At 37.6% G+C, this 55,063-nt stretch carries 54 protein-coding genes; 22 read left to right on the forward strand and 32 right to left on the reverse strand.

The features are described 5' to 3' along the window. Positions 1 to 172 precede the first annotated feature (172 nt). Complete coding sequence (locus A994_RS12320; RefSeq protein ID WP_004031995.1) at positions 173 to 790, reverse strand: DedA family protein; 618 nt, start codon at positions 788 to 790, stop codon at positions 173 to 175. Between the two features lie 165 nt (positions 791 to 955). Between A994_RS12320 and A994_RS12325 the strand changes: the two genes are divergently transcribed. Then, the gene (locus tag A994_RS12325; RefSeq protein WP_004031996.1) at positions 956 to 1,831 is read left to right on the forward strand and encodes a DUF368 domain-containing protein; all 876 of its coding nucleotides are present in this window, start codon (positions 956 to 958) and stop codon (positions 1,829 to 1,831) included. 168 nt (positions 1,832 to 1,999) lie between these two features. Here the strand turns inward: A994_RS12325 and A994_RS12330 are convergent, their stop codons facing one another. Next, the gene (locus A994_RS12330) at positions 2,000 to 2,932 is read right to left on the reverse strand and encodes a hypothetical protein (protein ID WP_004031997.1); all 933 of its coding nucleotides are present in this window, start codon (positions 2,930 to 2,932) and stop codon (positions 2,000 to 2,002) included. A 169-nt stretch (positions 2,933 to 3,101) separates the two neighbouring features. Between A994_RS12330 and A994_RS12335 the strand changes: the two genes are divergently transcribed. Beyond that, complete coding sequence (locus tag A994_RS12335) at positions 3,102 to 3,809, forward strand: adenine nucleotide alpha hydrolase family protein (RefSeq protein ID WP_004031998.1); 708 nt, start codon at positions 3,102 to 3,104, stop codon at positions 3,807 to 3,809. A 148-nt stretch (positions 3,810 to 3,957) separates the two neighbouring features. Here the strand turns inward: A994_RS12335 and A994_RS12340 are convergent, their stop codons facing one another. The 12 genes from A994_RS12340 to rnz all read right to left on the reverse strand — a co-directional run bounded on the left by A994_RS12340 (position 3,958) and on the right by rnz (position 15,636). Next, the gene (locus tag A994_RS12340) at positions 3,958 to 4,608 is read right to left on the reverse strand and encodes a pectinesterase (protein ID WP_004031999.1); all 651 of its coding nucleotides are present in this window, start codon (positions 4,606 to 4,608) and stop codon (positions 3,958 to 3,960) included. Between the two features lie 323 nt (positions 4,609 to 4,931). Then, positions 4,932 to 6,449: a replication factor C large subunit gene (locus A994_RS12345; RefSeq protein ID WP_004032000.1), complete on the reverse strand. Its 1,518-nt coding sequence runs from the start codon at positions 6,447 to 6,449 to the stop codon at positions 4,932 to 4,934. Position 6,450: 1 nt separating this feature from the next. Next, the gene (locus A994_RS12350) at positions 6,451 to 7,416 is read right to left on the reverse strand and encodes a replication factor C small subunit (protein WP_004032001.1); all 966 of its coding nucleotides are present in this window, start codon (positions 7,414 to 7,416) and stop codon (positions 6,451 to 6,453) included. A gap of 272 nt (positions 7,417 to 7,688) precedes the next feature. Further along, complete coding sequence (locus tag A994_RS12355) at positions 7,689 to 9,101, reverse strand: roadblock/LC7 domain-containing protein (protein WP_004032004.1); 1,413 nt, start codon at positions 9,099 to 9,101, stop codon at positions 7,689 to 7,691. Positions 9,102 to 9,447: 346 nt separating this feature from the next. Continuing rightward, positions 9,448 to 10,896: a Ni/Fe hydrogenase subunit alpha gene (locus A994_RS12360; protein WP_004032005.1), complete on the reverse strand. Its 1,449-nt coding sequence runs from the start codon at positions 10,894 to 10,896 to the stop codon at positions 9,448 to 9,450. Positions 10,897 to 10,919: 23 nt separating this feature from the next. Next, entirely contained in the window at positions 10,920 to 11,831 is a 912-nt protein-coding gene (locus A994_RS12365; protein WP_004032006.1) for an NADH-quinone oxidoreductase subunit B family protein, read from the reverse strand. Further along, on the reverse strand, positions 11,831 to 12,379 hold the full coding sequence (locus A994_RS12370; RefSeq protein WP_004032007.1) for a hypothetical protein: 549 nt from the start codon (positions 12,377 to 12,379) through the stop codon (positions 11,831 to 11,833). The genes A994_RS12365 and A994_RS12370 overlap by 1 nt, the downstream gene beginning before the upstream one ends. A gap of 9 nt (positions 12,380 to 12,388) precedes the next feature. Next, positions 12,389 to 12,640, reverse strand: a complete 252-nt coding sequence (locus A994_RS12375; protein WP_004032008.1) for a 4Fe-4S dicluster domain-containing protein — start codon at positions 12,638 to 12,640, stop codon at positions 12,389 to 12,391. Positions 12,641 to 13,092: 452 nt separating this feature from the next. Continuing rightward, complete coding sequence (locus tag A994_RS12380; RefSeq protein WP_237739754.1) at positions 13,093 to 13,722, reverse strand: class E sortase; 630 nt, start codon at positions 13,720 to 13,722, stop codon at positions 13,093 to 13,095. A 106-nt stretch (positions 13,723 to 13,828) separates the two neighbouring features. After that, positions 13,829 to 14,572 carry a mechanosensitive ion channel family protein gene (locus A994_RS12385; RefSeq protein WP_004032010.1) on the reverse strand — a complete coding sequence of 248 codons (744 nt, stop codon included), beginning with the start codon at positions 14,570 to 14,572 and terminating at the stop codon, positions 13,829 to 13,831. Next, positions 14,562 to 14,738 (reverse strand): hypothetical protein, encoded by a 177-nt coding sequence (locus tag A994_RS13320; RefSeq protein ID WP_157787284.1) that lies wholly within the window; start codon positions 14,736 to 14,738, stop codon positions 14,562 to 14,564. Before A994_RS13320 ends, A994_RS12385 begins: the two co-directional genes overlap by 11 nt. Then, on the reverse strand, positions 14,728 to 15,636 hold the full coding sequence (rnz, locus tag A994_RS12390) for a ribonuclease Z (RefSeq protein WP_004032011.1): 909 nt from the start codon (positions 15,634 to 15,636) through the stop codon (positions 14,728 to 14,730). The genes A994_RS13320 and rnz overlap by 11 nt, the downstream gene beginning before the upstream one ends. Positions 15,637 to 16,085: 449 nt before the next feature. Here rnz and nadC point away from each other — a divergent pair, with 449 nt between their 5' ends. Both nadC and A994_RS12400 read left to right on the forward strand, forming a co-directional pair. Beyond that, positions 16,086 to 16,925 (forward strand): carboxylating nicotinate-nucleotide diphosphorylase, encoded by an 840-nt coding sequence (nadC, locus tag A994_RS12395; protein WP_004032012.1) that lies wholly within the window; start codon positions 16,086 to 16,088, stop codon positions 16,923 to 16,925. Between the two features lie 213 nt (positions 16,926 to 17,138). Next, positions 17,139 to 17,636 carry a hypothetical protein gene (locus A994_RS12400; protein ID WP_004032013.1) on the forward strand — a complete coding sequence of 166 codons (498 nt, stop codon included), beginning with the start codon at positions 17,139 to 17,141 and terminating at the stop codon, positions 17,634 to 17,636. 308 nt (positions 17,637 to 17,944) lie between these two features. Here the strand turns inward: A994_RS12400 and A994_RS12405 are convergent, their stop codons facing one another. From A994_RS12405 to A994_RS12415, 3 genes are all read right to left on the reverse strand, one after another. Continuing rightward, the gene (locus tag A994_RS12405; protein ID WP_004032014.1) at positions 17,945 to 18,532 is read right to left on the reverse strand and encodes a ZPR1 zinc finger domain-containing protein; all 588 of its coding nucleotides are present in this window, start codon (positions 18,530 to 18,532) and stop codon (positions 17,945 to 17,947) included. Between the two features lie 601 nt (positions 18,533 to 19,133). Next, the gene (locus A994_RS12410) at positions 19,134 to 20,099 is read right to left on the reverse strand and encodes a 3H domain-containing protein (protein WP_004032015.1); all 966 of its coding nucleotides are present in this window, start codon (positions 20,097 to 20,099) and stop codon (positions 19,134 to 19,136) included. 150 nt (positions 20,100 to 20,249) lie between these two features. Then, positions 20,250 to 20,597, reverse strand: coding sequence for a roadblock/LC7 domain-containing protein (locus A994_RS12415; protein WP_004032016.1), 348 nt, complete (start codon positions 20,595 to 20,597; stop codon positions 20,250 to 20,252). Between the two features lie 121 nt (positions 20,598 to 20,718). On the opposite strand from A994_RS12415, the gene A994_RS12420 reads away from it, so the two are divergent. From A994_RS12420 to minD (A994_RS12440), 5 genes are all read left to right on the forward strand, one after another. Next, positions 20,719 to 21,795 carry a DUF1611 domain-containing protein gene (locus A994_RS12420; RefSeq protein ID WP_004032017.1) on the forward strand — a complete coding sequence of 359 codons (1,077 nt, stop codon included), beginning with the start codon at positions 20,719 to 20,721 and terminating at the stop codon, positions 21,793 to 21,795. After that, positions 21,792 to 22,145, forward strand: coding sequence for a cell division protein SepF (gene sepF, locus A994_RS12425; RefSeq protein WP_004032018.1), 354 nt, complete (start codon positions 21,792 to 21,794; stop codon positions 22,143 to 22,145). The genes A994_RS12420 and sepF overlap by 4 nt, the downstream gene beginning before the upstream one ends. Positions 22,146 to 22,284: 139 nt before the next feature. Further along, entirely contained in the window at positions 22,285 to 23,589 is a 1,305-nt protein-coding gene (locus tag A994_RS12430) for a DUF2226 domain-containing protein (RefSeq protein WP_004032019.1), read from the forward strand. A gap of 143 nt (positions 23,590 to 23,732) precedes the next feature. After that, positions 23,733 to 24,512, forward strand: a complete 780-nt coding sequence (minD, locus tag A994_RS12435) for a cell division ATPase MinD (RefSeq protein WP_004032020.1) — start codon at positions 23,733 to 23,735, stop codon at positions 24,510 to 24,512. A gap of 30 nt (positions 24,513 to 24,542) precedes the next feature. Further along, on the forward strand, positions 24,543 to 25,337 hold the full coding sequence (gene minD / locus A994_RS12440) for a cell division ATPase MinD (protein WP_004032021.1): 795 nt from the start codon (positions 24,543 to 24,545) through the stop codon (positions 25,335 to 25,337). Positions 25,338 to 25,518: 181 nt separating this feature from the next. On the opposite strand, the gene A994_RS12445 is transcribed toward minD (A994_RS12440), so the two are convergent. The 6 genes from A994_RS12445 to A994_RS12470 form a co-directional block, all read right to left on the reverse strand. Continuing rightward, positions 25,519 to 26,286, reverse strand: coding sequence for a TatD family hydrolase (locus tag A994_RS12445; RefSeq protein WP_004032022.1), 768 nt, complete (start codon positions 26,284 to 26,286; stop codon positions 25,519 to 25,521). 271 nt (positions 26,287 to 26,557) lie between these two features. Beyond that, positions 26,558 to 28,279 carry a glycine--tRNA ligase gene (gene glyS / locus A994_RS12450; RefSeq protein WP_004032023.1) on the reverse strand — a complete coding sequence of 574 codons (1,722 nt, stop codon included), beginning with the start codon at positions 28,277 to 28,279 and terminating at the stop codon, positions 26,558 to 26,560. Positions 28,280 to 28,351: 72 nt separating this feature from the next. Further along, positions 28,352 to 28,960, reverse strand: coding sequence for a dCTP deaminase (gene dcd / locus A994_RS12455; protein ID WP_004032024.1), 609 nt, complete (start codon positions 28,958 to 28,960; stop codon positions 28,352 to 28,354). A 244-nt stretch (positions 28,961 to 29,204) separates the two neighbouring features. Next, positions 29,205 to 29,900: an RNA methyltransferase gene (locus A994_RS12460; RefSeq protein ID WP_004032025.1), complete on the reverse strand. Its 696-nt coding sequence runs from the start codon at positions 29,898 to 29,900 to the stop codon at positions 29,205 to 29,207. 177 nt (positions 29,901 to 30,077) lie between these two features. Further along, a complete protein-coding gene (tfrB, locus tag A994_RS12465) occupies positions 30,078 to 31,610 on the reverse strand; it encodes a fumarate reductase (CoM/CoB) subunit TfrB (RefSeq protein ID WP_004032026.1) in 1,533 nt (510 codons plus the stop codon). Positions 31,611 to 31,999: 389 nt separating this feature from the next. Continuing rightward, positions 32,000 to 32,554, reverse strand: a complete 555-nt coding sequence (locus A994_RS12470) for a M48 metallopeptidase family protein (RefSeq protein WP_004032027.1) — start codon at positions 32,552 to 32,554, stop codon at positions 32,000 to 32,002. 355 nt (positions 32,555 to 32,909) lie between these two features. On the opposite strand from A994_RS12470, the gene iorA reads away from it, so the two are divergent. The 3 genes from iorA to A994_RS12485 all read left to right on the forward strand — a co-directional run bounded on the left by iorA (position 32,910) and on the right by A994_RS12485 (position 36,043). After that, positions 32,910 to 34,790 (forward strand): indolepyruvate ferredoxin oxidoreductase subunit alpha, encoded by a 1,881-nt coding sequence (gene iorA, locus A994_RS12475; RefSeq protein WP_004032028.1) that lies wholly within the window; start codon positions 32,910 to 32,912, stop codon positions 34,788 to 34,790. A gap of 2 nt (positions 34,791 to 34,792) precedes the next feature. Beyond that, complete coding sequence (locus tag A994_RS12480) at positions 34,793 to 35,401, forward strand: indolepyruvate oxidoreductase subunit beta (protein ID WP_004032029.1); 609 nt, start codon at positions 34,793 to 34,795, stop codon at positions 35,399 to 35,401. Positions 35,402 to 35,539: 138 nt separating this feature from the next. After that, complete coding sequence (locus tag A994_RS12485; protein ID WP_237739755.1) at positions 35,540 to 36,043, forward strand: DUF7000 family protein; 504 nt, start codon at positions 35,540 to 35,542, stop codon at positions 36,041 to 36,043. A 148-nt stretch (positions 36,044 to 36,191) separates the two neighbouring features. Here A994_RS12485 and A994_RS12490 read toward each other — a convergent pair whose 3' ends face one another. The 3 genes from A994_RS12490 to A994_RS12500 all read right to left on the reverse strand — a co-directional run bounded on the left by A994_RS12490 (position 36,192) and on the right by A994_RS12500 (position 39,042). Then, positions 36,192 to 36,623, reverse strand: a complete 432-nt coding sequence (locus tag A994_RS12490) for an ACT domain-containing protein (RefSeq protein WP_004032031.1) — start codon at positions 36,621 to 36,623, stop codon at positions 36,192 to 36,194. A 117-nt stretch (positions 36,624 to 36,740) separates the two neighbouring features. Then, on the reverse strand, positions 36,741 to 38,045 hold the full coding sequence (locus tag A994_RS12495; RefSeq protein ID WP_004032032.1) for a phenylacetate--CoA ligase family protein: 1,305 nt from the start codon (positions 38,043 to 38,045) through the stop codon (positions 36,741 to 36,743). Positions 38,046 to 38,196: 151 nt separating this feature from the next. Next, the gene (locus tag A994_RS12500; protein ID WP_004032033.1) at positions 38,197 to 39,042 is read right to left on the reverse strand and encodes a PsbP-related protein; all 846 of its coding nucleotides are present in this window, start codon (positions 39,040 to 39,042) and stop codon (positions 38,197 to 38,199) included. Between the two features lie 282 nt (positions 39,043 to 39,324). Here A994_RS12500 and A994_RS12505 point away from each other — a divergent pair, with 282 nt between their 5' ends. The 3 genes from A994_RS12505 (at position 39,325) to A994_RS12515 (ending at position 42,441) form a co-directional block, all read left to right on the forward strand. Continuing rightward, positions 39,325 to 40,938, forward strand: a complete 1,614-nt coding sequence (locus A994_RS12505; protein ID WP_192812720.1) for a sodium:solute symporter family protein — start codon at positions 39,325 to 39,327, stop codon at positions 40,936 to 40,938. A 123-nt stretch (positions 40,939 to 41,061) separates the two neighbouring features. After that, entirely contained in the window at positions 41,062 to 41,895 is an 834-nt protein-coding gene (locus A994_RS12510) for an MBL fold metallo-hydrolase (protein ID WP_004032035.1), read from the forward strand. 120 nt (positions 41,896 to 42,015) lie between these two features. Next, complete coding sequence (locus A994_RS12515) at positions 42,016 to 42,441, forward strand: DUF3795 domain-containing protein (RefSeq protein ID WP_004032036.1); 426 nt, start codon at positions 42,016 to 42,018, stop codon at positions 42,439 to 42,441. Between the two features lie 321 nt (positions 42,442 to 42,762). Here the strand turns inward: A994_RS12515 and A994_RS12520 are convergent, their stop codons facing one another. Together A994_RS12520 and A994_RS12525 are read right to left on the reverse strand one after the other, a co-directional pair. Continuing rightward, positions 42,763 to 43,206, reverse strand: a complete 444-nt coding sequence (locus A994_RS12520) for a hypothetical protein (protein WP_004032037.1) — start codon at positions 43,204 to 43,206, stop codon at positions 42,763 to 42,765. Between the two features lie 396 nt (positions 43,207 to 43,602). Continuing rightward, positions 43,603 to 43,983, reverse strand: a complete 381-nt coding sequence (locus tag A994_RS12525) for a DUF5518 domain-containing protein (RefSeq protein WP_004032038.1) — start codon at positions 43,981 to 43,983, stop codon at positions 43,603 to 43,605. A gap of 433 nt (positions 43,984 to 44,416) precedes the next feature. Between A994_RS12525 and A994_RS12530 the strand changes: the two genes are divergently transcribed. Further along, on the forward strand, positions 44,417 to 45,061 hold the full coding sequence (locus tag A994_RS12530) for an HXXEE domain-containing protein (protein ID WP_004032039.1): 645 nt from the start codon (positions 44,417 to 44,419) through the stop codon (positions 45,059 to 45,061). 328 nt (positions 45,062 to 45,389) lie between these two features. Here the strand turns inward: A994_RS12530 and A994_RS12535 are convergent, their stop codons facing one another. Next, positions 45,390 to 45,629 (reverse strand): MTH865 family protein, encoded by a 240-nt coding sequence (locus A994_RS12535; protein ID WP_004032040.1) that lies wholly within the window; start codon positions 45,627 to 45,629, stop codon positions 45,390 to 45,392. 179 nt (positions 45,630 to 45,808) lie between these two features. Between A994_RS12535 and A994_RS12540 the strand changes: the two genes are divergently transcribed. Then, the gene (locus A994_RS12540; RefSeq protein ID WP_004032041.1) at positions 45,809 to 46,543 is read left to right on the forward strand and encodes a winged helix-turn-helix domain-containing protein; all 735 of its coding nucleotides are present in this window, start codon (positions 45,809 to 45,811) and stop codon (positions 46,541 to 46,543) included. An 86-nt stretch (positions 46,544 to 46,629) separates the two neighbouring features. Here the strand turns inward: A994_RS12540 and A994_RS12545 are convergent, their stop codons facing one another. Further along, positions 46,630 to 48,318, reverse strand: a complete 1,689-nt coding sequence (locus tag A994_RS12545) for a SulP family inorganic anion transporter (protein ID WP_004032042.1) — start codon at positions 48,316 to 48,318, stop codon at positions 46,630 to 46,632. Between the two features lie 207 nt (positions 48,319 to 48,525). Between A994_RS12545 and A994_RS12550 the strand changes: the two genes are divergently transcribed. After that, a complete protein-coding gene (locus A994_RS12550) occupies positions 48,526 to 48,918 on the forward strand; it encodes a hypothetical protein (RefSeq protein ID WP_004032043.1) in 393 nt (130 codons plus the stop codon). A gap of 219 nt (positions 48,919 to 49,137) precedes the next feature. Here the strand turns inward: A994_RS12550 and A994_RS12555 are convergent, their stop codons facing one another. Together A994_RS12555 and A994_RS12990 are read right to left on the reverse strand one after the other, a co-directional pair. Next, positions 49,138 to 49,533, reverse strand: coding sequence for a nuclear transport factor 2 family protein (locus A994_RS12555; protein WP_237739757.1), 396 nt, complete (start codon positions 49,531 to 49,533; stop codon positions 49,138 to 49,140). Positions 49,534 to 49,673: 140 nt separating this feature from the next. Beyond that, positions 49,674 to 51,512, reverse strand: coding sequence for a PAS domain-containing sensor histidine kinase (locus A994_RS12990; protein ID WP_004032045.1), 1,839 nt, complete (start codon positions 51,510 to 51,512; stop codon positions 49,674 to 49,676). 290 nt (positions 51,513 to 51,802) lie between these two features. Here A994_RS12990 and A994_RS12565 point away from each other — a divergent pair, with 290 nt between their 5' ends. The 4 genes from A994_RS12565 to A994_RS12580 form a co-directional block, all read left to right on the forward strand. Next, on the forward strand, positions 51,803 to 52,093 hold the full coding sequence (locus A994_RS12565; protein WP_004032046.1) for a winged helix-turn-helix domain-containing protein: 291 nt from the start codon (positions 51,803 to 51,805) through the stop codon (positions 52,091 to 52,093). Between the two features lie 38 nt (positions 52,094 to 52,131). Further along, entirely contained in the window at positions 52,132 to 52,422 is a 291-nt protein-coding gene (locus tag A994_RS12570) for a hypothetical protein (protein ID WP_004032047.1), read from the forward strand. A 529-nt stretch (positions 52,423 to 52,951) separates the two neighbouring features. Continuing rightward, on the forward strand, positions 52,952 to 53,695 hold the full coding sequence (locus A994_RS12575) for a BPL-N domain-containing protein (RefSeq protein ID WP_004032048.1): 744 nt from the start codon (positions 52,952 to 52,954) through the stop codon (positions 53,693 to 53,695). Between the two features lie 223 nt (positions 53,696 to 53,918). Beyond that, on the forward strand, positions 53,919 to 55,063 hold a 1,145-nt coding region (locus A994_RS12580), incomplete at its 3' end, for a glycosyltransferase family 39 protein (RefSeq protein WP_192812721.1).

The following is a 55,063-nucleotide window of genomic DNA, read 5'->3' on the forward strand; positions in this document are numbered from 1 at the left end:
ATCTATAATTAATGTTAACTGTAATTATTTCAGGTATTTTAGTTCAGGTAATGATTGAAAAAGAATTATTTAAAAATAATGAATAAAATTAAAAATGTTATTTCAGGTAAAAAGTAATTTAAGTTATTATCTCCTCATTTTTCACCTGCATCACTTAATTGGGGTGTTTAATTTAATCAACGTGTTCTTTTCCACGGTAATGGTAGATGATGTAGGCGATGAATACCACTACTCCAATTCCAACTAAAATATCAAGGTAACGGAAATAACTTTCTATAGTAGTCCAATTTGGACCCATGAGCACGCCTATGTAAGTTAGAACAAAACACCAGGGTAGGGATCCGATAACTGTGTATAAAATGAACTTTTTCAGGTTCATATGGGTAATTCCAGCTGGTAGGGATATGAACGTCCTTAAACCTGGAAGCATTCTACTTATGAGCACTGCTTCGTGCCCATATTTTTCAAACCATTCATCTGCCAGATTCAGTTTATTAGGGGTGATGAGGATGTATTTACCGTACTTTTCCAGAAGCGGCCTTCCACCCCACCATCCAACATAATAAGCGATTAAAGACCCTACTAAATTTCCAAGGGTTCCTACAAGGACCACACCCCAGAATGCCATTTTTCCTTCATAAACTACGTATCCTGCAAAGGTCATTATGATTTCGCTGGGTAAAGGTATGCAGGCACTTTCTATGGTCATACCCAGGAGGATACCCCAGTAACCTAAGGATTCAATTAAATGAATTACTGTTTCACTAAAAAATTCTACCAAGCTGATCATGGAAAATAAACCTCTGTTTTTATAACATTTAATTAATTAAATATCAATAATGGGATGAAATTAATTGAAACAATGTATGGGTTAACTTGAGGAAATAATTAATCTGCAAGATTAACAATTAACCATTCCCTGATTTAAATATTTTGTATTGTAGGAGAATTTTTTATGCGAAAAATCGAGATATACCGGGATACCCTTTTAATATTCTTGCGAGGTTTGTTAATGGGCACCGCCGATGTGATCCCTGGAGTTTCTGGGGGGACCATGGCTCTGATTACTGGTATTTACCAGAGACTGGTGCATGCTATCAGCCAGATAAATGCCAACTTCCTTTTAGCAGCATTCAAAGGTGATTTTACAAAATCCAAGGAAGAACTCTTAAAATGGGATTTCAATTTATTTATACCTTTACTGGCTGGAATTGGGCTGGCGGTTTTAACCATGTCCAAGGTCATGACAGTTATGCTCACAGTGTACACTGCCCCTACCTTTGCATTCTTCTTTGGTCTCATATTAGCATCGGCTGGGTTTGTTTACAAACATGTTGATGAACTTAATTTTAAGAACATTGCCTTTTTAGTAATTGGATTGGTTTTTGCCATAATATTTGTGGGATTAAACCCAATTCAGGCTAATCATACTCTACCAATTATTTTTCTGTCAGGGATGGTGGCTATATGTGCAATGATCCTTCCAGGTATCTCTGGAGCGTTCCTCCTGCTTCTTTTAAACCAATATGAATACATGCTGGCCGCCCTGAATCAACTCAAATTTTTGGATATAATCACATTTTGTTTGGGAGCCTTGATAGGTATTTTATCCTTTTCACGCCTCCTGAATTACCTTTTAGAACATCACAAATCAGTGACCATGGCATTCCTAGTAGGTTTGATGATAGGAACTTTAAGGTTACCCTATGATAGAATTGTAACCTCTATGGATTCTGTTATCCCGGTGATAATTGCAGCCGTGATTGGATTTGTTCTGGTAATAGTACTGGAAAAACAGTTCGAAAAATACCATCTGCACTGGGAGGCTTAATCCTCCTTCCAGAATTTTTTTTTGGATTGATCTTTATCTCAATTCATCTTTATTTTAATTTTTAAATTTATGAAGATTTAAATCGAGGATTTTTGATTATTTAATTAATTCGTATTTGAAGAAACTAACTGTATTTAAAAATAGTAAATGGATAAATATTCAGTGATTTTACTCGAACTTCTTAAAACCAGTGGGATTGAAACCCTGATTAATAAGTAGCTGTTGATCTTCACTCTGGAGGGGTTTTTCATCTACCGGAGGTATGGGATTTCCATTTTTAGCCAGAATGATTCCATTTTTTTTGTTGGCTGCTAAAAATTTACCAGCATTCCCATTAACAATGATAATTCCTTTAATCATGTCAATGGCGGTAAAATCATCAGTATCACCATTAATGATAATGGTACCCCCATTCAAGAGTGCACCAGTGTTTTTTCCAGCATTTCCATTTATTCGGGTGGTGCCTTTGCGCATGAGTATACCGGTGGATAGATCAACATTTCCCTGTTTAATTATATCCACATCACTATCTAAACGGGCCCCCACAGTGTCCTTCACTGTACCATCATCAATTATGAATCTTTTTCCAGCAAACTGGCAGCCCACCAGTTTATCCCCCTCCAATCCATGGGTCACAATATCAGTAATGCTTCTAAACTGCCGGTAACTTTTTTGGCCGGACTTAACCTCAACCATATTCCCCATTGGTTCTTTTATGTCACCTTTAACATAGATGCTACCACGGGTCATGCTAATACCCATACGGGTGTCAACATCCCCTTCCACATAAATATCTCCTACATGAATATCTTTACCACTTCCTCCGAAGTACTGCAGGTCCACACCCATGCTGCTGGCTAGACGATGCCCCGTATCACCATTAATTCGCACGTTCCCATTATTTTTAAGGTGCTCCACCACTTCACCAAAGGTTAAATCATTTCCAGGGATTTTCCAAGTGGGATCCAGTTTTTCTCCCTTGTGCTGCCAGTGAAAGTTAAATGTAAAATCAGCCAGACAGTCCACCGGTTCAGTTACTTCTATTTCCAGAAATTCCCTTTCCCCTTCTTTATCTGATTTACGACCGAAAATTTTGAACATAACAAGCCCCTCTAAAAGTGTTTCCACATCGTTTTAGTATAAGTTTATCTGATCTCCTTAATAAAAAACTCATTAACTTGATCTTACCCAAACTTAATCCTATCCAATTAACTTAATGTTACTGCATATACCTTAATTCCAGTTTAGATGATTAAAGGTTGAAAAAGTCATGACAATAAAGCAAGAAGTGGTTAAATTTCTCCAGAAAAACGGTGTGGAAACCAGGTTTATCAGCATAGTTGATGAAAAGGTTTACGTTAATAATTTGAAATTATCCCGGTTTTCACGCAAAAAAGAGGATATATTCCTGGAAAAATTCCCTAATTTCGAAATAAGGCGTTCTAAAGTATTCCAGAAGATATGTAGCCGTGCATCCCGCGTACTCAAAAATGCATTGAGTCCCCATGATAGGATAATACTGTCCAACCCTTCAAACTGTGCAAACCTGGCACTATACACGGTTTTAGAGCCTTACACCCGAAAGTATGGGGCGGAATTACTCCTTCAGGCGGATGATGTGGGCAGGTGGAGTGAACTGAAACTTCAGGAAAAAAAATCAGAACTGAATATGGATTCAATGGCCCTACCACTAACTCTTGATGGGGAAGTTGAACATATACTGGAAACCATGCTCCATGGTGAGAAATTGGAGCTTTTAAGTTCTCATACTTCAAGAAATGGTCTGAAAATGGTTTACCCACTTATCAATGTTCCAGCATCATGGATAGAAAAATGGGTGGAAATTGAGGGACTAAACTGTGTTTTAGAAGAGAATAATGGTCTTCCTGTGGAGATACTGGAGTTTCTGGAGGGATTTATTCCCGATGTACGGGAGAAAATGATGAGTTCTGCATTTTATCTTACTGGTGATAAATGATATCAGTGGTACTACATATTGTGTTTTTAGAGATTCCAATAATAAGTCTGCAAATAAACTTACAAAACAAACATTACAAAAAAAAAATAACAAAAAAAATAATTCTTTTTCTGGATTAAATAATTCCTTATGGATTAGCAAATCCGTATCATGGGTTAACTGAGGGTATTATATCCTGAGAAATGTCGGCAGTTGGTGTGACTGGATAACCATAAACATTATCAGGTGTGTTATCAGTTATTACGGTTGCACTATCTGCACTTGCAGTTCCGGAGTTGTAGAGACCGCCTCCGTTGGTGGCCTTATTATTGGTAATTTTTGTATTAATCAGGAATAAATTACCTCCATAATTGTAAATTCCACCACCCCAGGTACTGTTACCATTGGTAAGAGTGAATCCATTTACAGTAAGGGCAAACTGATTAAATGGTTCCATGGTAGACCCAAATAGTTGTATAACACTTTTCTTTTGCATACCATCTATAATGGTGCTGCCTGGACCGGCTCCTATTAGATAGACATCCTTATTAATGTAAAGATTTTCTTTGTAGGTTCCTGCTGCTACCGCTACTGTGCCGTTATCAGTTACTGTGTCTATGGCGTTTTGTATAGTTGCTTTAGGTCCGTTTCCTGTGGATGGATCGTATGTGGCTGCCAGACCGTTCCAGTCATCGTTTCCCTGTGTGCTGACATAAATCGTTCCTGCAGCAAAGGATGAACCCGCAGTAATCACTGCCACCAAACATAAGAATAAAAGGCATGGTACTGCTTTTTTCCATTTAAAATTAGGTATATTCATTATTTTTTTCTCCCCTTAAAGATATGATTTGACCATTCATTTAGTTAGCTATTACTATACTTTGATATATAATAATTTGCGGTTATTTTTAAAGGGCAATGAATATTTTCCAGTTTACTGTGTAATAACAACAATAAACTCTTTAATATGCCTTTCGACTTAGTTATATTCCAACAAGTGTCCTTAAATTTCTTAAAATCGCTTAAAAATCTCAAACTATTACTTTATGACTCTATTTTAATGATTGATTTATGTATGAAATTAGGTAAGTCAATAAAAAGGAATTTATCTAGTAATCTTAAAATAAAAAAGTAAGTGAAATTTTATTTAAAACTAAAAAGCGAAACCTGTTTCCCTTTATCTTTAGTCTCAGACTTACCTGGATCATTTTTATCCTTGGATGTAGTTTTTGAAGAACTTCCTTTATTATTCTTTTTTGCTTTATCCTTAGATTTAGGATTTTCAGGAATGGTTTTTGTTTCTACTTCTTTAGAATCCTTAGACTCATCTGAAACATTTTTAGAAGATGTGCCTGTGGATTTAGTACTTTTTTTCGGATCCTTTTTAGGCGTAGTTTTAGTTATACCTTTAACTTTAGGAGTTTTAGGAGCCTTCTTCACTTTCCTCTTTTTAATCTTCCTACTCCTGAACTGTTTAACCTCAGCATCATCCAGGTCAAAGTAGTCTGCCAGATCCCGGGCCAGGTCATCTTTCTCAAACATTATCTCATAGTAGGGGAAGTATTCAATGGCCACCTTCCTGGATGTGTGCAGCTTAGCTCCTATCTTTGTGGCGACCCTGTCTCTAAGGTCCCTCTTTGCCCGGTTCTTGGACAGTTTACTGTAAAAAGTTGAACTGGTATATCTGCTGAATTTCTTGTAGGTCTCATCCTTGGCCAGGGCCACACCCACTCCCATGAGATCATAGGTGTACTTCCAGTAACCATAGTGCCGGGTGTGGAAGGCTCTTCCAAGGTACACATCAGCTTCTGCCACTGCATTATATGCCTTTTCAATTTCCTCTGGCTTCTCATACTCCCGGGGAATGTTCTCGGTTATCTGTTCCAGTATAAAACCAGGATCTGCCTCCAGGCGCAGGGAATCCTTGATCCTTTTAGGATTCTTGCTTTTCAGTACAGTGCGCACTGAGTCAAAGATATTGTTAATATCATCCTTTTCAGATATGACCTTCAGGTCATCAGAGGTGATTGAGTCCTTGCCCTGGGCAATGACTTGCAGATCGTTAATTGCTGACCTTAAATCACCACGGGATCTTTTAGCTAGTGTCCTGAGAACGTGCTCCTCAAAATCAACCCCTTCCTTAATACAGATCTTCTTTAAAAGAGCTACTATGGAGTTAGTATGCACTTTTCGGATTTTTATAAGCTGACATTTGGATTTAAGACTCTGTATACGTTTACTGTAAAGGTCATTGGCCATCATGATCATGGGATGATGACCTTCCTTGATGATCTTATTTATGGCTCTTATTCCACCACGGTCCTCATTTCCATGGAGTCCGTCCACTTCATCCAAAATTATGAGTTTACGCCCTCCCTGGCCAAAAAGTGAGACGGAAGCTGATGCTTCTCCTATGGTGTTCATTATTATGTCATAGGATCTTTTGTCACTGGCATTGAGTTCTATATGGTCTGAGAACTCGCGAGCCACCAGATGGGCCAGGGTGGTTTTCCCGGTGCCTGGAGGTCCTACCAGTAAGAGGCACTTCTGGGGTTCGCCATGATCCCAGTTCTCCAGCCAGTTTTCAATCTCTTCAATGGCTTTTTTATTCCCCAGAACATCCTTCATGGTCTGGGGACTGTACTTCTCAGTCCACAACATCCTAATCTGCCTTTTCCTTTGGTAAAAATTTGGTCAAAAGAGCTTCTAATTGTATTCTGGGATTGGCACCTTCTCTTATCCGGAAATCATATTCTCCAATGTGCTCCACCAGCTTTATGTAATCTTCACTGGAGATAAGGTCATCCATGGCCATTCTGGATACTTCCTGATAAACCTGGGTTACCATGTCCTCGCCACTGGTTCCCTGAACCACCATAACCTCCCGTAGAAGGTCACGGGCACCCATGAAATCACCATCCAGTGCCAGGTTAACAATCCGTCGCACATCTTTAGGTTTAGCCTTGGAAACCACGTCGTGAACAATATCCTCGGTTATCTCTTCACCCATGGATGCCGTGGATTGCAGGATGTTAACTGCCCGGCGCATATCCCCTTCAGCAAAATAAACAATGCTTTCTAAAGTTCCAGGTGCATAATTAACGTTTTCAGCCTTGGCAATTATTTCCAGTCTCTCGATAACCTGATGCCCTTTAATGGGTGCGAACCGGAATATAGCACACCGTGATTGGATTGGATCGATGATCTTGGATGAATAGTTACAGGAAAGAATGAATGATGATGTTTTGGTGTACATTTCCATTTCCCGGCGAAGGGCGTGCTGGGCATCCTTGGTCATGTTATCCACTTCATCCAGGAATATGATCCTGAATGGTGATCCAACTGCTTTCAAGCGGCAGAAACTTTTAATATCCTTACGCACAGTCTCGATACCCCTGGCATCAGAGGCATTTAACTCCAGGAAGTTCTGCTTCCAGTATTCACCCAGCATGGCTTTGGCCAGTGCAATGGCAGTGGTGGTTTTTCCCACTCCTGCCGGGCCGGTGAACATGAGGTTAGGCATGTTCGCCTCGTTTATGTACTGTTTAAGTCTGTGTATAATGTGATCTTGACCCACAACCTCATCCAGGGTCTGTGGTCGATACTTCTCCACCCATGGTCCGTTCATGATTTATCACCGTTTTTATTTCTAATATTCTTGTGAATGTAATATGATTATTGGTATGTAACTGGTATTTTAAAAAGTTTTAAAATTTAAATGTAATCCCTTTTTTTATAAATTTCATGGTCGAATTTTACTTTATTTTTTTAAAAACTAATCCAGATATGTTAAAAAAAATGTTGTAATCAGTACTGGTGATTTATAGGTTAGAAAAAGCTAATTATAATTTAAAATGGTAAGAACATATTTTATGATATGTTTTATTAAAAATTTTCTTATTACATGAATAGTTGGGCAATTTCGGGGTGCATGCTTTTTTTGATGTTCAGTTTATCCATTGCTTCGCCGTAAGACTTTTTAATTTCCAGGAACTCTGGTCGTACCATGGCCCGGAATGCTTCGTAACCCATTACTCTCCCATAATTTTCAGTTATGACTTCAATCATGCCATTGAAATCCTGGATAAATATTTCTTCTCGCTCCTGAAGAGGAATTTCAGCAGCGTTTTTCTTGATCATGGTAAAATCAATGGTGGCGTTGCTCTTGAGATCAACATCTTCCAGAAGTCTCCTGCATTTTTCAAAGGGGAGGAATTTTTTGGTTAGTCCCCTGGCGGGAGCAACTCCCATGATCTTGGCGGCTCCTAAGGACATGGCCAAAAATATTGATTCATAAATATTTAATATGAGATCAGAACGTTTTTCAGGATCTTCAGGAATTTTGACATGTTTTGGTAGTGAAGGGAATGAAATAGGTGGTCTAACTGTAGGTATGCTAGGTTTTAATTCTTCTATTTCAGTTTCAGTAGTTTCAGGTTCAGTTTCAACTTTTAATTCTTCTATTTCCTCTGGTATTTCAATTTCCTCAGTTTCAACGTCACTTTTTACTTCTGTTTCAACTTTAATTCCCGTTTCAATTTTAGTTTCAGTTCCGGGTTTTGAGTCTGTGTCAATTTCAATTGGAGTTTCTTCAGTAACAATGGGTTTAACAGCAGCAGGTTCAGTTTCATCTTTGAGAGGTTCTGCAGTTATTTTTTCAGTTATCTCCAAAACTGGTTCTTCAACAGATCTTATGCTAGTTTTATCTGCAGCTGGTTCTTCAGTTAACTCCAATTCCGGAGAGTTTTCCAATATTTCACCTGGTTCTGTAACAGTTGTTTCCATTGGAGCTTCAGTTTGAACCGTTTCAGGTTCAGGTTTTCCTGTTTTGCCCGGTTTTATGGATATATCTTCAACTGGTACTTCTTCAATTGGTACCTGTTCAACTGCTATTTCCTCTGGAGTAGGGGTTTCCTCGGGAACTGGAACTTCTAATTCTAAATCGTGGGTTACTTCATTGATTTTCTGGGATGCTCTTTTGGCATTCACTATTACCATACCCACGTTAGCAGATTCCTGCATTAAAATAATTAAATGTGCATTTTCCAAACCTAAAAAAAGTGCTTTGCCCCTAAGAGACTCCACTAATACTCTTTCCATCTCACCCTGCCCTGATGAACTTAACAACCTGAGGGAAGAGCTTGAAATAACCTGGGACATTGGACCGAAAAGGTTTATATCCACATCAACCCGTAAGTTATGGTGTAATATCCGCCCATCACTGGCCACAATAAGTATACCCTCTACATCGCTGGTTTTATCCAGATCTAATGTGGCCTTTTCCAGTTGCATCTTCAAACGGGTTTCAGTCATTGGATCACTAGAGTTTAGTAAATAAACCTTAATTCTATAAACTATTCTTACTCTAACTTTTTATTATGCTTATCGTTTTTTTGGTACTGGATAGTAACCTTTTATTCAACTGATTAAAGATAATAATAAAGTCGATGAAAGAGTTATGCGTAGCAAAAAGAATTGATAATTAGTATAACCAGGATTTGATTATTTATCTTATTTTAATTAATATTATATGTAGTATAAATCCTTTAAAAATTCAATTTAAATTTCAGTTAAAAATTGAAAAATTCAATTAGTATTACAATTTTAGAATCTAAGAATATTTAAAAAATAAAAAATTTTGAGGTTTTAAAAAATAACCTCAGAGTAAGTGTTTTTTCAGGAGTTGTCCTTCGCTATCGTAGATGTCCACAGCCAGGGGTGAACTTCCATCAATGGCATGGGTTGCACAGGAAAGACAAGGGTCATATGCCCTCACAATCATTTCCAACCTGTTTTTAAGCCCTTCTGAAACCTCTTCACCATGTATCATCTGTTTAGCTGTTTCTCTAACTCCTATGTCCATGGATAGGTTGTTCTGACCCGTGGAAACAATTAAGTTGGCTCGGTTAATGAATCCTCCTGCATCGGTTTCATAGTCGTGGATGAGGATTCCTCTGGTGGCCTCAATCATACCCACTCCTCTTTTGGTTTCACTGGATTTTTGGGCTTCTTCCTTGGTCATTAATGGTTCTGAAAGGTTCTGGCGCAGGTCAGTACCGGTTATACTGTCGTCTTCTAAAAGTTGTACTGCTCTTTCTGCGGCGTACATCAGCTCGATTAAACGGGCATAGTGGTACAGCAATGCGTTTTGAGCAATTCCATACTGGTCCTTGTATTCACCATAAAGTGCTGAAGCTTTTTCAGTGGGTATGCTATCTACCACATTCAGCCGGGCCAGTGGCCCCACACGGTAGTTACCTTCTGGGAATCCTATCTGTTTCAGGTAGGGGAATTTCAGGTAGGACCATGGTTGAACTTTTTCTTCAATGTAGTCCAGGTAATCAGCGGCTGCAAATTCATAAACCTGGCTCCCAGATTTGTCAATGATCTTGGCTGGGCCGTCGTAGAACTCCATGGAGCCACCGTTGGTTAATGCTCCGAAATGACTTTCAACAGGACCTAGTGCTTCAATAGCTTCACTATACTGGGCGAATAATGGTTTTGCTACTTCAATACCTTGTTCTATTAATCCTATTGCATCTTTAGCTTTGGATAATAGTTTAGCTTGTTGTTCTGAGGTTATGCCTCGGGATTGTCCTCCCGGTATGGCAGTTACCGGGCTTATGGGTTTTCCACCCACAGCACCTGTGATTTCCTGACCTATTTTCCGGGTTTTTATGGCCATCATTGCCAGATCTGGATTACTTTTTAAGATTCCCACCACATTTCTCATTGCAGGGTCTGAATCAGGTCCCATAACCAGGTCCGGGGCGCCCAGGAAGTAAAAATGGAGTGAATGTGAGTGTATGTACTGTCCCATGAGCATGAGTTCCCTTAGCTTTTTGGCTGTTTCTGGCGGTTCCAATCCAAATACCATATCTGTGGCTTTGGCTGATGCAAGGTGGTGTGCAGTCTGGCATATACCACATATACGTGGAGTGATTCTGGGTGCTTCTTCCACAGCCGCACCTTCCAGGAATTTTTCAAATCCCCTTATTTCCATAACGTGGAAGTGGGCATCGGCAACGTTCCCTGCATCATCCACCTGCACTGTGATCTTGGCGTGTCCCTCTATCCTGCTAACAGGGCTTATTTCGATATTTTTCATAATATCACCATTTTATCTTGATTTCACTTTTTAACCAGTTGAGGGATGAGTGAAACCTGCTTATCCTCCATGGTAGTACTTCCAATTACGAATCCGTAGATAACGTGTCCAATATCATAAAGCTGCTTTTCCACGTCTTTTTCTGGCATCTTGGAAAGGTGGGCTATTCTTTTGATGACTCCGTTGTAAATATCATGGCTGGGTTCCCTTAAAACATCAAGAGAAGGTCCTCCACAGCCGTGACAGGGAATTCCTGCTTCTGTACACAGACCACCACAGCGACCAAGAGTAACTGAACCCAGGCAGACATATCCCTGGCTCAGGAAACATTTACCTGGTTCAGGGGTTCCCTCAATTCTGCGGTGTATTTTATCGAATTCAACGTGTTCCATTTCACGCTGACAATCGGCACAGACACTTTTTTTAGGAACATCCGGAGCTTCGTCGTTTATGAGTGGTATGAGTATGTCGTGTGTGAGTTGTTCTTTGGGTGGGCAGCCAGGTATAAATCCATCAATTCTGGTGAAGTCAGCTGCAGGGTGTACAATGCTTAAAAGTTCAGGAACCACTTCATTAGGGAGTGGTGCTGACACGGTACTGGGATTATCAGAGTAGGTGCGTGATGTGACCTCATCAGAAGTGTAAAGATCAGCCATACCAGTTATACCTCCATAACAGGCACAGGTTCCGTAGGCAATGAGGTACTTGGATTTTTCCCGTAGTTCTTCCAGTCTCTCTTTGTTTTCGGCGTTACGAACTGAACCAGAGACAATAGCGATGTCCACATCATCAGGAACTTCTTTTACATCCATGAGGACTGGTGCATACACAATTTCTGCCTGATCCAGTAATGTTGCCAGATCTTCATGAAGGTCCAGTATGGAAATTTCACACCCTGAGCAGCTGGCCAGGGTTTCTAAGGCTATTTTAACCATTATTTACCACTCCATTTGATTGTGAGAGTTTTAAGACATGCGTTGGGGCCTACGTGATCTATGTCCACTTTTCCTTTGATGTCCATAACTTCTTCCACTGCCCCCACCATGTAACCATATAACAGATAACATAATGGTCCTTTCTGGGGTAAACCTGTTCTTCGGAGGGTTTGCCGGACAACGCAGTCTCTGAAGAGAAGTTTCACAACGGTTTCGTCTCCTTTTTCAATGGTGAAATTTTCCTGTCCTGCTGGTTTCCACATCCGGTAGTAAAATTCATGTCCCAGGACTTCACCCATTTCATCCATGGCCTGTTCCAGGTTGTCGGTTTTTTCCAGCATTTTCGCGGCATCGTGGCCCATTCTTTTGCCTGCCTGGTAAACAATGGCGTTGGCACCTCTTCCTGAAACCTGTTCCAGGGCACTGGACATGGATCCCATGAATTTCATCAGCACGTGCAGTGCATCTTCATAGTCATCTATGTTTCCACCAGTTTCCTTGGGAATCAATTCGGGCTTAAATGTTCCTCTAACTTCTTGTATTGCCATATTAACTCCTCAGATAATTCTTTCCAGAACGTCGTTCACCCGGCGATCAATGTAGAGTCTTTTGGCCACGTGGATGTCTTTATGGGTCATGGCCTGTGCAGGGCAGATCTCATGGCAGGAGAGGCATGCCATACAGTCTTCGACATTAACCACTTCTGTTTTCCATTTTTCTTCATTCATTTTGTACACGTCGTTGGGGCAGTCATCCACACAGGATCCACATCCAACACATGCATCTTCGTCTATCAGGATTTCAACCATTTTAACTCCTCTTTTCCTATTTTTAGACTAACATGTTCTGTTTACCTTCCAAAATCTAATTTTTTCAGATGAATGTTACTCAGGTTTTTTTAGTGACCATTAAAGTCTTAAGTGTTATAACTACACCCTATAATTTGTACTAAACCTTGTAATGGTTGTAAATATTCCTAAATAATATTAATATTAATCACTAATAAGTATTGTGTAATCTTAAATTCTGGTGTTTATTTTATTTACAGTAACAATCAAATCCTCTACTCCTCATTTATTTCGTTTTAAGAGGTTTTAAGTAATATAGTGCAATATAACGATTTCATCGTTAGTTGTTATTTTGGCGGATAATACTGGTTAATTAAATTCTTTGCTCCTGAGGGGTAGTAATTAAGGTGATTAATTAGATATATTTCCAAGTGGATTAATATTATATTCTAAGGAGATTATTAGTATTCCAATTATAAGCTGCTGCTGGATACCATTTTAAAATGAGTAATCCATGCTGCTTCTTTTTTACCTGGTGGATAACAGGTAACAATTAATAAACGTGCCTGTCCTTCCTGCGAAAATCTGATAGGATTGGTTTTGTAGTCCCAGCGTATATCATTTCCATTGGAAGTAACTTCATAGACGTATTTCTTGCGTTGGGCAAAATCTTTGATAATGGCCTGGTCTCCTGGTTCAAGGGAGGCTATGTTGGTGAATAATCCGGAATATTTTGTCCTATGACCTAGAATACCACATTCTCCTGGTTTACCTGGCATAACACTTTCAGGATAATGATAAACAGCGTTATATGCATTTACAGTATCGGATCGAATGCTTGCATTCAGGTTGAGTTTGGGAATGATTAACTGGGCATTAACATATGATTTAGTGAGATCAGTGGGATCCAGTGCGTTTACAGGGTTGCTCATTTTCTCCTGATAATCTTTAACACTTTTCTGGGCCTGGGTAACGTTTTGCATCTGCTGGTAACCAGCAATGGCTATGCCTGCTGCCAGCGTGACACACGCTAATATAATCAGGATGGCAATGATCTTATATTTGGACATTTCACTAAAACATCTAATATTTTCACGAGACATCAACTTTCACAAGACATTTTCTGGCCTTTCATGAGATATCCACTTTCATGAGACATTTTTAGCCTTTCACGAGATATCTGGCCTTTTTCATGAGAAATTTGACCTTTCATGAAGCTTTTTCAACCACCAGAAGTTCCTTAACTTTCAGGGCTAACTGGCTTCGGTAGGTGGCTACCTTCCATGGATCATTGATCCAGACATTAATAGTAGCTTTAATACCTGTATCTGTCATTTCTTTTATAAGCACATTTGGTTTCGGTTCAGGAAGCGCCCATTTACACTCCGATGTTACTCTCATCAGGGAGTTAACAGTATCTTCCAATTCCAGTTCATAAGGAATGTTAATATCCAATCCTACTCTGCGGGTTTCCTGATAGGTGGAATTAACATAAACACCACTGGAAAAAATTGAATTGGGGATGGTGATAATTTTATTGTCATCAGTTTTAATGGTGGTAACTCTGAAACCCAGTTTAATCACTTTGCCACTTTTGCCTGCCATTTCAATGATGTCCCCTACTTTGAAACTTTTATCCGCCAGTATGAAAAGACCTGCAATGAGGTTGGAGAGGGTGTCTCTTGCAGCGAAACCAACGGCTATACCTACAATACCAAAGCTGATGATCAGGGAGTTTATATTCACTCCGATTTCATTTAAAGCAAGAGTTAAGGCAATGACTATTATGGAATATTTGATGATCTCATTTATGACCTGAATCAGAGTGGTTTCTAAATTAAATCGAGTTCCAGTTCTCTTAATAATGTAACTGGTCCATTTAATAATGATGAATCCGGCTATAAAGATTATTGCAATTTTTATCAGATCAAGGTACACTGGATCAGTTGCCATGATGATCCACCTCTTTAGGGTGATTTCCTTTTAAATTAGGGTGATGTTCTGGATCAGAATAATATTCTTTTGGTTGGGTGTGGTGTTCTGGATTGGAATGGTATTCCTTTGAATGGGGGTGATCTGCATTTATGGCGTGTAGATTGTTTTTTTCATTATATTCCATGGCGTTTCACCTCAATATTCAAAAAATCTTCCGCCAATATTACCTTATTAAATACTTGGCTGGCTTCTGCTCTTAATTTATCACTATCTCTGTAACGGGTGCTTATGTGGGTGAGAATTAATTCTGATACTTCCGCTTCTTTAGCAATCATTGCTGCATGTGTGGTGGTGGAATGTCCATTTTCAATGGCTTTTGATTCTTGTGCTGATTCATAGGTTGATTCATGTATTAAAACATCAGCACCAGATGCAAATTGAACCATTTCGGGGCATGGTTTAGTATCACCAGAGTAAACCACTTTCCTTCCCTTCCTTTTTTCTCCGAGCACCTGATCTGGTTTTATCATGGTTCCATCTACTTCCACCGGGATCCCTTTTTGCAGTTTCCCAAAATCTGGCCCTGGTTTTAATCCCAGTTGGATTGCCTTTTCCCTGAGGAATTTAGGAGATCTTTTTTCTTCAACTGAGTATGCCAGATTAAGGACAGAATGGTGGGTGGGACAGCATTCAATAAGGTATTCATCTGTCTGGAGAACAGTGCCCTCGGTTACTTCATAAGCATGTATGGGGAATGATAAAGCATAATACCCCAGATTTTTAATACTTTCAACGGTTTTTATTATTCCTTCTGGCCCGTAAATGTGTAATGGTTCAGTTCTGCCTCTGAAAGCCATGGACTGGATCATTCCGGGTAGTCCCAGGAAATGGTCACCATGCAGATGGGTAATGAAGATATGATCAACTTTCATGGGGCTCAGTTTAATTCGAGCCATCTGGCGCTGAGTTCCCTCACCACAATCAAATAGCATTACTTCTCCAAAGGCCTTTAAGGCAATTGATGAATGATTCCGTTTGATGGTGGGGAGTGCGGATGAGGTTCCTAAAAATATTAATTCCATAATTGATTCACCTAATGCCACCTAATTTAATAAATTTATTAAATTCTGTGTTTAGCTTAAATTTTATGTTGTTCTTGAAATGATTATTATTTAGATTAGATTATTTAGATTAGATTATTTAGATTAGATTATTTAGATTAGATTATTTTATCCCTACGATTTTTATGCATCTGTAATTCGATTACTTAATTACTTGATGTTTATTCCATACCACTGGAAATTAGTATCTTAACATCTACCTAGTTCAGTTTATTGGTAGGGTCATGGTAAACTTGATCTTTTCAAATGAACTCTACTTTCTGGTGAAAATTTATATTGTTCATCCAATATAAATGAGAACAAAGATTTTTTAGTATTTTGATAGTATTCATTAAAGGGTAATCCTTTTTTAAACAAACTGATTGATAAATCAACACTGATTGAGAAATAATAGTTTTATAGGTGTGATAATGAGGCAGGACTTGGCTAAATTGGTTTATGATGATATTGGCTTTGAGGATATAACCACTCGTGCATTGATACCTCCCGGATTAAAGGTTAAGGGCCATATAATATCCAAAGAAGAGGGTATATCTGCTGGAGTTGAACTGGCAGTAGCTATTTTCACCGAATTTGAAGTGGAAACCGAAGTACTGGTGGCAGATGGTGAAAAACTAAAGCAGGGTCAGATCATCATGGAGATATCCGGTGATCCACGGAGTATTCTCAGTGTGGAAAGAACAGTTTTAAACCTCATGATGCGCATGAGTGGCATTGCCACCCTTACCTCAAATATTATTAAAGTGGTTCGCAGTGTTAATCCGGATGTTATAGTGGCTGGAACCCGTAAAACAACCCCTGGACTTCAATTTTTTGAGAAAAATGCCATAAGATATGGTGGGGGGGATACCCATCGCTACCGCCTGGATGACAGTGTGTTAATAAAAGATAATCACCTAGCTCTGGTTGGTGGAGTGGTCGAAGCAATATCTCTAGCCAGAAAGTACGCCAGTTTCACTAAAAAAATTGAAATTGAGGTAGAAACCCTGGAAGAAGCCCTGCTGGCTGCCAATGCCGGGGCAGATATTGTAATGCTGGACAACATGGATCCTGAAGATGTTAAAACGGTCCTGGAAGCTTTGGATGATGAAAATCTCCACGATAATGTGATAATTGAAGTATCGGGCGGTATTAATTCAGATAACATACTGCAGTTTGCAAAGACCGGGGTGGATGTGATCTCAACCGGATACATCACTCACTCTGCAAGATCATTGGACTTAAGCTTAGAATTAGAGAAAATACATTGATCCCTATATATTTGCAGGTACTTTAAGCTGGAAGAATTATAGGATATTATTGTAAATTTTTATTTTACCTTCAATTATTATTAAGGTATAATGATAAGTTGCCATAAATTTTACACGTAACCTATCATTTAAACCATAGTTTTATATAATGCAGTTTACATACCATTTAATGACATATACGAATTTAAATCTAAATTAATTAGGAGATTTTTCATGTACGACGAAAGAGAAGACGAATTTGATGAGGAAATTAATCAGGAAGAAACCGAGGAAATTATTGACTCAGAAGAAGCAGTTGAGTCAGATGAAATCACTGAGGAAGATGCTGACAACGAAGTAGACGAAGAAGGAGAAAGTCTGCCTTTTGCCAAAGCAGAAGTCGTACGTTTAATGAAACAGAACCTTGACCGGGATAAGATGATAAGGGAACGAGTTAAAGTGGAAATGAACAAGTTCCTGGGAGAAGTACTGGTAAAGGTCTGTGAGCAGTTAAATGAATATCCTTACACCACAATTGAATATGAAATGCTCAAAGAATCCATTTATCCTTATCAGAATATTGAAAGGATCAATGAAGAGAAAAAGAGGATATTGATGCACTTACATGCCATAAAAGCAGACTGTGACGCTCTCTCAATGGATGTTAAAAAGACACTTAAACTCAAAGATGTCCATGAAGAAGATGAAGATCCAGCTTTCATGGATTATTAAAACTCTTTAGTTGCAAAAATTCCTTATTTACAAATATTTAGTTAATTTTTTAAATAATAATTTTTTATTTTTACTTTTTTAGATCCCTATTACCGCTTAATGGTCCTATATTCTCAATCCCATTCAATTTTATCTATTAATCCGTTTTCATCTATTATTAATCCAATTTCAATCAAATCCATTCATCAATTCTTAATTAAAAACAGATTTAACATGATTAAAACTTTATTTTAAGACTTAATTTGCTTTTAAATTTATTGTAATAATAAAATTTATTGATTTTAAAAAAATTAGCTGATTTAAGGGATTCATCTATTCATTTTTTCCAGTTCTCCATTTTCAAAGGTGGTAAAGCCAGTTTCCAGATTTTCAATCTCTTCTACAGTCAATTCACTCTTAACTGCCATCTCATCCATAACTATGCTGTGGCCGAAGGGGTCTTCTAATACCAGGGTGACCTCTTTTTGACCATTTTTCACTCTTTCAATATCTTCCAGTATTTGGACTGCATTCTTTTTAGCATGGTCCTCCTCAGCCCAAGATAATGCAGTTTTAACGGCTTTTTCAAAACGGTTCAGCACTCCCTCTACATTGGAAACATATCCCTGTGATTGTGGTCCTGGTTCCACCTTAAGACCTATTTCAGGTATGGTAATGGTGGTTGACTGTGATTTAACAACCCTTGCGTTTAAATTATCTTTCCCCACAATTAAAGTGTACTTAACTGGGTCTTTTTGATCAATACATATGGTATCTGAATGTTTATATCCACATTCACTACATAAGAGGGTTGATTCCATAATTTCCCCAAAGTAGGGGATTTTCTCGGTTTTGGTGGTGACTTCCATACTTTGATGTGCATTGCATATTGGACAGTCAGCAAACATTTTACTCAATTTTATGACTCCTATTTTATTAGTTTCCCTATTCTATTGTTTTCAGTAATTTTTATCAGTAATCACTATCTTTTATTGATTATAATAAATTTAATGATCTGTTTCTATTAATCAATACTTAAATGTCCTTGAATACCCCTTTAATCCGTATTATTTTATCGTTAATGTTTTTTTGAATAATTATAATTTATTAAATTTATTAAATTTCATTTTTTGTAATCATTTGAAATTAAAAATAGAATTAAATGGATATCAGTTAATGTTAAGGGACTATTTCGATTTTGTTAAATGGACGAATTCTTGGACGAATTCTTAATAAAATGCAATTATCCTAATTTTGTAAGTATCCTACTATATAACATTATACTACTAAATTTTTACTAATGTATTTTTTGGTATTGTTGGATAGTAGCTTAAAATTTATTTTTAGGTTTTACATTCATTTTTTTAATATAATATTCAGCATTGTAAATAGAATATTAGTTGGGAATACAATTTGTTGGGAATACTATTGGAGATTATAAAAGAAAAATTGAATCTTAACTGGATGGATTCTGTTTTGGTGGTGAAATTACTTTACTTTAGCGAGATCGGTTACGTTTTATTTTTCTTCACTGTTGAATTGGTAGAGCAGTCCCTTTTCACCCAGTTCTTTGATCATGGCCTGGAGACTTTCTTCATCTGGTGCGCAGATTTTGTGACGGTGCACATTTCCAGACAGTTCATAGAGTCCTTCCAGGTCTTTTTTACGTTTAGGGTTTTCCTGGAGAAGTTTTATGAATCTTTTTGCCTCGGAAGGGTCATAAACATTGACCTTCCTTTTAAGAGGTTCTCCAAAACCAGGGAGGAAGTAGGAAACATCCATTATACGACCTCCATATTTATTGAGGATAATATCAGTCTCCAGATCTAACTGGTCAACTGAATGGCGGAATACCATCTCTTTGCAGATCTCTTTAATCAGAGTGAGCATCCTCTTCTTGGTTTCGTTAATACCCAGGTTGTTAATAACAGGAATGCGATGTTCCAGGGCCTGTTTAACCAAATAATTATTAATTATGCGGTTTTCTTTGAAATATTCCAGGTGTTTCCCGCCTCTTTTTATCTTCATAGCCCGTTTAACGAATCTTTCTTTATGAACATCCTCGTCGGCAGTCAGTACAAAAAAGTGGATGTTTGCATCTTCTTTAAATTTTTCTATATCTAAAAATCCGGGAACAAGATGCACGCCTTCAATTACCAGATCATCATAGTCATCAACTGCTCTTTTTATAACTTTTTCAATTGCAGGGATGACAAAAGAGGCATGTTCTTCAAAACCGGCACTTATTAAACTGGCAGTATTACCATCATATCGTTGCTTGTCCTTTAAAGTTACATAAGCATCGAATGAAGATTTGTGCAGGGCCGGTGCATAATCTGGGCCAATGATCCCCCGTACTATTTCCCTTATAAAATCAGTTTCAATCAGATGTTTAATACCCAGCTCTTTAGCTAACTCAGAAGCGATGGTTGATTTTCCAATCCCCGAAGCACTTCCAATGAGTATAACGTAAGGTTTTCTCAAAGTGCAACCTCCAGATAATTTGTTAATAGGTTTTCACTTGGATTTACAAAAGATCATTTGTTATATGTGTTTTCCTGGAGTATACAAACAAATGATAATTGTAAACATGATAAACGGTGCGATCTGGTTTTAAAATTTAATATAGGGTGATTAAGTTAGGAATTCAATCACTCGTTCAGCACTGCGACGCATTTCAATCCTGATGAGACCCAGGTTAATATCCACGTCTGCAATCACTACTAGTATGCCTTCACCAGCATCGATCATCAGGGTTTTACCTTTATTACCTTCGATCATCACCTGTTGAAGCGGTTCATGTTTCATTTCCTCTGCAGAACGTTCTGCAGTACCAAAAACAGCAGAAGCCATTGCAGCTACAAGTTCCGAGTCTATGTCGGTTGGAACTTCACTTTCTATTATCAAACCGTCTTTTCCGACCACTAAAGATCCGCTTACCCCATTTATTCGTCCTAAATCTTTAAGTATTCTTTCTATCATTATATGCCTCCACAATAGAATTTACATGCTACCTAAAGTATATATCTTGGTTTGACATTTATTAAATAAATAAGTAATGTAATATTTCACCTATTTCACCAAATTTAAGAGGAGTGATCTTTTGTATTTTGTAACTTCTGTTCAGGACTTGCAAGAACTTAATCCCTACATAATCATCGGCTGCGGTGGTGGTGGGGAAAAATTCTCTAATTTCAGCGGAATAGAATCCGTTGGTTTCATAGATGACAATGAGAAAAAACAGGGTAAAAAATTTTGTAATCATATTATTTCGTCCAGTTTAGAGGAAGTGGTGGGTAAAACCGATGCCCGTAGTGTAGCTATAATGTTACCTATCGGTGCGGAAGGATCTGCTCTTAAATATGCGGTTCAAGCTATTGATTTAGGTTTGAATGTAATTTGTTCTTTTAGATCTCTTTCCCTAGACTGTAATCAATCATTACTGGCTTTTGCTGAATCTAAAGGTGTACAAATAAAAGAAATAAGCTCACGCCTTGATGTGATAAAATCAATATTTGGTACTGCACCAGAAACCTGTACTGAAGTCCTCCCAAAGCTTGATTATAAACCGGAAGTACCGGTGGTTTTTGTGGGAGGTACATCGCAGGAATGTGGAAAAAGAACTACCACGCGTATCCTTGGAAAAACAGCATCTGAATATGGATTAAATGCTGGAGTTATATCCACGGATGAAATGGGCCTGGAGCAACCAGCTGACCTGAATTTCCGTGCCGGTAGTTTATCTGTAATGGATGTTGCCTCTGCAGTAATGGGTAGCATAAAATATGTTGAGGAACAAAAGAACCCTGACATCATATTTGTGGAAGGACAATCCAGCCTCACTGAAAGGGGAAATCCACATCCTAGGGGTTTATCAGCAGCTATACTTGTAGGGGCACAACCTGATGCCACCATTGTCTGTCACAGGTTCAACCATCCTTACCGCCAGCCTGTGGGAATAGCAGAAGAGATTCGAGCCATAGAGGCCGTAGAGCCAACCAAAGTAGTTGGTGTCTCTCTTAATCTGAGGAATTTCACTGAAAGCACGTCCAAAGATATTCTATTTTCCCAGTGTCAGGAAAAATATGGGCTTCCTGCTGCTGATATTTATCACGGTGGAGCGTCAATATTATTAGATGCGATAATTGAATATACAGGTATAGGGGACGTTGAAAAATGAAGGACATCATGGATTATTTGAAGAAAAATCTAGGATTGGAAGAAGAGGAAGGGAAAGAGGATCAGGAAACCATCATAGTCCCTGACCACTCGTTCTATGAGATAGTTTTAATGAAGGTCCATAACCTTGATGAATTTGATTATGCTCTGGCTCAAGTGTTAGAGGAAAAAAATCCAATTATAATGGACATAAGTATCCTGGAAAAGAATTCTTTGGATGATTTCAAATTAGCAGGAGAGAAATTAAAGGCTTTCCGGGATAATAATGGGGGAGAAGCTATCTTATTGTGTAAAAATGGTAGGAATATTATAATAGTTACTCCTGCAGAAATAAAACTAATCCGAAAGTGAAAAAACTATCCAAAAAAGTAAGTATAAAATAGGAAGTTACAATATTTTATTATATTTAATATAAGATTATAATATGATCAAATAGTAGGATTTGTTAACAATTAGGGGATATTAATAAGGATATGGGGAGATGTAATAAATGGAAATGCCCATAACCAAACCATCTATGGTTTCGTATGCTGACGAGCTGGATTTCTCGAAATTAATGGAGGATCTTGCCAGTGATAATAAAAACGGGTTTATTAGAGTTACTTCACGTTCAGAAGAAGGATATATTCTTTATAAAAATGGAAAACAGGTAGCTGCTTCTTTTGATAGGTTCTCTAAGCTAGAAGCACTTGAAAAAATAAGTTCTGCCCTGGGAGTTAAAAATACCTTAATTGAAGTATTTGATGTGGGCCCATCTCAGGTGGACTACCTCCTGGATCTCAACAAACCATACGCCTTTGATGCAGGGTCCAATGTCTACGATGTAATTGGTGAACTAAAAAAAACAGAAACTCCTGAGAAACCTCAAGAAGAAACTCAAGGGGAACCTCAAGAAGAATCAATATCTTCTGAAGAACCTGCAGAATCTATATATACTGAAGAACCTGCAGAGAAATTAATAGCTTCTAAAAAAGTTCTAGAGGAAGAGGCATCCTCTGGGAAAGATTCAAATGAAAAAATAGTTCCTGGAAATTCTGCAGCGGAGGAAATACCTCCAATACTTGAAGAATCAAGTAAAATAGAAACTACTGTTGATAATTCATCTGAAGGCGCAGTACTCGTAACTGAGGTTGTCAAGCCACCTGCTGATGAAAAAATTGATTCAGCTTTAAAAGAAGATTTATCATTAACCGAATCTATTAATGAGCCTAAAATGGATGAAATAAAATCTTCTAATACTCCTGTTGAAATGAGTGAATCTGAAGATTTGATACAGGATAATGTTCTCAAGCCACCGGTTACCGATGAAAAAGTAGAAACACCTTCAAAAGTTGAAGATTTCAAGTCCTCAAATGCTCCAAAAGAAGAGGATGAAGCAAAGCCTATTGATCGTTTGGAACTTCTGAAAAAGTATGGTATTAAAGATGTTCAAGATGATGATGTGGAAAACCTTCTACAATCCTATAAGGGCGGTATCATCGATGATGATGATGATGTAGAAAGAGTGGAATTAGTCCTGATGAACCTCATTAAAAAATCTGTACTGGGAATTCCTAAAATCAAAGGAACTGAAGTCATGGTTTTCCTTGATAATTACAAAGAACTAACTGGAACCATTAACATCATCACTGAATATGAAAGCCAGGGGTTCTTAAACAAAATTATGGGGCAGAGTAGAACTGCCACCAACCTTAGAAGGCAGATCATTAACATAGCAGAAATTGCCATTAAAAAGAGCTTCCGACAGTACCCTGAAGTTGTGGAAAAATTCGAGATTAATGTAGAATTCAGTTAAGATAACTTATAAAATATAGAATTTATTTAAGATAATTTATGAAATGTAAAATTTAAGATAATCTTATAAAAATTCGATTAAATATGATGGATTTAGATTTTAAGATGAAAAAAAGTTAAAGTGCAATATCTAGGAGGAATTTGATGACAAGAGTGATAACAGTTGCATCAGGGAAGGGCGGAGTTGGAAAAACAACTATCACTGCAAATTTAGGTGTAGCCCTGGCTACTTACGGAGAAGAGGTCATAGTTCTGGATGCAGATGTGGCCATGGCTAACCTGGAACTGATCCTGGGGATGGAAGGAAAATCAGTGACACTGCACGATGTACTCTCTGGAGATGCAGATGTTGAGGATGCTATTTACGAGGGGCCCGGTGGTGTTAAGGTGGTTCCTGCTGGAATATCATTGGAAGGTCTGCGTAAGATCAAAATGGACCGCCTGGAAAGCGCCCTGGAAATACTCATCGAAAGCGCGGATATTCTCCTTATTGATGCACCTGCCGGGCTGGAAAAGGATGCACTGGCCGCTATAGCCGCAGCCCAGGAAATGATACTTGTCACCACTCCAGAAGTGCCATCCATCAGTGACGCCCTTAAAACCAAAATAATAGCCAACCGACTGGGTGTGGATATTCTGGGGGTTGTCATCAACCGAGAACAGCACGATAAAACATTCCTCACCATCAGCGAGATTGAAACCATCCTGGAAGTACCAGTAATTGCTGTGATCCCTGAAGACAATGAAGTCAGCCGGGCAGCAGCATTCGGTGAACCATTAGTAGTTAAAAACCCTAAATCTCCCACCAGCAATGCTATCATGCAACTGGGAGCTGATCTCATTGGTGAAGAGTACCAGCCAATTGAACCAGACAAGAAAGGAGTTATATCCAAACTGGTGGAAGGACTGCTGGGAAGGAGATAAAAATTTTAATTTTTACTTTAAAGGAGTAATATGTCTAGATTTATTGCTCTAGCATCTGGAAAAGGAGGAGTGGGAAGAACATCCCTTACTTTTAACTTAGGAGTAGCCCTAAGTCTTTTCGGTGAAGAAGTGGTCATGCTGGATTTGGATCTCATGATGTCCAACATGGATGTAATCACCGGACTTCTAAATCCAGAAGTAACCCTGCACGACGTCCTAATGCGTGACAAGGCAGTTCAGGACTGTGTCTACCAGGTGAATCAGGGAGCACTGGTAATACCAACCGGAATGCACTTTGAAACCCTAAAAACCATTAACCCAAACTACGTATCCTGGAAAAGGATAATGGAAGAAATCTCATCCTATGGTAACATATTCCTCATGGATTTACCCTCCGGAATTAACTCCAACATATTCGAAGCTCTGCCTGAAGATACTGAAGCCATACTGGTCACTAATTCCACCATGCCTGCAGTTGCCGATGCTTTGAAGATCAGAATACTTTTAAATGAACTCAACATTGAAATACTTGGCTTTGTTTTAAACATGTGGTACGAGGACAATTTCCTGCTTTCAGTTAATGAAATAGAATCTATACTGGAAGTACCCATGATCTCTGTTATCTCCTATGACCGGGAGATGGATCGCTCCATAGCACTGGGAAGCTCAGTGATGGAGTTAAACCCTGCTTCCCCCATAAGTAATGAAATAATGCAACTGGCAGCAGACCTGGTTGGAAAAGAATACAAACCAGTTCAGCCCGATAATGAGGGGATCATGGAACGAATCAAGAAGTTTGTGGGTATATTACCCGAGAATAAATAACCCTGACTTCTTAAGACTTTCTTTTTAAAAATTACTCCGACCTCCTAACATTTTCTTTTTAAAAATAACCCAACTCTTCTCAAGACTTGATTTTTTAAAAAATGGAAAAAATTAAATAAAAAAATATAATTCTTCTTAAGAAACCATAGAACTTTTAAAAACCATAAGATGGTTTCTTCTTTTAGAAACCATAAAAATTGGCTGCATTCTTTTGGGATAACATTTCTATCTTTTCGTCATCCCAACCTGCCATTTTAAGTTGGTGGACAGTTTTAGGAACAGATAATGGGTCTGATGGGGATGAACTCATGTCACTATCCAGCATAAACTTTTCAGGACCGTATTCATCAAATGTTCCTTCCAAAAGTTCAACCGCTTCTTGGGGGGTCATTTTTTGTGGCTGCACTGTGATTCCCAGCATTCCCTCAAAATCCTCCAACAGGTCAATGATGGATGTATCCACATGGTCCACCACTACAAGGGACGGATCAATGCTACTGTGGATTATGGAGAGAGTTTTAATGGTAATTTCCCTTTTATTCCTTCGGGGAGTGTGCACAGCCACCTTCATATCCAGCTCATCGGCCATCTTAAGCTGGGTTCTGAACACTTCCCTTTCAATATTAGAAGCAGTTTCAAGACCAACTTCTCCAAGGGCAATCACTTCTTCCTGGTCCAGGAACCATGGCAGCTTTCGAAGTACCAGTTTGTAATCCTGACATATGCTCCGGGGGTGAAGCCCCAGAGCTGCTTTTAAGGTCAAACCATTACTTTTAGCCCTTTTAAAATCGTTATCCAGTATACGGTGGAAGTGGTCCAGTACAACTGCCGAAGTGGTCATCCTCATGGGATCATGAGCCAGTGTAAGAGCAGATTCTATCCCAGCAACAGCCATTGTCTCAAAGTCTTCGTAAGGCCTGCAATCAGCATGTATATGTGCGTCTATCATACCAGTTCAACTCCAACATCTTTCACGGTTTTCATCTGTATTGTTAACAATCCAGTTACTAAATCATCCAATGATTAATTATCTCAATCCACAATTTAATTATCTAAAATTAATTAAGAGGTTTAACCTTATAGTATTATGGAGTTTTATTATGGATTTTTTAAAATTCTATTTTTTGACACTACTGTAAATGTGTAATGGATGTAGAAATATCCAAAAAGCTACCTTGAAAAAATAATTAAAAAAAGAGTGAAATTAAGACATAAATTGTCTAAATGTCACTGAAATTTATCTTATTGAAGATTAAGTCATTAACTTTTCCTGGAACTTCAGATATCAACACACGGACCTGTTCCTGGCTGTCACGTTCCCGGATGGTTACTGTGTCATCTTCCAGGCTTTGATGGTCCACTGTAACTGCAAATGGTGTTCCTATCTCATCAGAACGAGCGTACCTTCGACCAATAGTTCCGGAAGTGTCTACTTCTGCTATTATGCCTTCGCTGCGTAGATTATTTCTTATCTTGTCGGATATTTCCACCAGTTCATCCTTGTTCAACAGTGGGAATACATTCACTCCAACCGGGGCAATATCTGCAGGGAAATGGAAAATATTCCTGTCATCTTCCTGGGTGAATGAGTGGAGGAGTACAGAGTATGTTATACGGTCAATACCATAAGATGGTTCGATAACATGAGGATATACCTTTTCACCCCTCACAGTTTCTTCAACCTCTTCAAATGATATAATATCAGGGGTTAACTGGTATGATTCACCATCTAATTCCAACTCATAAACACCATTTTCATCAAAAGCTTCCTTTATCAGGTTAGAATCAGCTTCCTTAAGGAAATTCAAAATTTTAGGTGCATTAGCCTTAAATAGGGGGCCAAATTTTTTCATATCTGGCTTTGCTGCCATTTTGGTAACAGTTCGTGGTTCATCATATTCTATGAACACTGATAGGTCTTCCTTACTGTACTGGCTGTGTGATTTAAGGTCGAAATCTGTTCTATCGGCGATTCCAATAACTTCAATCCAACCGTAACGGTCGGTGTAGATTTCCACATCCCAGCAGTCAATGGCGTAGTGTGCCATCTCGGTTTTCATGTGCTGCCGGAACCGGATAACATTTTCAGGTATTCCCAGTTCCTCCATGAACCTATCAGCCAAACATAACTGGTAAGTCAACATTTGACTGGATATCACACCTTTGTTGACTGCTTCTTCTGCTGTGATCTGTATGAATTCACCATCTTCCTCCTGGGCGGGGGCAGTGAACAGGGAAAGAACCTGCTGGGCCACATTCTGGAAATTGGGGTGGGTTTTATCACGGGGATCCACAAATATCTCTGCTTCAGCCTGGGTGAACTCCCTGAGGCGGATAACACCCTGTCGCGGTGAAATTTCATTACGGTAAGCTTTACCCAGCTGCACCACACCGAATGGAAGTTTACCACGGAAAAACCTTAAGAGTCTCTTGAATGGTATGAAAATGCCCTGGGCAGTTTCCGGCCTCATGTAACCTGTTTTTTTACCCTTAGCACCGATAAGGGTTTGAAACATGAGGTTGTAACTCCATACATGTGTTAAGTGGCCCCCACACTTGGGGCAGAGAATTTCCTGGTGGGATAATATTTCAGTGAGCTCCTGGTTTTTCAATCCTTCCACTTCTTCTCCAATGGCTTCTTTGATAACATGATCTGCCCTGAAGACTTCCAGACAATCTTTACATTCGGTCATGGGGTCGTTGAAGTGGTCCACGTGTCCTGAGGCTTTAAGTGCCTCTTCAGGCATGATGGTTGGCGATTCGATTTCGTAGAATCCTTCACCCACCAGGTAGTAATTTCTCCACTTGTTCATGATCTTATTTTTTAGAATTGCACCCAGAGGGCCGTAATCAAAGAATCCGGCCACTCCTGAGTAAATTTCAAATGATGACCACAAGAATCCTCTCTTCTTGGCAATATTCATAACATCTTCATTCTTCATTTATATCCTCTCAAATTTCCTCAAATTAGGATAATTTTTTAAATAGTATTAAATTAATTTTACCGTATTAAATTAAAGTAATTTTGTCTGTTTACGGTCCCTGATCTCATAATCCTGCTTGATTTTACTGGTAACCGGTTTATCCTGCCCCATATATTTACTATCCCTTTCTGGATGGCCGTAAGGACGTAAAGATGGGCTGGTCATGGTTTCAAATACTATCTGGCAGACCCTCTGGCCAGTGTAAAGGGCAACTGGCATTTTGCCAATGTTTGAAATTTCCAGGGTGATTTTCCCCTCAAATCCAGGGTCAATATAACCTGCAGTAACGTGCATGGTGATTCCCAGACGTCCCATTGAGGAACGCCCCTCCACACGTGCCACCAGATTATCAGGGAGTTTAACAGCTTCATAGGTTGTGGCCAGTGCAAATTCACCAGGATGTATGATAAATGCCTCTCCCTTATCCAGATGGAATGATTCCATGTATGATTCCAGGTCAGACTTGTCCAGGGGGTCAATGCATGGCTTTCTGATTATGCGAAAACCTTTAAATTCATTCCCAATCCTGAGGTCCACAGATGATGGTTGAATCTGCCGGGCTGGATCTTCCAACGGTTCTATGATAATTTTTCCTTCATCTAAATATTTTATGATATCCTGATCACTTAAAATAGCCATTTTATCCTCATTCTCCCTTTTTAGTTTCTGGTTATCATTATTTTTAGTTTAAGTTTACAATTTACACAGAAATTATTAACATGAGATTTTAAGGTCTATAAAATTATGGAATTATTAACCCTATTGAAATTGTTAAATAAACTATTCTGGATTATAACCACTTAAAATTATTTGGATTTTGATAAATTAAATTATTTCTAAACCAATTAAACTATTTATGAATATTAATTCTGAATATTAAATTTTATTCAACCCTCTCTTTAATCCTTCGAAACATTCCCCTAAGGGTGTGTGCTTCTCTTCCAGATATAAATGCTCTTCCCAGTACTCTCCTGAAGACCGTGGATGCATTCTTTTTTTTATGCGCTGGATAGTCCAGGTGATCCAGCACTTCATCCATACATTCAATTAAGCCCTGTTTTTCGGTTAAAGATGCTTCATCCAGGTCTTCCACAGGATAAGTTTTCTCAGTTTTAAACAGTTCGTAAAATATAATGGCCGCAGCATGGGTCACATTGAGGACTGGATAAGCATCATGGGTGGGAATTGAGACTACAACATCACAAAGTTCTAATTCCTTGTTAGTGAGACCATCACCCTCTCTTCCCATTATCAATGCAATATCTCCATTCACATTCAATGATTGGGCCAGATTATCAGGGGTTACTGCAATACGGGGGAGATTATAACTTCCACCCGCATTCCCGGTAGTTCCCACTGCAAAATCAATCTCTTTAATTTTGAGGAATTCTGCCAGGGAATCATATTCCTGGCGATTGGAGACGATTTCACGGGCGTGCATGGCCTTGTAATATGAATCATTTTCCAGTGGGCAGGGATTTATAAGCACCATCTGGTATAAACCGAAATTTTTCATGGTCCGTGCCAGGAACCCAATATTGCCAGGAGTTTCTGGCTCCACAAAAACCACATAAATCATGTATATCCCTAATCAATCCTTTTTTTTGTTTTAATCTGTTTAAAATTCTTTTTTTTAATTTTAACCTTTTTAATTTTATTCGGATATTTTTTTTAGAATTTTTTTAATCAGATTCTCTCACTTAATTTAATCTGGATTCGCTATTTGAATAATCTTTATCTGGTGTAAATCCAGTTTTCATTTTTCGTATGCCTTTTCCAGGAGTTTGAGTATGTTCATAACTTCCAGGTCCATCCCTTCCTTCTCCAGAGAAGCCCTGATGTTATTTTCACAGAATGGGCAAATGGTGATCACTGCATCCACGTCCAGTTTTTCTATCATCTTAGCCTTGGCACTGCCCAGTGCGGCTGCTATTTCTGGTTTACCAGATCTTACACCACCACCAGCGCCACAACACTGGTCAGGAACTTCCATCTCCACGAATTCAAGGCCCTTAATGTTTTCGAGAATCTTACGGGGTTCATCCCGAATGCCCTGACCCCTTACAAGGTGGCAGGGGTCGTGGTAGGTGACTTTCATGTCCACTGGTTTCATGTCTTCGGTGTTAAGTTTATCTGCCAGATATTCACTGATATCCATCACATTAAAGCTGGTACCGTACTGGGGGTAATCCTTTTTAAGGGTGGCTCCACAACCAGCACAGACAGTGATGATGGTATCGTAACCTTCAAAGGCCTTAGTATTCTTTTCAACCAGCTTTGCAACAGCATCAGTTTGCCCGGTTCGAATAAGGGGAGAACCACAGCAGACCTGTTGGCTGGGCACATCCACAATAACATCATGGTTATTTAAAACATCCAAAAGGGCCACCCCAATATCTGGGAGGCGGTAGTCCATTAAGCAGCCAGTGAAGAGTGCAATTTTTTCTTTCCCGTTATTTTTATCCTTATCGACTGCTTTTACGTTTTCTTTTACACTTTGAGAGTTAACTGCTTTTATGAAACCTTCCCTCATTGGCCCTTCAGTTGGGGGTTCTACTGATCTTCCAGTTTTTTCAATAAGCTCCCTAACTTCACGATGGGGTGGTAAGGGTCCAATACCCTCCTGACAGGCTATTTCCCTTAACTTTTCAATGGCTCCACCGAAGGTGTTTATTTCTTTAGGACAGACTTCCACACACTTAGAACAGGATGTGCAGCAGTAAAGTCCCTCATCAAATCCTTCTTCTGCCCGATCCAAGCAGTCCCTTGGATCCAGGGCAAACTTGGACAGGTAACGCATAAAATAGGGTCCTGCAAATTCATCATTAACCTTTAATACTGGACAGGCGGATAAACAGGAGTAACAGTCAATACAGCTCCTTAATTTCTTGGTGTTGGTAAGTTCTTCTGGATCTAAAACTGCAGGACACTCACTGATTCCGCACTCATCCTCCAGAAAAAGACCCATATCCTTCACTTTACTGTCCATTGTGCTCCTATCCACAACCAGGTCCTTAATAACCGGTAAATTGATAGGTTCGATTACATCTTCATCTTTTATTTCTCTTTTACATGCCAGGGCCATTTCTCCATTGACTTTAACAGCACAGGAACCACACTGACCCGCCCGACAGGAACAGCGGTAGGCAATATCAGCCTGATGATGCTGATTGATGTAGTTTAAAGCATCCAAGACTTTCATCTTCTCCTTCTTTTCAACAGAATAAGATTCAGGGTAGGGTTCTTCATCCTCTGAAGGCTGATAACGCATAACAGTTATATTTATCATTTCCATCTCCAATATGATTTAAATCTCTTTTTCGTTATTTAAATCTCTTTTAAATTTCTAAATCTTTTATGATTTTTAAATAGTGTTTAAATTTTAAAAAATTATATTTTCAGATTCTAATCTGTTTAACCTGTTTTTTTTAGTTTATACAACATTTAATCAGGATCCATCATAACTCAAATTTGGATTGAGATTAAAATAGAATCAATAATATTAGGCATTATTCCTATAAAAAATTATTATAAAAAATATATGTTTTCTGAAATTTACAGAAAATCATTTAAAAAATATTGTTATAAAAATGATTGTCATTGTTATAAAAATGATTGTCATTGTTATAAAAATGATTGTATCAAGCTAAATCCACTTTGATAAATTTTGTGGGACTGTTAATTTAAATCCTTCACCAAAAACCAGTAAATAGCCAGTTCATTTTCAAATTTCTTATAATCAGGGTAAGTTAGGGAAACCAGATTCCAGTAGTGTTTGTCATGTTTTCTTACCTTGATATGACACACTTCATGGTGCACCACATATCTGATGAGGCTTTCCGGTAAGTATCTAAGGCGAGTATTAAAGTTCACATTTCCTGATGAACTACAACTTCCCCAACGGGTTTTCATACGGCGGAAAGTCACATTATTCACCGGTGAACCCATTTCACTGGATATTTCAGCCACCAGTAACTTAACCAGTTCCCGGAATTCGTGTTCACTGCGAGTTAAATCCAGTTTTCTGTTTTCAGACTCTTTTTTCAACGTATTTATCCGTGATATTTTCTGATAAACCCATTTTTCATGTTTTCGAATTAGACCCTGATAATCTTCAGCTCCAATTGGCATGATAAGGTTGAGATCACCGTTTTTAATCTCTAAACGGGCATATTTCACTTTCCTGTGGAAAACATGGCACTGGACCTCAATGTCCTGAATTTTAATCTTCATCAGAGTTAATTATAATACAACCTTCAAATAATCTTTTATCCGGAATTATTTCTTGTCCAGAAATAGTGAGTTTTAGTCTTTAGGAAGATCTTCACTCTTTTAATTTAGTTTTACTATTTTAATTTAGTTTTTCACTTTCCAATCCGATCATCACTAACTCAATTATACCTAGTAGAATCAATTTAAAAAAACCTAAATCTAAATATAGCAGATATTCAAACTTAATATAAGAATCTATATATTTTTTCATATAGCTATTCTAACCTTATAATTCAATATATCTGTATTTAACTGCTTAATTGGATATTAACCATTAGATGTATTAAACATCATTTTATCTTCAAGGAAGTATACCATGAACATTAAAGAAATACTCACAGGACAGGAAAAGGATAAACTGTTTTTAATGGGTAATGAAGCTGCAGTCCGTGGTGCCCTGGAAGCAGGTGTGTCTGTGGCCAGCACTTACCCTGGAACACCTTCTTCAGAGATTGGAAATGTATTATCAGTCCTTGCTGAAGATGCAGGGATGTATTTTGAGTTTTCAGTCAATGAAAAAGTAGCCCTGGAAGTAGCAGCAGCTGCTTCTGCCTCAGGACTAAGGTCATTCACCTTCATGAAACACGTGGGTGTTAACGTGGCTTCAGATTCATTAATGAGCGTTGCCTACACCGGTGTTCGGGGAGGGATGGTAATCCTCACTGCAGATGATCCATCCATGTTCTCATCCCAGAATGAACAGGATAACCGTCACTACGCTCGCCTGGCAAACATTCCACTCCTGGAAGCCTCCAGCCCCCAGGAAGTTAAGGATCTCATGAGATATGCCTACCAGCTATCTGAGGAATTTGAATTACCGGTTATTCTCCGCACCACCACCCGAGTTTCCCATATGAGGGGAATAGTGGAACTGGGTGCTTTAAATAAGCCTAAAACGAAGGGACACTTTGATAAAGATCCCCAGCGTTTTGTACCAGTACCGGAGTCTGCCCGGATAATGCACCGAAATCTGGTTGAAAAAATGTACCAGGTAGAAGTATTATCCAATAATTCCTCCTTAAATCAGCCCTTTGATAATGGAAGTCATGTGGGGATTATCACCAGTGGCAGTGCCTTCAACTATGTTATGGATGTGGTGGAAGAGTACAATTTACCGGTAAATATCCTTAAAATAGCCTTTTCATATCCTTTCCCTGAAAAAAAGGTCCTGGAATTTTTAGAAAATACAGAACGGGTTCTGGTGGTGGAGGAAGTTGACCCCATCATGGAAAAAGAAATACTGGCTATTGTAGGTAAACACCAGCTAAAATCAGTGATTCACGGTAAACTGGATGGAACACTGCCTGCGATATATGAATACAGTCCAGATATTGTTTTAGGGGGAGTGGGCAGGATGATGGGCTTGGAAATGCCAGTTGAAACCACATCAGATTCTCTTGAACTTCCCAAAAGACCACCAACGCTCTGTCCGGGCTGTCCGCATCGCGCCGCATATTTCGAGGTTAAAAAGGCAGCAGAGGATCTGAATCTGGATGATCTCGTATTTCCCAGTGATATAGGTTGCTACACTCTGGGTATAGAATCGCCCTATGAAATTGCAGATTATCTCTTATCAATGGGTTCATCTGTTGGAACCAGTTGCGGGTTTTCCAAGGCCACTGATCAAACCGTGGTAAGCTTCATAGGGGATTCAACCTTTTTCCATGCAGGAATACCACCACTCATCAACGCAGTGCACAACAAGAACCGTTTTGTCCTGGTGATCCTGGATAACCGCACCACCGCCATGACCGGTGGCCAGCCTAACCCTGGCCTCCCAGTGGATGGAATGGGATTGGAAGCGCCTGAAATATCCATACCAGATATTGTAAAAGCTTGTGGTGTGGAAATGGTGGAGACCATAAACCCCTTGAATGTCCGTAATTCAAAGGATATATTCAAAAAAGCACTCCAATTTGATAAAGTGGCAGTGGTAATATCCCAGTACCCCTGTATGTTAATCAAAGGTGGGACCCAGAAGGGTAAAAACATCATCATCGATGTCCAGGATGATAAATGCACGGGTTGTGATACCTGTGTCATGGAACTCACCTGTCCTGCTATCTACACCACTGATGAAGACAAAATCAGAATTGACCCATTAATGTGCAGGAAATGCAATGTATGCGTTCAAACATGTCCGGAGAAGGCTATAAGGGCTAAAAGGATTGATAGTAACAGGGGAGAGGAGGAATAACAATGAACCCTTACAATATTTACATTTCAGGAGTTGGTGGTCAGGGAATCATCAAAACCTCGGTTATCATGGGGGAAGCAGCCATGAAAAGTGATTTGTCCGTGGTAGTGGGTGAAATCCATGGAATGTCCCAGAGAGGCGGAGTGGTGTCCACCCAGATGAAGATTGGAGATTCAAGGAGCCCCATCATTGAAGAAGGGAAAGCAGACCTATTACTGGCATTTGAGCCACTGGAAGCACTCAGGGCAGTTAACATGATAAATAAAGAAAGTTACGTGGTTACGAATACTTCATCAATTTATCCGTTTAACATCCGCCAAAGTGAACATCCTTACCCTGAACTATCCATCCTACTGGATGAACTGGGGGACCATGCAAAGAAGGTTATTGCCCTGGATGCGGATGGAATAGCCAAGGACGCTGGTCACATCTTGGCGGTGAACATGGTGATGTTAGGTGCTGCAGCAGCGGTTCCAGGATTTCCAGTGGATAAGCAAATCATAATAGAATCAATGAAGAATAATTTACCTGAGAAGAGTATTCCCATAAATTTGAAGGCATTTGAGGAAGGATTCAGGGTTTGTTCTTCCAACATTTATGCAGAGGGTTGACTTAAACTCACAGAAAATATTTTTTTGGTATTAATATTTTTTTTATTTTCTTAAAAATTAGAAATTAATGGAAAAATAATTTCATATAATCTGGTATAAAAATTATAATAAGATAAATTTATTATAATCTGATGATCAGTGGGTGAATTGGATATGGGTTCATTTAATGAATGTATGCAGGAATATAGAAAACTGTTGGAGAAGGGTTGTATTCAGGAGGCTTATGGGGGCTTAATGAGATATATAATGGATTTGAGAGTTTATTTTAAAAATAAATATCCCCAATATTTTGTGTCAGGTATTTATCAGGGGTATATGGATATGACTTATTTTTCTTTCTCCCCAGAATCATTAAAAAGCCGAAAATTGAAAATTGCCATAGTCTTTGTTCATGAAACATTTAGGTTTGAAGTTTGGTTAGCAGGATACAATAAAAACGTTCAAAACAAATACTGGAAACTGTTTAAAGAAATGGATTGGAATAAATACCATATTCCACCAACTACAAAAGGTGTGGACTCTATTATAGAACATATTTTAGTTGAAAATCCTGATTTTAGTGATTTGGATAGTTTAACAAAGCAAATAGAGACTGGAACATTGGAATTTATTAATGATGTTGAGAATTTCTTAGTACAATAGGATAGTTCTAAGATTCTTATTAAAATAAGGAACATAAGAAGAAAAATCAAACATAATGAATGTCGGAAATTAATATAGGAAATTAAAATTAGAAATCGCAACTAAAAAAAATTATAAAATAAAAAAATGAACAAAAATTATGTTATGTTTACCAGTTGTAAACATCTTCTGGGGGGATCACGATTGCCCCACCCTTTTTAAGGACTTCTATCCCTGCATCAATATCCTCTGGATGGAGCAGGACAATGGCTCTTTCTTCTTTTTCATCCACAAAGGCATAGAGATAATCCAGGTTTATGTTTGAGTCGTCCAGTATTCCCAGGATGGTGCCCAGTCCTCCTGGCTGGTCTGACATCTGCACAGCAATAACATAGCCCATCTTAACCACGAAATTGTTTTCCTCCAGGATTTCTTTGGCCTTATAAGGTTCAGGTACAATCAATCTTAAAATACCGAAGTCTGATGTATCAGCAATGGACAGTGCCCTGATATTGAACCCTGCATCAGCCAGAACATCCAGTGCATTCCTCATTCTACCCTTCTTATTTTCCAGGAATATTGATAACTGTTCTATTTTCACTTTTAATTCCCCCTTATAATCTCATATAATTTTTAATCTTTTTTTAAGGATATTTCACCAAGCTATGCTTTATTTTCAATAGATTTGAACTGTAAAGTTCAAATTACTATTTTGAAATTATTTGCTTAATCCACGTTTATCAATAACCCTGACTGCTTTTCCTTGGCTTCGAGGTAGTGTTCTTGGTTCTACCAGGGTTACAGTAACTCTCAAACCAATTTCATTGTGGATGAAGTTTTCTATTTTCTTTTTTATCCCCACTAACTCCTTCACCTCATCAGAGAAAAGTTCAGGTGATGTTTCCACCTGTACTTCCATTTCATCCAGGTGCTGGGGTCGGGTGACAATGATCTGGTAATGGGGTTCAATACCATCCATCTTCAGGAGAGCCTTTTCGATCTGGGATGGGAATACTGCCACTCCACGGATCTTGAGCATGTCATCGGTTCTTCCGGTTATGCGGTCCATTTTAACCATGGTCCTACCACAGGAACAGGTTCCTCTTCTGAGGCTGGTAACATCTTTGGTTCTAAAACGAATAATGGGCATTCCTTCTCTGGTCAGGTTGGTAAGGACCAGTTCTCCCTTTTCACCTTCTTCCAGTACTTCCTGGGTTTCAGAATCAATGATCTCCGGGTAGAAATGATCTTCCATAACATGTAGACCATCCTGCTCTGGGCATTCCAGAGCTATCCCGGGACCCATAATCTCTGTGAGTCCGTAGATATTATATGCTGGTGCATTGAAGCGTTTTTCAATCTCCTGGCGCATCTCTTCAGTCCACATCTCTGCTCCAAAACCAATGGATTTTAATTTCATATCCTCTCGTTCAAGTCCTTCTTCCTCGGCCACCTCTGCCAGGTAAAGTCCGTAGGAAGGAGTAACTATTAGAACCGTGGTTCCAAAGTCCTTCATTATCTCGATCTGTCTGCGGGTCTGTCCAGTTGAAATGGGTATAACTGTGGCCCCTATCTTCTGGGCACCGTAGTGCACCCCAAAACCACCGGTAAAAAGACCGTAACCATGGGTGTTCTGGATAAGATCCTCATCATCAACCCCAAACATGGTTAAACCCCTGGCCATTATTTCACTCCATGTTTCCAAGTCTTCCCGAGTATAACCGGAAACAGTGGGTTTTCCAGTGGTCCCTGAGGATGTGTGAACTTCTACAATCTCCCTTCTAGGAACTGCAAACATTCCAAAAGGATATGCCGCACGAAGATCGTCTTTAGTGGTTAAAGGTAATTTCTGGATGTCTTCCAGGGTTTCAATATCCTCTGGTTTAATTCCTGCCTCATCAAAACGTTTTTTATAATAGGGAACATTTTCATAGGCCCGTTTTACAACATCCTTCAATCGTTTAAGTTGTAATTTCTTCATTTCATCCCTAGATATGCACTCCACTTCTTCATTCCAGATCATTTAATCCACCGGCCAATATCTTCTTATTTTTTATTAAAATCAATTTAAATATTTTAATCAATATTTTATTTAATTATTGCCCTTCATTTAATCAATATCTGTATAAAACTTATTTATCCATGAATACTTTACGTTTATAATTTGAAGTTAGTTACCCATTCACATGGAAACTGTTTATAACTGTATCCATTTCGTTTTTATAATCCAGGAGTGGTTTGTCAAAGACGAAGATCACAAAGTATGCACTGTTGTTTTTCTGGAAGGCTATTCCCCGAGTGGTGAAAACCTTATCATTGGGTTTGTAGTTTGCTTCCAGTTCATAGGCAGTGGTGTTGTCAATGGTGAGATCGCCCTCGTAGTAGATCATACCTTTGGCTAAAATGTTTGAACGCCAACTGGCAACCCGGTATGTGAAATTTTGAGTTAACAAATCCTCCCTAAAGACAGAAAAACTGTTATTTTCATCATCTGTAACTGTAACTATTAATGAAGCTTGATCTGTAACGTTAGTAATATTCCAACCTTCAGGATAGTCAAATGAGATGTTACCATTGTCAAAATGGTTTTTAAGATTATTCATCTGGTTGGTGGCATTGTTGCTCTGGTTAGTGACAGTTTTATGATCACCCATAACCCACATTGCAGTGGTAACCACCAGGATAATTAAAATAATAATGCCAATAATACCCAAAATAGATTTTTTCCCCAGTATTTTAGGGATGATTTTTTTCAAATTATTAGAATTGAGTTTATCAGTTGATTCTGTGTGTGGTACTCTGAGCCGGGTAGGACCCCCATTTCCCTGTTTATCATCATTATTTATTTTGGATTGGAGGGAATTAACTTTACCTGAAAAGGAATTTTCTCCGTTTTTCAGTTTTAAAGAGCCAATTTTTTCTTTAATATCTGCACTGGCTTTTCCCAATTTGGATGTTGAATCCTTTTTCTTGGTATTGTTTCCTGGTTTTCTTAATCGAGGAGGACCATCTTCGCTCAATTATTTCACTACCCTTTTTCCTATTCTAATCAATCATTAATCTAAAAGATAAATATAACCCCATCTATTTTAACTCTATTTATCAGGGGCAATAATGGCTTTTTATTGTTAACATTATTTAAATTTTGATAAATGAGTATAAGCTTCATGTTTTAAGCATATATATGATATAATTCCGTGGATTGATAATAACCTTATTTATAAAAGTTTATATAATGTTGTCAGAGATTCAATAATCATTAATAATTATGATAAAATTATTGGACTTAGGTTGTGATTTAAGTGGATTTAATGATATTGAGTATTGTTGTTTTAATATTTCTCGTGATAAATGGGTATGTGGGTTATGTTGCCTGGCGTAGAACTAAGAATGCAGACGATTATCTTGTTGCAGGGAGGGAAACACATCCCTTCATCATGGCCCTGAGTTATGGGGCCACATTCATCAGTACCGCAGCTATTGTGGGATTTGGTGGAGTCGCTGCTAATTATGGTATGGGAATCCTGTGGCTGGTGTTTTTAAACATCATCATTGGAATATTCATTGCCTTTGTGTTCTTTGGAAAACGCACCCGTAAAATGGGCCATAATTTAGGTGCTTTAACCTTCCCCGAGTTCTTATCAAGGCGTTTTGACAGTAGATTTATCCAGTACTTCTCAGGTGCGATTATTTTTATTGGAATGCCGTTATACGCGTCGGTTGTGCTTGTGGGAATGGCCAGGTTTGTGGAAACAACGTTGAGTGTGGATTACAATATAGCTTTAGTTGTAATGGCTGTCATAGTGGCAGTATACGTTATTTTCGGTGGGATCAAGGGTGTGATGTACACCGATGCCCTGCAGGGTAGTATAATGTTTTTTGGAATGATATTCCTTCTCATAGCAATTTACTGGATACTGGGAGGAGTAACTGATGCCAATCAGGCACTCACCAATCTGGTGAATGTTGTTCCCCAAAAGGCAACTGCAGCTGCTACTGCAACCGGGTTCACTGGCTGGACATCCATGCCTTCCCTGGGGAGTCCATTCTGGTGGACTTTAGTCTCCAGTTTGATCCTGGGAGTGGGTATAGGAGTTCTATCACAGCCCCAGTTAGTGGTGCGGTTCATGACTGTTAAATCAAATAAGGAGTTAAACCGGGGAGTTTTGATCGGGGGAGTATTCATATTTGTAATGACATTCGGGGCCTACGTGGTAGGAGCACTTTCCAACGTCTACTTCTTCCAGACAACTGGACAAACTGCAGTGCAGGCAGCAGGGGGAAATTTGGATAAGGTTATACCTACATTCATAGCTGCGGCCATGCCTTTATGGTTTGCATATCTATTTATGATAGCACTCCTATCTGCTGCCATGTCCACCCTTTCTGCACAGTTCCATGTTCAGGGAACTGCCCTGGGACGGGACATATATGAGACTCTGGTGCGTAAAACTGGAGGATCATCAGTAAGAATGGCCAGGATAGGGATAGTAATTGCAGTTGTCATTGCAGTAATTCTTGGATTCATACTACCAGCCAGTATAGTTGCCCTGGGAACTGCCCTGTGGTTCGGTATCACTGCCGCAGCATTCCTGGCAATTTACGTGGCAGCACTCTACTGGAGAAGAGCCACCAAAGAAGGTGCAATTGCAGGACTAGTTTGTGGTGCTGTAACCAGTTTGATATGGTTGTTATTCGGCTTTAAAAAAACAGCAGAACCTTTAGGAATTTCCAATGCTTTAATGGGACAGTCAACCATCATCACATCTGTACCATGGCCAACTGTAGACCCCATGATCGTGGCCCTGCCAGTGGCAATTATCGTTACAATTTTGGTCAGTCTACTTACCAAACCCCCCAAAAAGGAGTTCCTGGATAAGTGTTTTGATGGAGTGGACCAGTCCCGGGGAAAATAATCCTCAGGATTTTAATCCTCTCCAATACTTTATTGAAAAATACAAATTTTTGAATGGTAAAATTTAGAAATGATAAACTGTTTGAAAATGATTAAAGCCTAAAATGGAGTATAATTGATTTCAATGAAACTTGTAAATTACCAGTATAAGAAAACCAGTAAACTTAGTTGGGCGGAAGTATTCCAAAATCTCCGTAATATAACTGTTCACACTTTCCAGACCGGATCCGTGATTATCAACCTGAAGGGCACTTTAAATCCAGATCATCCCCGTGCTAGGGATGTGGAAGACAAGGAAATCGAAGTCCCCATACTGGCACACTGGATACACCACCAGGAAAAAGGTGACTTCTTACTGGATGTGGGACTGGATTCATCTTACTTTAAAGACCCCTGCGGAGGATTAGAAGGAACTTCTGTTGATGAATATCAGCAGCAAGAAAATGAGAATATTGGCCACCATCTTGAAAAAAGAGGGATTAACCTTGAAATGGTGTTTTTAAGCCATTTACATTCTGACCATGCCGCTGGTGTGAGGGAACTTCCTAAAAATATTCCCTATGTAACTGGTAAGGGAGAGTATAAGGATTACCAGCCAGAAGTCCATGGTGATTTTTTAGAAGGTCTAAAAGAGTTATTTGAAATTGATTATTCTCTGGCACAGAACATGCCCTTTTTAGGACCCAGTGTGGATTTATTGGGTGATGGATCTCTATGGGCAATCCATACTCCTGGACACACCCCTGGACACAGTTCTTTCCTAGTGAATGGGGTGGATGGTCCTGTTCTCATGGCAATGGATGCTGCATTCATCCGTGAGAACCTCAAACTTGGTGTGGCTCCCATTGACTACACCGGGGATGTAGAGATGGCTCAGGAAACCCTGGAGAAGATTTTAACATTTTTAAGGTTGTATCCTCAGGTTAGGGTGGTTGCAGGTCACGAGGATTTAAAATAGTTTTAAAGTTTAAAATTATTATTCATACATCCAATGAATAACTAATAAAAATAATAAGAATTATTATTGTTTTTAATGATTGGAATAATTGATTAGCATTTTATATTGGGGTTGAAGAGAATGAAAAAACTTAATTTAGTAAGTTATTGTGGTCTTTATTGTGAAGATTGCTTTAATTACACGGGTTCCATTGCTGATTTAGCTCGGGACCTCAGGAAAGAGTTAAGAAAATCCAACTTTGATAAAGTGGTAGAAGCACTTCCCTTCAAAGAATTTGATAACTACTCTGAATGCTATGAATGTTTAGGAGGACTTGAGAACTTAAGGTGTGAAGGATGCCGGGATGGATCCAGAGCAAAGTTTTGTCATATTGCTCAGTGTGCACAGAAGAACGAATATCAAGGATGCTGGGAATGTGGTGAATTTGAAACATGCAAGGAATTTGAATTTCTTAAACCGCTCCACAAAGATGCAAATCTGAAAAATTTAAGAAAAATTAAAGAGCAAGGAGTTGAAGGTTTCCTTAATGGAAAGAGATATTGGTAAAGATCTTTCGTCCAATTCCCCCAATTCCATAATATAGTATAAATTACTTAAAAATAAGTAATAAAATGCAGCAAATACTATAAAAATTAGTATATTTGTCGTTAATATTTTCGGAAAATTGTTTTTAAAATATCTGAAATCTAAAAATACTACAATAATTAGTGCTAATAGTACATAGAATATATTTAAAATTAAATTTACCTTCTAAAATACCCCTCATATCTTTGATGGATTACACAATTGAAATTCGGATTGAATTAATACCTACTGTTTATTTTATTATGTCAAAAATCTATGTTTCTGGGTTAAGTGGTCAGAAGTTTATTTTGTTTTCCGGGCATTGTCTCTTTCTTGTGATGCTTGTTCTAGGCCCTGTTTCCAGGCTAGCAATCCCTTGAATACTTCTTCAATATCAACTTCTTTCCCATCAATAGTGGGTTTTTTGTATTCTATGGCACCTTCTGCTGAGAAATCATCTTCTGATATTAAAATTCCGAAGTCCCGTTCTATTTCAGGTTCAATAACATCCTCCAATGGGTTGTCAAGCCTTTCTTTGACATCTATTCTTAAACCCTCTAAAATATCTTCAGTATCTGAAGGTATTTCAGTGAATCCTATAACGATAATTTCCCGTTCATCAAAAGCATTTATCAAACTGTACATCTTATTCTTAGTACCAAATCCTACAGTATGATACCAAGCTTTGCGGAAATCTTCGTATGTTTTCCCATCTTTTAAGCGCCTTTTTATAATTGCCACGGTCATCATATTATCACTATTAATATATTTTGAATATAATTTGTTAAATAATTTGGTAATACTGCTGATAGTTACAATTCTATTCCAAAAAGCGTTATGCGGACATCATTGTTCTCAATGTAGGCTGGGGGCTGTTAAGATGTCTGAAAATTTTATTTAGGGTTTATATTACCTTTTATATCTAATTAGTTCCGTTTTAATAATTTTCAAAAAAGGGGTTATTTTTTTTATTTTTTCTAGATATTATTAATGAATTTTCCGATATAATTAGGACCTTTCTTTGCAAAAGTTAATGCGAACATCTTGTCTGCAGTCTAAGTGGGTTTGGCCATGAATTTTCAATATGAGAATATTAATTCATCTATATTATAATTGGAGATTATGTTGGATATTAAAACATTGTTAAGTAGAATTTTGACGTACTTTTTTAATGGCGGAGCCGATTGTACCACCAATGGCCCCTACAATTGCATATAAGATTATGACTATGGTGGCTTCTATTACTCCTGTAACTGGCCAAAGCTGTTTTCCTATGTCTCCTAACCCAATGAGGTATAAAATCAGTATGATTGATCCTCCTATAATACCACCTACCATACCGACTAGTGCTCCATGTATTGAACCGCTTTTATAACCTTCATTAACTCTGTAACCGACGATTATTGTTGCTAGGACAAATCCAATTACACCTCCAATATCCCCGGCAACTTCTCGAAGAATAAGCCATAAAATTAGTGATAACAATAAACCTCTTCTTACAGATGCCCATTTTATTTTTACCATATTGTGCCCCCTTCAAATTATGATAATAATATATTTTTGAGGTTATAAAAAAATGTAGCTTTGAAGTATCTTAGGTGTCAATGGGAAGAGTAGTAAAAACTTAATAATTAAGGGTAAGTGTTTTCGTTCTTTATCTATGATTTATGTTATAACTTACTAATCCTTAGTTATATTATTAATCAAACTCTTATAAAGCCATTGTGATAGATTTGTAAATTTACACACCAGATCAGACACTCTGTTGATGGTTGGTGAAATTATAGTAACATTTTTGGTATATAACGATAATATGTTAGTGGTTAAATTGATAGGGGGTGTAAGAAAATACTTTGAGATTATCAAACATTAATATTAAAGTAATAGAGATTAGGAAATTTTTATAAAATTAGCTTATAATTTCACAATTTAAATTATGCACTTGGAGGCTGTTAATATGGAAGATTATAATATAATATGGAAGGCGGGCATTGCTTTTATAGGTCCCATGTTATTGGTGCTTTTAGCATGCTTTAAATATACGGATCCTAGTTTCACATGGTTGTCATTCTTATTTTGGGCTTTGTTGCCATTGCTTATGATCCATGAAACCGAAGAATATGTTATTAGAGTTAATGGAGGAATTACTGAAGGTGGATTTCAAGAATATTTCAATACAAAGACTTTCGCTAGATTAAATCCTCCACGAGCGGATTATCCTCTAACTAACGGATATGAATTATTTACTAATGCGTTTGCATGGTTCTTTGCTATAACCAGTGCATTGACAATATACATAACACCGTGGGTTGGAATAGGTCTCATCGTATTCCTTTTCATAATGAACGGAATTATGCACACTGCAATATTCCAATTTACAGAGAAAGGACCTAATCCTGGCTTTTATACTACTTGGTTAATCTTAAACCCTTACTCAGTGGTAATACTATTCTATGCATACACAATCAATGCCTTTACTACATTGGATTATATCGTGGGCATTATATTCGGATTCCTAGTTTTCCTTGCATTTCTTTTAACCACAAGAAGTAAACTTAAGTCCTTTGAGCTATCACAAGAACCTGGAGAATCACAAAAATAAGATTGGAACTTAATTTTAAACTTAGTAGTGTAAAATTTAATTTTACACCAATTTTTTTAAAATAGATCTAACTCTAGAAATTATTTGAAAATCTGTCTAAAAATTGAAAATTATTATTTTTCCTCTTTCTATGAAAAAAAGTAAATTTTGTAAAAAAATTGAAGGAATAACAACAAAAACATTCGATTTGACAAAATTTATTAATTATAATATACTTTTGCACAGTTCAAGGTTTAACTTGTCAGTATAAATTGAACTAAATATAATTTCTATTTGAGAAATAGTAGAAAAGATTAATTTAAGCGGTCTTTTTAAAAAAAAGGGTTATTTATAACCCTGCTCTTTCAACAATTATATCTGCAACATCTTGGGCTGATTTGAATGGGAAATCATCTGCAGTTAATACTTGTCCTGCATCTCCAGCTTTCAATTCAACATCACCTGATTTACAGGTGGTTTCTGCCCCATCTGGAAATGAGGATAACAGTGCTTCTGGTGTTTTTATTGGGAAATCGGCTCCTGCCAGTGCTCCCACAATCTGTGCATGTATTTCTTCTTTAACTCCCATGTTTATCATCTCCGTGGTTTAATTAATCACAACCATAACTATAGTTAATTATAAATATATACTAAACCGTCATTAAACTATACTAAGTATATTTTTATACACAAATGTAACCTTAAGGGTCAGAAACCTTTATTATCTGCCTATTCTCTAATATAAAACACATGGAAAATGTGAATAAAATGAGTGATTCGGGACTATACAATACTCCTGCTAAATTGGAGGCAATACACCGTGATATCAAACGGTTAATGGAACGATCCAACCAGGAATACCTAAATCTAATGATGACCAATATAAGGAAGGATTTTCTGGCTTCATTAACTGCTTATATTGATGGTGACATTGAAAAAGGTCTTGAAAATGGAATGGTTAATCCATGTCCCATGAGGGACACGTGTAAATCCATATTCACGGATTTTTTAGAGGATAATTCAAAAAACATACGTCATGGGAACATTTCCAATGAGGTTATCACTGGGAAAAGGGATGAACTAAGCAAAATACGAAAAAAGGCCTCTTTTGATGATTGTGATATATGTTTTAAGGAAGTTGACTCCCTTTTTGAGAAACAGTTAAAACTCATAGGTTCTTTACAGATATACAATTCTAATGATGAAATAAAAACAGAAATTTCTGCTATTAATGAGGAAGAAATTGTTAAAAGTGTACTCGAACCGTTATCCAATAAACTGAGACTGCAAATACTAAAATCTATGGCCTCCGAAACTCATAGTTTTTCAGCACTTTCTGAACTAACTGGACTTCGCGGTGGTAACTTATTATTCCACATCCAGAAACTCATGGAAAGTGATCTCATCATCCAGAGACATGAAAGAGGAGACTACATGATCACTAAAAAAGGATTTAATCTAATTTCACTGCTTTCTGATTTTCAACAGTGCCTGGAAGATTAATACTCCATGTTATTCGGGTATTTGTATAATAATAAGACTATAAATTCTTTTATTTTACTTAAATTACTTAAATCCCCATTCAATTTTTAAACATCATTACCAGTTTCTGACTCCCAAATTTCAATACAATCTTCTATGGTTAAAGAAGTAGGACTTTCCACAATTTCTGATTCTAATTTGGTTTTTTGAAGAGAATCTCTCAGGGGACCATACATATTGGCTGCTTTAAGCTTGATTCCCCTATGGTTTAATTCATCGTAGAGATCCTCTAACATTTCAGTTCCAGAATGATCAATGAAGGATGTTGCCTCAAAATCGAGAATAAGTAATTTTGTATCTGTATATTCATTATCTACCATGTCAAGAATGGTATTTTTTATGTCTTCAGTGTTTAGGAATATTTGGGACCCATCAACCCTTACAATGAGTATTTCTGGGATTATATGTGCTTCTGGACGTCGTTTAATATCTAAAAACTGATCTTTACCCGGCATTTTTCCCAGCACTGCTATGTGGGGATTATACATTTTCTTAATCAACCCCACCACTGATAGTATTACTCCAATCACAATGCCTTCCAGTGCTCCAAAGAACAACACAACAAGCAAGGTAACTATGGCAATAGCGAATTCTATCTTACTGAAACTGTAGATCTTGCGAAAGTGAGGTAGATCCACCAGGCCCTTTATAATAAATATTACAATGGCTGCCAGTATGGTCTCAGGTAAGTTGGTAAAAATGCCGGTTAAAAATAACAGGACCATTAAAATAACTAGTCCAGATATAGCTCCTGCCAGCTGGGTTTTAGCACCACTATCATTATTTATTGCAGTTCTAGATAGTGCCCCACCTATAGGTAATCCCTGGAACAGCCCTACAGCAACATTTGACATGCCTAAAGCTAATAATTCCTGGTTTTTATCAATTTTATAACTATTTTTTGCTGCGTATTCGGCTGCAAATAAATATCCTTCCATGTAACTTATGAGAAAGACAGTGACCGCCAGAGTAATTAAAATATTCACATCCAAAAGGGAAGGATCGGGAATTACAAGAGATGGTAATCCCTGAGGGATTTGACCAACCACATCCACTCCCAGAGCAGTTAAGTTGGTAAAAGTGATGAGTACAGTTGATCCTAAAACCAGAAAGAGTGTGTTGGGTAATTTAGGGAATTTTTTGGTTGCCAGGTACAAAAACAGGAGCCCACCCATACCAACTGCAAGAGAAGCTAAGTTAGTTTGATCTATATGGATTAAAAAGTAATAAATGCGTTGAAAAAAAGTTCCGGAACCGCCAGATATTCCGAATAACTTAGTAATTTGACCAGAAGCTATGAATAATGCTATGCCTGCCAGGAAACCAGTTAAAACTGGTTTAGATATGAATTTAACTATGAATCCTAATCTTAAAACCCATGAGGCCATGGCCAGAAGGCCAGCTATAACTGCTATCAGGGATGCTATCATGGCGTACTGGGTAGCATTGGGAATCATCAAAGAGCCCAGTGTAGAACCAACCAGTATGGAAAGGGTGGAGAGGGGCCCCACTGATAACTGGCGGGATGTTCCAAAAATGGCATAGACTAAAACCGCAACCATGGCAGAATATAAACCTATTTCTGGCGGTAAATTAGCTAAAGATACATATGCAATGGATTCAGGGATTATAAAAGCACCAACAGTAATCCCAGCTATTATATCTGGCCGTAACCAATCCTTATTGTAGTTTCGGACCCACCTGGTTATGGGAAGGTACGATGAAAGGGATTTCATAGTAACATCCTGCAAAGTTTAAAAATTGTTTTAAATAAATATCTGTCGATCTTTTTAATTAAAATTAATCAATTTATAGCATTATAGGGATTAAACAAATAAAATTTTACATTTTTTAATTAATCATTTTTTTATAATATGATTAAATGATAAAATTGATTATTGTTCACACTATACCTTTTAACATAGTTGGATTTGGTAGATGATATGGATAAAGATAAACAAGAAAAGATTCCTGATGAAGAGGAAAAGCTATCTGCTGAGATGGAAAAACAGTTATCTCCCCGTAAATCTTTATTTAGAATTTTAATTGCAATTCTTGCATTCCTCTGGTTCCTGGTAGGTGGTTCAGCTCAAACAGTCCTATCCCTATCTGGGGGAGCAATGGGCCTATCTGGTGTGGTTACATTCCTCCTTAAAAATCCAATTTCATTTTTAATAATAGGGTTTATAAACGTTTTTTTAGGTTTAATCCTGTATATTTTTGCCATTTCATTTATTCTGGTATCAATTTTTCATTTTTTATGGTCAATCAGATGGTTTTATGGTTATAAAAAATACAGACATTTAAAAACCCCCCAACAAATACCGAACGAATGAAAATAAGGTTATCTAAATATTGAATTAGTTTGAAAACTGCATTTAGGGTTATGATCTGGCAGTTAAGTTATTTGAAGTAGTATTTGGCTATGAGATTTAGTTCATTGGACCATGTGAATTTGCATCCTGTTATTTGATTAGTATTTGGGCTGTGAATTTGTATCTGGTTATTTGATTCAATAGTTAGACATAATAACCAAATTTATGGCAGAATATATTTTATTTTTCATTTTCATCTATAACTTTCTGTACCAGGGCTGAGTCAACATAGGCCCGGACTTCAACAATGACATCGTTTTTGAAGTAAACTACCCAGCAATAAGTGTTGTTAAATGGTTTTCCATTTAAAGCTGTGGAAATGGATTCCATCTCTACCACTGCAGTATCATCCTGAAGGAGAATATTTTTGACCTTTAAAATCACTCCTTCTTCCAGTATCCTGTTTAATCGCCTGAATGTATGGGAAATGAAATCTTCTTTATTAAGGTAAGTTCCAGCAAGGGGATGAGTGCCCATAACAGTCCATGAAACATCATCTGAAACATGTTTGAAAAAAATGTCACTGTTCCCTGTTTCGAGATTTTTAAATAGATTCTCCACCTTTCCAATGTTCATCATTTTTTCACTCCTTTATCATTCAAGTGTTTATTTTAAAATCTAAGAAATACCCTTTTTAAAAATGAGATGGATTTAATCTCTAATTTAAATCAATGCAAACCCTAATTTATCAATAGGGGCCTTATTTCCTATCAATACTAAATTCTTTCTTTGTAAGTTAATTTTGAAAAAATAATTTTGAACATGGCACCCTGACTTCGATTGAGCTCTATTTCACCATTAATTTGACCAACTAAACTATTAACGAGTTGCAGACCCAGTGATTCTGTATTTTTAAAATCAAGATCCTCTGGGAATCCAATACCGTTATCGCTGATGATCAGTTCATAATATTTTCCACGTAATTTGAGTGATAAAATGATTTTTCCTCCCCTTCCCTGGGGGAATGCATATTTAAGGCTGTTGGATACGAGTTCGTTGATTATGAGTCCACAGGGTACTGCTGTTTCTATATTCAGATTCACATTATCAATTTCAATTATGGGTGTGATCTGACTTGCGGGAGTTGAATATGATGCGAATAAATCTTTAACCAGACTTTGAACATAGTCAAAGATGTTTATGCTGGTTAAATTATGGGACTGGTATAATTTTTCATGGATCATGGCCATGGACTTAACCCTGTTTTGACTCTCCATGAGGATGTTAACTGTCTCTTCTTCATCTACATACTGTTTTTGGAGATTTAAGAGACTGGAAACAATTTGCATATTGTTTTTAACCCGGTGATGGATCTCCTGCAGCAGGACTTCTTTTTCTTTCAGGGACTCTTTAATTTTATTTTCTGCTTTTTTACGTTGGGTTATGTCGCTGCAGATCAATAAAACATGGGTGATTTCACCATGAATTCTTATAGGGCTTTGTTTAATTTCAATCCAGCGAATTTTACCATTATAATCATATATTCTGGATTCATAAGGGGCAATTGTTTTGCCAGTAACAAAATGTGAAAATATTTCCCGGTGAGATACAAGTTCTTCTTCAGGAAAAATGGTCAAATCAATAAAGTGTTTTCCCACTAACTCCTTTTTTGACAGGCCTGTGATCATGGTAGCTGCAGGATTCACATCCAACAGATAACCATCCAATCCCAGTAATATGGTATAGTTAGGATCAGATTCAAAAAGAGCCCTATATTTTTCCTCACTCTCTTTTAAAGCTTCTTCAGCAAGTTTTTGATCGTTTATGTCCTCTATAAAACCTTCCAGAGACAATTCTCCATTTTCATCTTCAACACCTACTCCTCGCTCCCAAACCCATTTAATCTCATTTTGACGAGTTACTATCCTGTAAGTGGTTTCGTAAGGTTCACTTTTTTCAAGGGCATTTTGAACTGTGCTCCAAACATGTTCACGATCTTCCTCAAAAATCAAATCATTATATGCTTTTATATCATTGTTGATAATTTCTGAAGGGTCATAACCGGTTATTTCTTTGCACTGATGACTTATAAAAGTCATTGTCCACTTATTATCATTTAGGCAATGGTATACCATGCCGGGTAAGTTTGAAATAAGGTTAGACCACTGGCGCTCGCGTTCTGTGGAATCTGGTATGGTTTCAATGAGTGATCTGTACTTTTCTTCACTCTCTTTTAACTCTAATTCTGCGGTCTTTCTTGAAGTTATATCCTGAAAAAATATGTTAAACCCATTTTTACTGGAAAAAACACGAACAGTATACCAATTTTTAAGGGGAGGTTCATCAAAAACAGCTTCAAATTCAAATTTCTCTCTTTCTGTAAATTCTTTTTTATTAACTAGCTGGAAGTATACCTCATGAAAAACATTATTTTGGGTTTGTGGAAAAGCTTCTAGAAAAGTTTTACCAATAATATTTCTTTTTTCCCTTCCTGAAAACTCTTCTGCGAGTTTATTAATGTATGTTACTCTAAAATTAGGGTCTATGGAAATAAAAACATCACTAATGTTTTCTAATATTTCTACAGGCACATCAATTCTGTTTTCAGGAGACAAAGTTAACCCTCACTTCGTTATAATTTATACTAGTTTATATATTTTTTATCATATCTATAAAAATTTATTTTATTACTTAATGTTTATGTGCAGGTTTTTAGAAGAGAAAACTTAATTAAGTATAAATCCTTTAATTAGAAATTTAAGTATGACTTGCGGATTTTATTATTCATTAAGTAATATAAAAATATAATTAATAAGAAGAAATGGTATGGTCTAGACGATTTATTCCTATTCCTGCAGTGTGGATGGTTAATTAAAGTATTTGCATATGGTTTTATGTGATATTTATGGAAGGTGAAGGTTTACTCTGGTGGTTGATAGCTGGAACGCGCGGGGGAATCAATCGAGCCAAAATAATCAATGAACTCAATTCAAGACCATATAATGCTAATCAGCTTGCTAAATGTCTTAAATTAGATTATAAAACTGTTAAACATCACTTGAATGTTCTGGTCAAGAATAATATAGTAATGACATGTGGCGACGGACAGTATGGGACTGTTTACATGCTTTCATCTACAATGGAGGAAAACTTCGATTCATTCAAACAGATATGGAAAGAATCTGAAAAAGAATAGATAAAAAAGAATAGATATTTATAAAGGAGAAGATTGGAATGGTATTAAGATATCTGGGTATGGCAGTTGCGTTAGCTAACATATCAATTATAATTATTTTGCTTTCCATTTACTGGAAGAATTACCGGAAGTGGAAATCAGAATATACACTGGGACTTTTAATATTTGGAACTTTCTTACTAATCCAAAATCTACTTTCCATGGGGTTTCTGGCTCCTCCGCCTCCAATGCCTTCGGGAGGAGAACATGGAAATGATTATTCTCTTTTACTTATCAACATAAGTCAGTTAGTAGCATTAAGTGCTTTATTGAAGATAAGCTGGAAATAATCTAAAACCATTCCTTTCTTATTTTTCTTTCTCAATCAATTCTTAGTTTCCTTTTTTCAGGGTTTTACAGCATCGACTTTAAGTTATTCTTCTTAAATTTTAATACATTCTCCTTTAATATTCTACCAAATTTCACTCAATTTGGAGTCTTTTATAAATCTCTTATCAAATCAAAAAAGTTAAAAAAATCATTTGTTTTATTTATATCCAATATTTATAGTTTATTTATTCTTTTTACATATTTTAAGTAATTTTTAACCTATTTAGAACTTAGATTATGTTTTTTTTATTTTTTTCTTAATGTTCAATTTAATAATTGTGTTCCTCAAAATTGGGAGAGATTTGGGTGTGGACTGTACGGAACCGGTAAAAATTCGGTTAAATATGGGAAAAACTATTTTTATGCATTAAATCTAGAAAATAGACATCAAGAGGCATAAATAATGCCGGAGGGTTTATAATTAAAGGAATTAAAATAAAAGGAATTTTTTTAAGTAAAAATAAATTATTCATGTTGCTGCTGGTCATTGTGATTTTAGTATCAGCCATGACTCTGGTAGTGGGACTTCCGGGTGATTCGGATGAAATAAACGTGAATAACTCAGATAATCGCGTTTCAACGGTTAAAGTTTTAATATTTGATGGTGATGGTTCAATGGAAGAAAGTGTAGCTGGTTTAAAGGCCTGCCTGGATGAAAGTAACAGTATGAATCTTTCAGGTGGCATATATTTTGACTATGACACCAGCAGCCAAATAAACTCCAACACATTATCTGGCTATGATATTTTGATAATACCTGGAGGAAACTCTGCTACCTATATTCAGGGCAGCAATATTGATGATGAGGCAATTAAACAATTTTTAAACCAGGGTAAAGGATATCTTGGAATATGTGCAGGGGCTTACGCAGCATCTAACAGTGTTGATGGGGATTATTCCGGATGGGGACTTGCTTCACAGGTAAATACCATTGACGTAAGTTATGATGGATTAGTTGAAATTACACCCACATCCTCCGGGAGCAAGTTGTTGAATTCATCTGAAACTAGTCTTTACCACCAGAATGGTCCTGTTATGTACGCAACAGGCTCCAGTGCATCTTCATTTGCCAGTTATTCTGATAATGGAACTGGCTATCAGGGTTATTCTGCAATTATGGGTGAAAGTTATGGTTCAGGTAGAGTTCTTTTAAGTGGTTCTCATCCTGAACTCGATCCTCAGAATTCACAACTACTGGTCCAAATGATATTATGGACCACTAAAAAATCATGATAACCATTTTATTTGGTTATATTGGGGCTCTAAGATTATCTTTTAAAAAAATATCTCGCTTCAACCGCTTAAAAAGACTTAGAGCCCCTGATATTACTAAAATTTAAAATAACACTATGAAGGTAGGGGAAGTACTATGACAAGTTTCACTATTTTTAAGAATGATAATCCAATTTCTAAGATTCGAATCATCCAATATTTTAAAAATAATTACTGGTTATTAATGTTATTTGCCATTTTTACGTTCTCTTTTGTGCTTGATATATTTGTTTTAACCCGTTATTCTTTATCTTATGGGATAGATGGTGCATTTTATGATATTCAAGTCCGTAATATACTGCAACATGGATTTCCAATGAGTAACGATCCACCACTGGCATATTATTTATTAACTCCATTTGTACTCCTATTTGGTAACTCCTTTTTAGGAATCAAAATAGGAATGGCCTTAATGGGATCCTTAATGGTCCTACCTGCCTATTTACTCACTGAATGTTACACCAAAGAAAAAGTGGGAGGATCTAAGATTCCTGCACTCTTAAGTGCTTTTATGGTCACGGTTAATGTAAATTACTTCGCTCTTATAGGAGATTTTCTGCAGAACCTGGTTGGGGTTCTTTTCCTTGTAGTGTTCCTGTATTTTGCAGTGATGTGGTTTGCAGATATTAACCAGTGGAAAAAATACGGTGCTCTAACAGTTCTCTTTTTATGCCTCAATCTTTTAACTCATATTTACACAGGAGCAGTGGCAGTCACCATATTTTTTTCACTTCTAATTTTCAGCATAGTGTTCAAAACATATAAAATCCGAAAATTACCCTTATTTGACCTTAAAATTTTAGGAATGGTAAGCGCCCTGGTTTTGGCCTTTTTCACAGTCCTCTTTTTGACTTATCCGGTTATGTATACCAAATTCAGCACTGTGATGTTATCGTTTATCAGCTCTTCCACCACGCAAACCGGGGTTACGGGGAGGGGAGTGACCAGTCCAGTTTCAGGAATAATTTTCTTAAGTCTTCCTTACATGCTGGGAATCGTAGCTGCTGTAATTATACTTTACAGGGGTTTGAAAGAAAAAATAACTTTAATGCCTGTGAGGATGGATAAAACCACAGCCAAAAGGGATAAAACAAAGTTGGAGATGGTTAAAACCACATTGGGTTTGGATAAAGCCACATTGGAGATGGGTAACGCCACAATTAAGATGGATAACACCCTTCATGATAATAATAAAATTCTCTATAAAAACTTCCACTCTAAAATGAATAAAAACACACTGCTTGTATGGGCCTATATTTCAATGGCTGTTTTACTGGCAGTTCTAGTATCAATACCTGCATCAGATTACCAGTCTAGATTTTTATTAAT

This window comes from Methanobacterium formicicum DSM 3637, assembly GCF_000302455.1.
Lineage (GTDB): Archaea > Methanobacteriota > Methanobacteria > Methanobacteriales > Methanobacteriaceae > Methanobacterium > Methanobacterium formicicum_A.

Bases quoted from the DNA above. Each gene is read 5' to 3' on its own strand.
- A994_RS12320 (WP_004031995.1), bottom strand. From the start codon at position 790: ATGATCAGCTTGGTAGAATTTTTTAGTGAAACAGTAATTCATTTAATT.
- A994_RS12325 (WP_004031996.1), top strand. From the start codon at position 956: ATGCGAAAAATCGAGATATACCGGGATACCCTTTTAATATTCTTGCGA.
- A994_RS12330 (WP_004031997.1), bottom strand. From the start codon at position 2,932: ATGTTCAAAATTTTCGGTCGTAAATCAGATAAAGAAGGGGAAAGGGAA.
- A994_RS12335 (WP_004031998.1), top strand. From the start codon at position 3,102: ATGACAATAAAGCAAGAAGTGGTTAAATTTCTCCAGAAAAACGGTGTG.
- A994_RS12340 (WP_004031999.1), bottom strand. From the start codon at position 4,608: ATGAATATACCTAATTTTAAATGGAAAAAAGCAGTACCATGCCTTTTA.
- A994_RS12345 (WP_004032000.1), bottom strand. From the start codon at position 6,449: ATGTTGTGGACTGAGAAGTACAGTCCCCAGACCATGAAGGATGTTCTG.
- A994_RS12350 (WP_004032001.1), bottom strand. From the start codon at position 7,416: ATGAACGGACCATGGGTGGAGAAGTATCGACCACAGACCCTGGATGAG.
- A994_RS12355 (WP_004032004.1), bottom strand. From the start codon at position 9,101: ATGACTGAAACCCGTTTGAAGATGCAACTGGAAAAGGCCACATTAGAT.
- A994_RS12360 (WP_004032005.1), bottom strand. From the start codon at position 10,896: ATGAAAAATATCGAAATAAGCCCTGTTAGCAGGATAGAGGGACACGCC.
- A994_RS12365 (WP_004032006.1), bottom strand. From the start codon at position 11,831: ATGGTTAAAATAGCCTTAGAAACCCTGGCCAGCTGCTCAGGGTGTGAA.
- A994_RS12370 (WP_004032007.1), bottom strand. From the start codon at position 12,379: ATGGCAATACAAGAAGTTAGAGGAACATTTAAGCCCGAATTGATTCCC.
- A994_RS12375 (WP_004032008.1), bottom strand. From the start codon at position 12,640: ATGGTTGAAATCCTGATAGACGAAGATGCATGTGTTGGATGTGGATCC.
- A994_RS12380 (WP_237739754.1), bottom strand. From the start codon at position 13,722: ATGTCTCGTGAAAATATTAGATGTTTTAGTGAAATGTCCAAATATAAG.
- A994_RS12385 (WP_004032010.1), bottom strand. From the start codon at position 14,572: ATGGCAACTGATCCAGTGTACCTTGATCTGATAAAAATTGCAATAATC.
- A994_RS13320 (WP_157787284.1), bottom strand. From the start codon at position 14,738: ATGGAATATAATGAAAAAAACAATCTACACGCCATAAATGCAGATCAC.
- rnz (WP_004032011.1), bottom strand. From the start codon at position 15,636: ATGGAATTAATATTTTTAGGAACCTCATCCGCACTCCCCACCATCAAA.
- nadC (WP_004032012.1), top strand. From the start codon at position 16,086: ATGAGGCAGGACTTGGCTAAATTGGTTTATGATGATATTGGCTTTGAG.
- A994_RS12400 (WP_004032013.1), top strand. From the start codon at position 17,139: ATGTACGACGAAAGAGAAGACGAATTTGATGAGGAAATTAATCAGGAA.
- A994_RS12415 (WP_004032016.1), bottom strand. From the start codon at position 20,597: ATGATAGAAAGAATACTTAAAGATTTAGGACGAATAAATGGGGTAAGC.
- sepF (WP_004032018.1), top strand. From the start codon at position 21,792: ATGAAGGACATCATGGATTATTTGAAGAAAAATCTAGGATTGGAAGAA.
- A994_RS12430 (WP_004032019.1), top strand. From the start codon at position 22,285: ATGGAAATGCCCATAACCAAACCATCTATGGTTTCGTATGCTGACGAG.
- minD (WP_004032020.1), top strand. From the start codon at position 23,733: ATGACAAGAGTGATAACAGTTGCATCAGGGAAGGGCGGAGTTGGAAAA.
- minD (WP_004032021.1), top strand. From the start codon at position 24,543: ATGTCTAGATTTATTGCTCTAGCATCTGGAAAAGGAGGAGTGGGAAGA.
- A994_RS12445 (WP_004032022.1), bottom strand. From the start codon at position 26,286: ATGATAGACGCACATATACATGCTGATTGCAGGCCTTACGAAGACTTT.
- glyS (WP_004032023.1), bottom strand. From the start codon at position 28,279: ATGAAGAATGAAGATGTTATGAATATTGCCAAGAAGAGAGGATTCTTG.
- dcd (WP_004032024.1), bottom strand. From the start codon at position 28,960: ATGGCTATTTTAAGTGATCAGGATATCATAAAATATTTAGATGAAGGA.
- A994_RS12460 (WP_004032025.1), bottom strand. From the start codon at position 29,900: ATGATTTATGTGGTTTTTGTGGAGCCAGAAACTCCTGGCAATATTGGG.
- tfrB (WP_004032026.1), bottom strand. From the start codon at position 31,610: ATGATAAATATAACTGTTATGCGTTATCAGCCTTCAGAGGATGAAGAA.
- A994_RS12470 (WP_004032027.1), bottom strand. From the start codon at position 32,554: ATGAAGATTAAAATTCAGGACATTGAGGTCCAGTGCCATGTTTTCCAC.
- iorA (WP_004032028.1), top strand. From the start codon at position 32,910: ATGAACATTAAAGAAATACTCACAGGACAGGAAAAGGATAAACTGTTT.
- A994_RS12480 (WP_004032029.1), top strand. From the start codon at position 34,793: ATGAACCCTTACAATATTTACATTTCAGGAGTTGGTGGTCAGGGAATC.
- A994_RS12495 (WP_004032032.1), bottom strand. From the start codon at position 38,045: ATGATCTGGAATGAAGAAGTGGAGTGCATATCTAGGGATGAAATGAAG.
- A994_RS12510 (WP_004032035.1), top strand. From the start codon at position 41,062: ATGAAACTTGTAAATTACCAGTATAAGAAAACCAGTAAACTTAGTTGG.
- A994_RS12515 (WP_004032036.1), top strand. From the start codon at position 42,016: ATGAAAAAACTTAATTTAGTAAGTTATTGTGGTCTTTATTGTGAAGAT.
- A994_RS12520 (WP_004032037.1), bottom strand. From the start codon at position 43,206: ATGACCGTGGCAATTATAAAAAGGCGCTTAAAAGATGGGAAAACATAC.
- A994_RS12525 (WP_004032038.1), bottom strand. From the start codon at position 43,983: ATGGTAAAAATAAAATGGGCATCTGTAAGAAGAGGTTTATTGTTATCA.
- A994_RS12530 (WP_004032039.1), top strand. From the start codon at position 44,417: ATGGAAGATTATAATATAATATGGAAGGCGGGCATTGCTTTTATAGGT.
- A994_RS12535 (WP_004032040.1), bottom strand. From the start codon at position 45,629: ATGGGAGTTAAAGAAGAAATACATGCACAGATTGTGGGAGCACTGGCA.
- A994_RS12540 (WP_004032041.1), top strand. From the start codon at position 45,809: ATGAGTGATTCGGGACTATACAATACTCCTGCTAAATTGGAGGCAATA.
- A994_RS12545 (WP_004032042.1), bottom strand. From the start codon at position 48,318: ATGAAATCCCTTTCATCGTACCTTCCCATAACCAGGTGGGTCCGAAAC.
- A994_RS12550 (WP_004032043.1), top strand. From the start codon at position 48,526: ATGGATAAAGATAAACAAGAAAAGATTCCTGATGAAGAGGAAAAGCTA.
- A994_RS12555 (WP_237739757.1), bottom strand. From the start codon at position 49,533: ATGAACATTGGAAAGGTGGAGAATCTATTTAAAAATCTCGAAACAGGG.
- A994_RS12565 (WP_004032046.1), top strand. From the start codon at position 51,803: ATGGAAGGTGAAGGTTTACTCTGGTGGTTGATAGCTGGAACGCGCGGG.
- A994_RS12570 (WP_004032047.1), top strand. From the start codon at position 52,132: ATGGTATTAAGATATCTGGGTATGGCAGTTGCGTTAGCTAACATATCA.